Source organism: Streptomyces liliiviolaceus (assembly GCF_018070025.1).
Classification (GTDB): Bacteria; Actinomycetota; Actinomycetes; order Streptomycetales; family Streptomycetaceae; genus Streptomyces; species Streptomyces liliiviolaceus.
On record NZ_JAGPYQ010000001.1, the window covers coordinates 3,321,534 to 3,379,204 of the forward strand.

Genomic DNA, 57,671 nt, shown 5'->3' on the forward strand with positions numbered 1-57,671 from the left:
CCGTCATCCTGCCCGCAGTGCGCAGCATGCGCAAAGGTCGTTGCGCATAATGCAACGACACTCAGTGGATCTCGTCCACCAGCACATCCAACATCCACGGCTTGCCCGCGCCGGCCGCGCCGCCCGCACCACCCGTCCCCGCCACCTCCACCACGTACCCGAGGTCCCGCAACGCCTCCACCAGCTCCGCCGGACCCGACGGAACGGCCCCGGTCTCCATGAGGCTCCGTACGATGCGCCCCTTCGTCGCCTTGTTGAAGTGGCTGACGACCTTCCGGGTCGGCGCGTGCAGCACCCGTACGCTCGCCGTCCGCCCCGCGACCTCCCCCTTCGGCTTCCACGCGGCCGCGTACGCCGCCGAGCGCAGGTCCAGTACGAGCCCGCTCCCGGCGATCTCGGGCAGCACGGCGGCCATCGGCGTACGCCAGTGCGCGCCCAGCGCCCCGAGGCCGGGCAGCTTCACCCCCATCGAGCAGCGGTACGAGGGAATCCGGTCCGTCACCCGGACCGCGCCCCACAGCCCCGAGAAGACGAGCAGCGAACGCGCCGCCCGCCGCTTGCCCGCGGTGTCGAGGGAGGCCAGGTCCAGGGCGTCGTACAGCACACCCGTGTAGATCTCCCCGGCGGGCCGCGCCCCCGCGGTCCGCAGCTCCGTGTTCTTGGCGATCTCGCCGCGCAGGCCCTCGCTCAGCCCCAGTACCTCGCGCGCCTTCTCCTCGTCGGCCGCGCACAGTTCGACCAGCTCGTCGAGCACCGCCTGCCGCGCCTCGGCGAGCCCCGGCAGCGACAGCGACTCCGGCTTCAACGGCGCGCCCCGCCCGGAGGGAGCCTTTCCTTCGGACGGCGGCAACAACACGAGCACGGCGGATCTCCCTGGGGCTTGCGGTACGTACGCGGAGCACCCGCAAGCCTACGGGGTGCCGTCCGTCCCACCCCGTCCTACGCTCGTCGTGTGCCCCGCCGCCGGATACGAGCGACCGGCGCAGCCGAGGCCCCGCTGCGGGCCGCGCTGCGCGCCCTGCGCGCGGAGCTGGACGTCCCCGAGGACTTCCCGCCGGACGTGCTCGCCGAGGCCGAACGCGCCGCCCGCGAGCCGAGGCCGCCGGAGCGCGGCGCGACGGTCGGCGCCACGTTCGACGCGACGGACATCCCCCTCTTCACCATCGACCCGCCCACGTCCACCGACCTCGACCAGGCCATGCACCTCTCGCGCCGCGCGCACGGCTACCGGGTGCGGTACGCGATCGCCGACGTCGCCGCCTTCGTCGTGCCCGGCGCCGCCCTGGACGCCGAGGCCCACCGCCGGGTCACCACGCTCTACTTCCCGGACGAGAGGACCCCGCTGCACCCGCCGGTGCTGAGCGAGGGCGCCGCGAGCCTGCTCCCGGACGGGACCCGCCCGGCCGTCCTGTGGACGATCGACCTGGACGCGGACGGCAGCCCCACCGCGACCGACGTACGCCGTGCCCTGGTCCGCAGCCGGGCCAAGCTCGACTACGCGGGCGTACAGCGGCAGATCGACGCGGGCACGGCCGAGGAACCCCTCGCCCTCCTCAGGGACATCGGGCTGCTGCGCGAGCAGCGGGAGGTGGACCGCGGCGGCATCTCCCTCGACGTCCCCGAGCAGGAGATCATCGAGCGCACCGCCCCCGGCGGACGCGGCGACGACACGTACGAACTCGTCTACCGCGCCCCGCTCTCCGCCGAGGGCTGGAACGCGCAGATCTCCCTCCTCACCGGCATGGCCGCCGCCGAGCTGATGCTCACGCACGGCACCGGCATCCTGCGCACGCTCCCGGCCGCCCCCGACGGCGCGGTCGGCCGGCTGCGGCGCACCGCGCACGCGCTGCGCATCGACTGGCCGCACCACGTCTCGTACGCGCGCCTCATCCGCTCCCTCGACCCGCACCGGCCGCACCACGCTGCCTTCCTCCAGGAGTGCACGACGCTGCTGCGCGGCGCCGGCTACACGCCCTTCCGGGACGGAGTGGTCCCCGACATCACCACGCACGCCGCCGTCGCCGCGCCCTACACCCACTGCACGGCCCCGCTGCGCCGCCTCGTCGACCGGTACGCCTCCGAACTGTCCCTGGCCGCCGCCGCGGGCGCCGCCCCGCCCGAGTGGGTGCTCGCCGCTCTCGACGAACTGCCCGCCCGGATGGCCGAGGGCACCCGCAGGGCGGGCCAGGCCGAGCGCGGTTGCGTGGACATCGTCGAGGCGGCCCTGCTCAAGGACCGCGTCGGCGAACTCTTCGACGGCACCGTCGTGGACGTACAGGAACGCGAACCCGGCGTGGGAACAGTCCAGTTGGAGACTCCCGCGGTCGTCGCCCGGATCGAGAGCGGGAACGGGACGGCACTGCCGCTGGGGGAGCGGCTGCGGGTGCGGCTCACCCGCGCCGACCCGGGGACGGCGAAGGTGCTGTTCGCTCCGGCGTGAGCGGGAGCGCGAGTGCAGGCGTGAGTGCGGGCGCGAGTGCGGGCATGAGGTCGCGTATCGCGCGTACCAGTTCGTCGGACTCATCCGCGTGGAAGCGGATCAGCCGTACGTCCCGGGGGCGCCCCAGGAAGGTGAAGTGCCGTACCGGGGTGTTCAGTTCGAGGGTGACCGTGGTCTGCGCGGCCACCGCCAGATCCAGCCTGCCCTCGGCCCGCTCGTGCGTGGTGACCAACTCCCGCCGCACGGAGGAGATCGCGGACAGCGGCACGCGCAGATCGACATGGGCGGCGCGGCGGACGCGCAGGAACGTGTCGCCGAGGACGTGCGGGCGGGTCACGGACGCCGCGTGCATACCGACGATGAGCAGCAGCGTGTAGACGTCGAGAACGAGCACGACCCGGTGCACCGCGGGATGGTTCCGCAGGAGCACCGCCATGCAGGCGCTCTCCAGGACACACACGAACCCGAATCCGAACATCATCGCGCCCTGCCCCCGGGCGTACCCGAAGGCCCGTCCCTGCCCCTGCCCCTGCCCCTGTGCCTGCCCCTGCCCCTGGCCCTGGCCCTGTCCCGGCCCGACGCCGTGCGGGCGCCGGGCCACCCACCGGCCGATGCTCGCCAGCAGCCGCACCTCGTGCGCGACGATCCGCCGTGCGCCCTCGGCCGTCATCGTCCACGCCCCGGCCGTCATCGCCCACGCCCCGGCCGTCATCGCCCACGCCCCGGCCGTCATCGCCCACGCTCCGGGCGACCGTGTTCGGGGCGGGCACGTTGCGCGAGGAGCTGGATCGTCCGTAGGACCGCCGCGGACTGGGCGGGCGGGAACTCGTCGAGGAAGGCGCTCAGGAACCCGCCGCCGTTCATCTCGGGTCCGTCCGGGTCGAGACCGTCCAGGCCCAGGTCGGCCAGGGCCTCGTCCGGGAGGCAGTCGGCGATGGCGTGGGCGGCCTCCTCGACGCGCGGGTCGGCCGGGTCGGCGTCCGCGAGCTCGTCCAGCAGCGCGTACGCCGCCTGCGTCCGCTCCAGGGCGCCCGGCACATCGGCGGTGGCGCGCAGCGCGGACACCAGCCGCTCCCGCTCCTTCGGGGCGGCGACGGTTTCGAGGAGGGCGATCATCTCGCGGTCCTTCGCTGCGATCGCCGGTTCCGGGTGCCGGGTCATCTCACCGAAGATGGCGGCGAGTTCGGGGGAGACGGGGCCCTCGGCGGGCATCCGGCCCGCGTCGAGCAGGGCGCGCAGCCGCAGCCGCCTCGCCCGGATCGCCGCCTCCTGGCGCGCCAGGTCGTCGTCGAGTTCCGCGAGCACCTCGTCGAGGTCGCGGCCGGCGTCGTCCGCGAGGACGTCCCGCACCTCGGTGAGCCCGAGCCCCAGCTCGGTCAACCGTCTGATCCGGGCCAGTGCGACGGCGTGCCGCAGTCCGTAGTCGCGGTAGCCGTTGGGGCGCCGCTCGGGCTCGGGCAGCAGCCCGAGCTGGTGATAGTGCCGCACGGTCCGCGTCGTGACGCCGACGGCCGCGGCGAGCTCTCCGATCCGCATGCCCTCAGTAGAAACGTTGACGTTGCGGCAAGGTCAAGCGAGCCGCACCGCGGCGGGGCATGGAAACGAGCCACGCGGGCGTTGCACTCCCCGGGACTTGAAAAGGTGGGTGCGGCCATGGGGGCAGCAGGTGGGCGTCAAGGTACGGGCGGGCGTGAGCGGGCCGTCTGGACGAGGGCGACCCTCGGTGGCACCGGCAGGCCGCTCGACCTGCTGACGGCCACGTTCGACCGCCACAGGTACGCGCCCCACGCGCACGACGAGTTCACCGTCGGTGTCTGCGTCGCCGGCGCCGAGGTCATCGACTACCGCGGCGGCCGCATCCGTCCGGGCCCCGGCTCGATCGTGGTCCTGGGCCCCGACGAGGTGCACACGGGCGGCCCGGCCACGACCGCCGGGGGTTATGCCTACCGCGCCCTGTACGCGGAGACACCCCTGCTCACCGAGGGCACCCTGGGCATCCCGAACTTCCGCGAACCACTCCTCGACGACCCCGAGCTGGCCGCCGCCCTGCGCCTGACCCACACCGAACTCAGCGCCTGCCCGGACCCCCTGGAGACCGAGTCCCGCATACCGTGGCTGCTCACGGCCCTGGCCCGCCGCCACTCCTCGGCCCGCCACGTGTGCGACACGATCCCGGGCGCGGGCCGGGTGGCACAGGAGGTGCGCGACCGCCTGGCCGACGAACTCCTGGCCCCGCCCTCCCTCGCGGCCCTGGCAGCGGACCTCGGCCTGTCCCGCTACCAGCTCCTGCGCGCCTTCCGTACGAGCATGGGGATGCCGCCGTACGCATGGCTGGCCCAGTACCGGGTGAACCGCGCCCGCTGCCTGCTGGAGTCGGGCCACCGCCCCGCCGAGGCCGCCGCGCTGGTGGGCTTCGCGGACCAGGCGCACCTGACGCGCTGGTTCCGGCGGGTGCTGGGGGTGACGCCGGCGGCGTACCGCAACAGCGTTCAAGACGCCCGCCGCTGACCCGGCCGAGACTGCGCGCATGACTGCACGCGGCTGGTTTCTCTTCTCCCTCATGGGAGTGCTCTGGGGCGTCCCCTATCTCATGATCAAAGTGGCGGTGGACGGTGGCATGTCCGCGTCCATGGTGGTGTTCGCACGCTGTGCGGTGGGCGCGGCGCTGCTCCTCCCGTTCGCCGTCCACCAGGGCAACCTGCCCGGAGTCGTACGGGCCCACTGGCGCCCCATGCTGGCCTTCGCGTGCATCGAGATCATCGGCCCGTGGTGGACCCTGACCGACGCCGAACGCCACCTCTCCAGCTCGACGGCGGGCCTGCTGATCGCGGGCGTACCGATCGTGGGCGTCCTCCTGTCGCGCTTCTTCGGCGACACGGAACGCCTGGACATGCGCCGCACGCTCGGCCTCGCGCTCGGCCTCGGCGGCGTGGCGGTCCTGACGATCCCGCACCTGACGGGCGGCGACGCCCGCTCGCTGACGGAGATGCTGATCACGGTGGTGGGCTACGCGACGGCCCCCCTGATCATGGCCCGCTACCTCCGCCAGATCCCAACCTTGCAACTGATAGCCCCGTGCCTGCTCCTATCGGCCCTGGTGTACGCCCCGGCGGCGACCCTGCAATGGCCCTCCACCCCGCCCTCCCTCCCGGTCCTGGCCTCCCTCGCGGGCCTGGGAGTGATCTGCACGGCGCTCGCGTTCGTCGCCTTCCTGGAACTGATCAGGGAGGCGGGACCGACCCGGGCGGTGGTCTTCACGTACGTCAACCCGGCGGTGGCGGTGACGGCGGGCGTCCTGTTCCTGGACGAGGAACTGACGGCGGGAGTGGTGGCGGCCTTCACCCTGATCCTGCTGGGCTCGTTCCTGGCGACGGCCTCGGGACGGCGGCGGGGCGAACGCCCGGTAGCATGGTCGACACGGCAGACGAGCCGGGCGGACGGCCGCGTGGAGTCCCCTTCGGGGGCGCTTCCCGAGGAACGTCCGGGCTCCACAGGGCAGGGTGGTGGCTAACGGCCACCCGGGGTGACCCGCGGGACAGTGCCACAGAAAACAAACCGCCCGGCGCTTCGGCGCCGGGTAAGGGTGAAACGGTGGTGTAAGAGACCACCAGCGCCTGAGGTGACTCAGGCGGCTAGGTAAACCCCACCCGGAGCAAGGTCAAAAGGAGCGCCGTGAAAGGCGCTCTGCGAGGACGTTCGAGGGCTGCCCGCCCGAGTCCCCGGGTAGACCGCACGAGGCCGGCGGCAACGCCGGCCCTAGATGGATGGCCGTCTCCCCGGCCGCCGCGAGGCGACCGGGCGACAGAACCCGGCGTACAGCCCGACTCGTCTGCCGCTCCTTATTTTCGCAGGTCAGAGGCTATGTTTTTTAGTTGAACAAACTCCCCGGGTCGAATCCGGGTCGAATTTGGGCCCGCGTATTGTCGTCACTGTCTTCAGCCCATGCGGCAGATCCGGGCATTCCAGGCGTTAAAGGTGCTTCAACGCCGGCCTGTAGCTGACATTCAGGCGGCGGACAAATATCGGAAGTACATGTACGAGGTGTCTTCTTCTCGACCCGCTCTGGCTGAGCTCGATCACTGATGGTGCGCCCTGGGGTGGACCCGGGAAGTGTGCCGTGGCTGCCTCGGTGTGGTCTGCTCCGGTCGAAGGAGAGCCGTCTACGTCCCTAGCGCAGCCCCCGGAACCTCCGGCGCTCGGCCCGTCAGTCGGCCACCCTGCGCATACCTCGGAGGCCCCGTGCCCCGGGATGACTCCGGGACAGAACCTGTCCACCAGCCCGGATGTCCACCGACCGCCCCACCAGACTTCTCAATGACCGTTGACACCTCTCCTGCGCGTCGCGAAATCCGCGGGAACGTAGATCATCACGTTGATTGGGTCACGCGCGGTGAGCATGCTTCCAGCACGGCCTGGGTCTGGATGTGCGGTGTGGTCTCACTCGGTGTGAGGAGTGGCCGTGGCCGAGCTGGCCGGAGTCCGGTGCGCCACAGCAGGCCCAGATTCGCAACTATGGTGTAGAGATAGTTGCGATGATGGGGATTGGTTGCGACACTGGTATCGAAGAGACGGACGCCGTGAGAGGGGGTGGCTATGCGAGGCGGACTGACAGGCATGGAAGCGCTGGGTTCGTTGCTTCCTGCGGAGTCCTTGACCCGGACTGCAAGCCCTGCCGATGTCGGATACCGAGTCGGACAGGCCCGTACCCGCCGTGGACTGACGGGTGATGCCCTCGGTGCCCTCGTCGGGCTGGGTAAGGACCAAATCTCGAAGATCGAAAACGGTCGGCGCAAGATCGGTGTTCGGGAGCTGCCGAAGTTCGCGGAAGCCTTGGGCGTCTCGGTAGCCAATCTGCTCGGGCAGCCTTCCCGGCCGACCTTGGCCATGGCTCACCGGCTGGCAGGCGACACCAGCCCGGACGAGGACAGCAACGCCAAGCGCCGCGCACTGCAGTTGCTTGAGGTCGAGGACGTTCTGACTCAGCGCGCGGCGCCGCCTCCCGCCTTGCCGACCGCAGCAGGGCAGCAGGTTTTCGACTACGCACGCAAGGAAATGTCCCAGCGTCCGCGTAACAAGGCCGAGGCCGAACGCCAGGGCAAACGCCTGGCCGAGCAAATGAGACACCAACTTGGCCTGGGTTCGCACGAGCTGGGTGACCTGCCCGGACTGATCGAGCGGCACTTCGGGGTCGACGTAGCGTTGTCTCCACTCGGAACTCAGACGGATGGGCTATGCATCCATGGTGACGGTGTGGCGCTGATCGTGGCCAGCACTGACTTCTCCCAAGGTCATGTGCGGTTCACACTCGCTCACGAACTGGGCCACCACTTGCTCGGTGACCCACGTGACGTCATCAACGAGGGCGAGCGGGACATGTTCGCCGACAATCTGCAAGAAAGGCGTGTCAACGCCTTTGCGGGCCACTTGCTGATGCCCGAGGAGGGCATTCGCGAGACCCTGAGATGGCTGAGTGCCGGACGTGTCACCGAGCGCAGCCTGGTTGCACTCATGGAGCAGTTCGGCGCCTCCCTGGCGGCCCTGGTCTACCAGCTCTGCGTCATGGGCTTGATCACCTACGATCAGAGCAAGCGCTTGCGCAGCCAGAGGGTGACAGATCTCGTCACACGCCACGCCTCGGTAGCTCCCACTGGTGCGGGGATCACGGTTCGGCAGACAGTCCGCGCGCCCGAGCGTCTCTTGAGCGCTGCGGTAGACGCAGCCCGCAACCAGCACGTGGGCCTGGGCGTAGTGGCGACCTTGCTGCAACGCGAGGACGACGATGCTCTGTGGGATGCGGTGATGGAAGCTGATCCCGAGGTGCTCGTCTGACGCCGGCCAGCGCGGTGACGACTCCCGCGCCCGCAAAGCCTGCCCTATGGTTCGTCGACACCTCCTCGCTGTTGTCCCTTGCCTCTAATGACAACTTGCGCCAGACGGTCCAGGGCGAACTGGTGTCGCAGCGCCGCGTCTTGCTGGACGTCGTCGTCGACGAACTGGAACGCCTGGCAAGCCAGGGCCCACCAGACATCAAAGACCTGGCGGTAGCAGCGCTGGGGCAACTCGACTGGCTGGGAGACTCCGTAGACACCGACGAACTTGTTGCGGCGGAGCGGGTCGTGGAGATTCAGGACATCATGCGCAGCGGCAGGAGCCTGAGACATCCGGCGGAGCACTGGGCAGAGTCAGTGATCATGGCCATGGCCGAGCGGCTTCAGCAGATGGACCCGTACGTGCTGTGCGAGGACTACAACGCACGCATTGAATCACTCCACCACAACCTCACGCCCTTCAGCATCCACAAGCTGCTGGCTCGCATGGTCCAGGGTGATCGCCTCGCCGCTGACGAAGCGGCTATTTTCGCAGATGCTCTCCAGGCTGCTGAACGAGGGAAGGACTACACGGCCGCAGAGTTCATATCCGGCCGGTTGGGCCGTGTGGGCCAGCCCTAGCCCGGGGAGCTGGACGGCCGCCGACCTCCAGCCGCCGACATCTGGTCGAGCACGCACATTCAGCGCCGTGGGTGGCTGACCATGTGAGATCGGGGCGTGGTGACAGCCCAACCGGCTTACGGGGGCGCATCGGGCTGGCGGACCAATGCGGCGGGCTGTCGTCTGCAGGCGGTGAGCGGTGCCTCGACATGGATGCGTCCTGCGTGGCCTGGAAGAGGCGCACAAGCCGTGACGAGCGGGCGGATCGGTTAGGGGGCCAGGGCCCGCCTCTACGCTCGCGTGACCGTCCGAGTCCTGGGTCTGGCTAAGTCGAATCGGCCATGGCTGGCTTGCGCTCTTCCGGGCTTGTCCTGCCTTGCCGAGACTCTCGCTTCAGGAGGGTTCGGGGAGGGTGAGATGGCTGTTCGACGTGGACGGAAGCCAGCTCGTCGTAGCGGGCGGGCCACAGGAACAAAGCCGATCGTGCTCGGCGGAGGCGGCCTGCTCATCGTGCTGATGGTGTTCTGGTCGCAGGTGTGGCCGTACGTCGTCGGGAGCGTGGTCCTCGGCGGTATCGGAGCCGTGGGCTGGTGGCTGTGGCGCACCGACCGGAGGGTGCGTGCTCGGGACCGCCGTTGGCACCAGGACGAGGCGGTGAAGGCCGGTCGACGGACTTTGGCCGAGGTGGATGCGATGACGGGCACCGAGTTCGAGGAGCTCGTCGCCGACTTGTGCCGCAGGGACGGGTGTACGGAGGTTCGGCGGGTGGGTGGTTCGCACGACAACGGTGCTGATGTCGTCGGTCGTCTGCCGGATGGCCGGACGTTTGTGATCCAGTGCAAGCGGTACGCGCCCAGCCGCACCATCGCCAGCCGTGAGTTACGTGATCTGCTGGGTGCCAAGGTCCACTTCCAGGCCGACGTGGCGGTGTTTGTGACGACCACCAGGTTCAGCCGTCCTTCCGAGAGGTTCGCGGTGGAGCACGGCATTCTCGCTGTGCACCGCAATCACCTCGGCTTGTGGAACAACGGAGCCTCCCTTTTGGCATTGAGTCGTGTGAACGGTGGCGGACAGGGGGACCCCCGTCACCGGGCGCGTTGGAAGCAGGCCTACGGGAAGTGACCGGCGTCCAAGAGCCGTTCACCGGTCAGCAGGTGCTCGTGTCGTACAGCCGCCACGCCGGGTAGCGCAGGGCGCGAGCGCTCTCTTCGCTGCAGTCCACGAGCCGACGGCGGTGCAGCATCAGGCGCAGGTGGCGTGCTGCGTCAGCGCCTTCGTCCGGCCCGCGGTCGAGCAGGACGGCCTGTGGGCGGGCAGCGTCCTGGGTGCGTATCAGGACGTCGACGGGGTGGCCGTAGACGCTCTCGCCGAGCGCTGCTGTCGTTCCGGGCTGTGTGGACATGGCCTGGTAGAGGCGTTGCAGCAGGTTGTCTCCCGCATGGTCTTCGATGCGAGGCCCGGTCGTGGTGGCGGCGTTCAGGAGTTCGGTGGCGACACCGCTCCACTTGCGCCACAGGTTCATGTCGCCGACCACGATGAGGTGGCTGCGGGCGCGGGTGATGGCGACGTTCCAGAGGTTGAGCTGGCGGTGGACCCAGCCGATTGCGCTGTCGTGCATGCCTTCAGCGGCGACGAGGGAGAAGACCATGACGTCGCGTTCACCGCCTTGGAAGGTGTGCACGGTGCCGACGCGCACGCGTTGCCGGCCGTATTGCCTCAGTTGTGCGCGGAGTTCGTCGGCTTGGGGCGTGAAGGGGGTGACCACGCCGATCGTGGCTTCCTCGGGGAGTTCCTCCAACAGGGCACGTACGAAGCTGTCCACCTGCCGGATCTCGTCGTGGTTCACCCAAGAGCCGCCGTACGGGGGCCGGGTGGCCCGTCCGGGGACGTGGGACCAGAAGATCGGTTGCCTGGGCAGGGACGGGCGGCCTCGGGTGTCGGTGAGGACCGTCAGCCCTTGGTCGTAGAAGAGTTCGTTGGACACGGCGGCGATGTCGGGGTGGCAGCGGAAGTGCTCGTCGAGGAGGAGGGTGCCTCCCGCGGAGCGCTCGGCGGCGTGGAATGCGGAGTGGCGGCGGTGGGCGAGCCGGTGCTTTTCCAGCCAGCCGGAGCGCAGGCCGGTCTTGCGGCGGATCAGAGCCTCGCGTTCCGGACTGATCTTGGCGATGTGCGGGAGCTGCATGGCGTCCCCGATGATCAGGGCTCGCCGTGCCCGGAACAGCAGAGGAAGCACGTGCGGGATGGCGCACTGGCTGGCCTCGTCGATGACGACCAGGTCGAACAGGGCGGGACCGAGCGGGAAGCGCCGAGCGGAAAGGCTGGTGACTGCCCAGCCGGGTGCGGCAGGGAGCACCTCGCGCACGGCGGCCCAGTCGGTGCGGTTGCTGTCCCTGGCGTTCAAGAGATTGCGGATGCGCTGACGGCCGGTCCGCGCGTTGCCCCGCACGGTGCTTTCCAGCAGGGTGCGCGAGGCGTTTTGTACGCCCGATTCGACAGCGCCGACCGTCGTAGCCAGCGCGGTGTCATCGACATGGGCGACCTGTGCGTATCCGTTGCGCCAGGCCCCTTCCGCAGCAGCGAAGTCGGCCAGAGCGAGGCAGCCTTCTGCCCGGTCTCCCTCGAAGGTTGTGAGACCGATCTTGCTCAGGAAGCGGCCGCGCCGCCAGGTGCCGAAGAACCGGGCGTGGGCCAGACGCCGTGCCCGGCCCTCCAGCTGACCGAGGCTTCTTGCCTGTGACAGGACCTCGGTCAGTTCGGTTACAGAACGGCCGAGTTGGGCGGCGTGTTCCTCACGCAGTTGGCCGGCTTGAAGCAGGTCCTTTTCGGTCGTGGTGACCTGGGCGAGGTCCTGCCGGACGCGGGCAAGTTGGCCGCGGGCGATGTCGACGTCCATGGCGGCCGTGGCCACGTTGGGGACTGGTTGCGGCGCGGTGCGCAGGGCGCCCAGGCCTTTGGCCTCGGTTTCGACGTAGTTCCCGGTCTTGGCCTTGGCCGAGCCGGTGCGTATGACACTGCCGGGTACGAGCGTGTCGCAGCGGCGCCAGACCTCGTCCACCGCCTCGTTGTTGTTGGAGGCCACGAGAACGGTCTGGCCGCTCGTCACCGCTGTGGCGACGAGGTTGGCCACAAGCTGGCTCTTTCCGGTGCCCGGCGGTCCCGTGGCGACGGTCAGCCGTCGGGTCATGGCCGAGTGCAGCACGGCGGCTTGGGCCTCATTGCAGGGCAGTGGTGTGACCAGACGTGTCGGCTCTGGTTCCGACAGGGCCAGTGCGCGGGTGCGTTCGGCCGGGTCGGGCGAGAGGGCGGCGAGCGCTGTCGCCTGGATGCGGTCCGTCTGCTCCGCTATACCGGCGAAGTCGTCCAGGAGCTTCTTTGTGTAGGCGGTGTCGGGCAGAGCCGCGAAGAGCACGGCGGTGTTGCGCGCGCCGTCGCCGGGCGTGTGAATGTCGATGCGGTCGGCGAGCTGATCGGGAAGGAGTTCCTGGACGCAAGGGATCTCGAACTCCTCCCGGAGTAGCTTGCTCGCTTCCACGGCCATGCGGTCGTGCTGGCCGCGATGCCAGGTCGGCTGGAAGGTGTCGGTGAGCTGGGCGGCCTCTTCGTCTCCCAGCCAGTCCCGCGCCAGCTGAGGGTGCGGCTGGACGGGACCGTAGGGCTTGAGCCGTACCTGGCTGTCTTCGGAGATGATCTCCACGCGGCGGATCAGCAGGGGCGCGAATTTCGGGTGCCGCCAGGGGCGGCCGCCGCGTGGCTTGGTCAGGACCACAGCCGGGTATCCGGTCCACAGTTCAGCCTCCTGCTCGGTGGCCGACTCGATCAGCTCGTTTGCTTCTGTCGGGACGGGGATGCAGCCGTTGTCGTCGACGTCGCCGGAGAGAAGTCGCTCCGAGCCGGAGAGGCAGACGTACGAAGTGTCGTGGTCGCCGACCGACATCAGCGGGGTCTTGGTCTCGTCGGACAGCACGCACTCGCGGTAGTAGTCCATGAGCTGGTGCCACGTTGGCTGAGACGAGGCGGATTTGCGCGTGGGTGCCTGGGCTTGCGGCGCGGAGGTGAGGGTGGAGCGACGGGTGAGTGGTGTGAGCAGCGGGGCCGCGCCGAACGGGCAGTCGGCGATGACGATACGGTCGTCGACGCCGTGCGCGAACTTGACCGGTACCTGGCGGGCACCCTGGGCGCGCATGCGCCGGTTGACGTAGTGGAAGAGGTCCTCCACGGACACGTCACCCTTGCCGTCCTTGCTCACCTTGCCGGTGCGCAGGGCTTCGATGACCTCGGCGGTGAAGGCGGACGGCTGCACCTCGCCATTGCTGTCCGTGTCGGCGTATGAGTCCTCACCGGCCCGTGACGACGACAGCACGTACACGCCGCGGCTGGTGAGCAGGGGCTGTTCCTGCTCGGCGGACTTCGCGACGGAGTCGGCCTGCTTGTCGGAGGTGCGCAGGCCCACGGCGAAGCCGCCACTGCGGCAGCAGTCGATCATTACGACCTTCTGCGGGGCCCAGCACTGCTCCAGCTGCTCGTTGACGAAGCCCGCGCTCACGCCCGTTTCCGCGATCCGGTCGAAGTCGGTGTCGGTGGCGATGAAGTGGAACTCCCCGCTGTCCCGCACGAATCGCGCGCCGTGTCCGGATACGTAGACCAGGGCCAGTTCATCCTGCTCGCAAGCGTCCAGGAATTCGCTGACGGCCTCCTGTATGTCGGCGGCGGTCAAGTTCTCCCGGGATGTGATGGAGACGAACCCGCCAATGTTGCGGTGTCTGAGGACCTGCTCCATGCCCCAGATGTCGGCCCGTGTGGAGGGCAGCGGGGGGAAGCGGCTGTCGTCGTAATGCTCATTGCCGATGAGTAAGGCGCGGCGTCTGACAAGCCGGGTCACTCGCCGTCACCTTCCGATCCGTTGGACGGGGCGTCACCCACCTTGTCCAGGAATTCACGGACCACGCGCTCCTGAGCAGCGTCCGGACGGCCTGTGATGGCGACGGAATGCCCGTCGTAGGTGACCTCGACCTTGCGGTGACGGTCCCTGGCGCACCATTCCTTGATCGCAGTGATCAGGATCTGGGAAGCGGGTCGGGCGACCGCGGTTGCCGTGGCAGCCCACAGGGCCACCTCGCCGGCGCCGACGCCCTTGTGGCCCGGTCGTGATGTTGCGTCGTCTTCGGCGAAGCCGGCGAGCACGCCCTCCGTTCCGTGCAGGGCCGCGTACAGATCGCGTGTGAGACGTTCCTGCCGCAGCGTGTCCCCGCCGGTCGGCACCACGAGCTGCCACCGGCGTCCCCCGTCCTGCATGCACCACTCCTTGTTATCGGGCCGTCACGTGGAATGACTTTGGCACGAAGGTGCCTCTGGCAACAGCTCGGCGGGTGTCCGAAGGGGCACCATTCAGCCAGTCATGAGTTAGAGCATCTTGTCGGCTCGATTCAGAGCGCGCGCATGCGGCGGTGTGTGCGTGGCGGCTCGGACAGCAGTCGCATGGCCATGACGGAACTGTCCTCGCGCAGCGAAACGGGTTCGTCCCAGTCGTCCTGGCGGCGGACAGACCTTCACCTCGATCGCAGAGCGTGTGCGTCGCGCCGGTACTCCTCCATCCGCCCGTCGCGCAGGTAAGCGAAGAGGCTCGTCTCAAGACCGGAGAACGCCTCCACCTGCGTTCCGTTCAACCGGAAGACGTGATCCGTCCTGACAAAGGACATCTCGCCGATCTCGTGATCGATGTCCTGCACGGTTCCCGTATCGCAAGTCGTCGGTGCGGCGGTCCTCGGTGGTGGCCGGCACTGGAGGCGGGCCGTTACGGTGACGGCGTGTTCACGGCGGGACCGGACGGCGGCCTCGGCACCGAGGAGGCGTACGGCGTCGAGGGTACGGCCGAAGGTGCCCCGCTGGTCGCCGTCGGCGAGGCGGTCGTGTACGGCGCCGAGGCCCGCGACGGCCCAAGCGGAGACATACAGGGCCCACCGTTCCTGGGCGCGGACCGGCGGGTGACGTACGCGGCCACACCGATCTCGCTCCAAACCGCACTGTCCTCCCTGTCCTAGGCTCCGGCATCGGCGACAAGGGGTGTCCAGGCACAGGGGCAGCGCGCGGCAGACCCGCTCGCAGGGCAAGGTGCCCGTGCTGCAGAAGAGCAGACAGGGGAGAGGTCACCGAGTGCTAGAGCGCAGCGGGTTGTCGTACGCCAAAATCAACATCGCCGCCCCATCACCGTCTCGAATCACAATGAGCATCTTCAGAACGGCCACCGATCGGGTGACGTCGACGATGCCGGTTCGGGCCAGACAAGAGGCATCTGGCCTGATCACCGGCATCGTAGACACCTGACTGTCCGTCACTCTCAGGAGAAGCGGCTGAAGAAGCTCAATGAGTCGCACATCTGTGACACTGGGTTGGGCCACGGTGCGGCTGCCGGTTAACTGCCCGGCCCTGGAGGGCGTTCGTCTGATCGCCCTGACGCTTGAGAGCTATCCGCCCGAGCGCACCGCGGACCTTCAGCAGCGGGCCCGTGCAGCGTCCGGGCACGGCGGCGCGATCGCTGGTGTCAATTTATCCAATTTTATCCGGTCCTTAAGGTCTTGCACAGGTTTTCACGATGAAGAAACATGAGGAGAGATTGAGTAAACCGTGAGCCTCCGGATTTTTTTTGGAGAGTGCGGAGGTTCAGGTTGGTGCTACGAGGAGGCGAGATACAGCGTTTGCGTAATTGAGTGATCGGCGGTGTGGTGTCACTCGCGCTGATCGGAGGTGTAGGAACTTCCCAGGTCTGCGCTTATGGTCCAGCTTCGATCGAGGTGGCATCGGATGCAGATGGGGTAACACCTGTCAGGCTTTCGGTGAAGTCCTCCTTAGATTCAACCCAATCGACCGCGCGCATCGGTGAATATGTTGAGGTTGCGGAGCGTCGAACGAAGTTGAAGAAAATACTGAGAGTGTGCGTCGGGTATTTGAGGAAGATTGAACATAACTTCGCGAGAATCGCCAGAGTTGGGATTATCGGTGACGGCAGTGCTGCACATTGAACGACTATTACGCGCTTCGAATTGATGCGTGTTGGGTAGAACCCGAATGCCTTTACTGGAGTGGTCGCCGATGCGGAGTTTCTTGCGGCTCGCCGTCGGTTCTTCGATTTGATAGACGATAATGATATAGCTTCTGGAAAAATGCAGCTTGCTGCCACAGTGGTAGGTGTTAGTGATAATCCCATCTTAAATGCTGGAAAAAAGTGCAGGGGATTCGATTTTCCAACGCCTGGCGGGCATCTGATCTAGATGGATTGTGCTTTATTTTCCAGCCTCGACGTTTCGTGCAGTGTGTTGAGGTTGGGCAGGTAGAGAACCCGAATACCGTCTCGGATCGGCGCTGAATTCCACTGTTTCGGATGTTGAGCTGCTGTCGTGCGGAATTCCCAGCTGACAGCTAGGCGCTTGAACTGATGGGGCAGGGTCAAGGTCTGCTCGACGGTATAGCGGAGTTCGCCTAGGCCCTTGCCGTTCGGGGTGTCTTTACGAGAGATGGCCCGCAGAATCCCGCGTCTGCGCAACTCGCACTGGTTCAGGTAAGAGTCGTCGCCCTTGTCACCGAGAAGCGGCTCAGGGCTGCACTTGCTGTGGTGGCGAAATTCCGTTGGAAGATGTCACTAATGCTCCTGTGGGGGAAAGTGGCAGCCGGTTAGCCTCGGGGAGGCCCCGCCTTCCGCCCGGCGCAGACCGGATTCACTGCATTCGAGGGAACTCTCCATGCACACCCAAATCGTCCTGTTCGACGGCTTCGATCCGCTAGATGTCATAGCGCCCTACGAAGTACTTCACGCTGGCGCCACCGCCTCCTGCGGTGCGGTAAGTGTGGAACTGGTCTCCGCCGAAGGTCCGCGCGAGGTGATCAGCGGGACCGGAAAGTTAGCGCTGCGTGCCACCGGCGTCCTCGACCCTCGGCGTGCGGGCCTCATCCTGGTCCCCGGCGCTTCGGGCCGTGTCGGAGAGCCCAGTGAAGCACCCGACTGCGACGCGGGTGCTGGGCAGTGGCAGCAGGACGAGTTCATCCCCGTGCTGCTCGCCCGTACGCTGACGACCGGGCTGCCTGAGCTGATGAGGACAGCGATGCACAATCCGGAGGTGACGGTCAGCGCGGTGTGCGGTGGCTCTCTCGTACTGGCCATGGCCGGCTTGCTGGAGGGACGTCATGCCACCACCCATCATGCGGGCCTAGACTTGCTCGACGCTACCGGTGTGTGTGCCGTCGGTGCTCGCATCGTCGACGACGGCGATCTCGTCACTGGCGCCGGCGTCACCTCTGGTCTCGATCTGGGCCTGTATCTCCTGGAGCGAGAGGTGGGCCCTCGGATCGCTCACGCTGTCGAAGAGCTGTTCGCCCATGAGCGCCGTGGCACCGTCTGGCGCGATCAGGGCCCGGTGCCCTCCGGCCTTTGACCACGCAGAGCTCACCCCGAGTCGCTGACTTGTAACGCACCGTTAGGAAGAACAGCGCAATGTCCGTCGAAGGCATCTGGAACCTGTCCGTCCACACCCCTGTCGGCATGATCGAAGTCGTCGTCGAAATCTCGCGCCCGAACGGAGTCCTGACCGGGACCGCTTACGGGCCCGAAGAGCAAGTCCCGCTCAGCGATGTCGTCCTCGAAAGCGACTTGATCACCTGGAAGCAGGCTGTGACCAAGCCCATGCGTTTGAACCTGGCCTTCGCCGTGACGGTCACTGGTGACACCCTGACCGGCACCGCCAAGGCTGGACGCCTCCCGGCATCCAAGGTCACCGGTCGACGCCGCACCGTCTGAATGACAGGAGGATGGAGTGAATATTTTCAATCTGGCGGTATTGAAATTTACTCAGCGCCGTAGAGTATATCTGTATATTCGCCAAGTGGTATCACATGACTAACTGCAATACAGAGAGCTACATCATGGCATGTGAAGACGGGGTCAGGGATCTGGACGCCATCAGGGACGACTGGACGGATGTCGCCCTTACGACGGGCCCAGCCGACCGCTCCGAGGCCGAGGCCGGGGCTTGCGATGCCTATCGCGCGGTGGGACTTGAGCCTCCTGCGGTTTTCGTGTGGCTCGATTCGCCTGCCGCTGGCGCGCTGGGGGTGCATATGTTGACATATTCCGCGGCGATCGGGGAGAAGCGGATTCTGGACCGGGGCTGGGCGCAGATCCAGGACCAGGTCTGGTCGCAGGTGCAGGGATGGGGACAAGACTGGACCGAATCGGAGACGGCCAGGTGGTCACGGCTTCGGTCCGCAGTCGGAGAGCCGGTCGTGGAACGAGTGTGGTCGCAGAGCTTTGACCGGGTCCGGGAGCAGTCCCAGAAGGAGGTCGATGGACAAATTTTGACCAGGGCGGTGGACCACGCCGCCCGGAACGGCATATGGTCCGGAGTCTGGGAGCATGTCCGGGCTCAGGTCCGGGAGCAGATCGGTACTGGTATTTGTGCGTCGGTACCCGGTCAGCGGGATGCTGAATGGCTGGCGGCGTACGACTATTTCCGCACCCACTGCTCTGTCGCAGCCGTCGACCAGCTAACCGGTGTCATGCGTGTTGCCCGCTCCGCCGGACAGTGGTGGCCATTTAGGAACGCCGTCTTTCTCACAGAGCGCCCCACCGCGATACACCGGGACAGTGATGGCCGGCTCCACTCTGAAACAGGCCCGGCTGTGGTTTATCCCGATGGGTTCGCGCTCTGGGCATGGCATGGGGTCCGACTGTCTGAAGAACCGACCAGGACACGGCCAGTGATCAGCCGTGACGGGGCCGACTTCGAGTCCGACGCCCTTGTCGTGCGTACGGACTACTCGGATGACGAAGCATGGCGGTCAGTTGTCGACCTGCTCAACCGGCCCGTCGACGGCAACGAGATACAGACCCATCTGGTCGACGACCCCGCGTTCGAAGGGGCGGACCCAGGAGAAGTGGTGCTGTCCGCATTGGCCGGCGATGCCAGGCTCCAAGTGGTCTTTCTGGCCGACGCCGCTGCCATGAGGGGAGAACATACGCTGATTGCGGCTTCGACCAGGAGCCAGGATCTAGACGACGAAGGTGGGGACGAAGAGCTTCCGCGGGAGTTCCGGCTGGTGCCGTCGGCGGTCAATCTTGTTCATGTGAACCTGGCCATAGGGAACTTGGACTTCTACGAATTTTCCTATGGAGCCCGACGGTCGCCCGAGGGAATCCTACGATGGTGACCATGCGGCCGATACCGCTGGGCGGTGAGGACTGCATGATGCCGCAGATCCCCAGAAACCTGACGTTCTTCATGTCTGGCCGCAGGTTCTCAGCCGCCGCTGGTTTTGCCCTCACCAGGGTACCCGTGTGCTGAGTGCGTGGACTGCTTGATCGGAGATATCGCATGGCGAGCAGGACCGGACGGGTTCTCGTGGCCGATGACGACATCAATACGCGGCGTTCGCTGGAGCGCGGGCTTCGCCTGGGTGGCTTCGAAGTGATCCTGGCCGAGGACGGACGCGCCGCGATGGAGTCTTTGGGCCGGACGCCTCCCGATGTCGTCGTCCTCGATGTCTGCATGCCCGGGCTGAGCGGCATCGAGGTGTGCCGGAGGCTGCGCGAGAGCGGTGACGAGGTACCGATACTCATGCTCTCCGGGCTGGACGAAGTGGCCGACAGAATCGCCGGACTGGAAGCCGGCGGCGACGACTACTTGGTCAAACCGTTCGCGCTGCAGGAACTGAAACTGCGGTTGCAAGCACTGCTGAGACGACGCCCTCCCGTGGTGACGGATCGCATCGAAGTGGGTGCTCTGACAGTGGATCCTTCAGTCCATCAGGCATCGCTGGACGGACAGCCGCTGCACCTGACACCGCGCGAGTTCCACCTGCTGGAGACGCTGGCTCGCAACGCGGGCATCGTCCTCAGCCGCGATCAGTTGCTTGAACACGTCTGGGGCTACGACGCTCGTGTCCGTACGGACGCCGTGGACACTTTCATCAGCTATCTGCGGCGTAAGACGGAGGCCCACGGTCACCCGAGAGTGCTGCACACTGTGCGAGGCCTGGGATTCGTCCTGCGCATGGACAGGAGTGTCCAAAAAGGCGGTACGACGTCGTGAGGCTCTCCACCCGCTTCGCCCTGACCGCCGCGGTGATCGTGCCCGTTCTCGCCCTTGCTACCAACTGGCTTCTGCTGGCGTGGTTCGCCAAGGACCTGCATGCCGAGCAAGAGATGCAGCTCCGTTCCCGCGCCACGGCCATCACCCACAATGCCGAGGCGTACCTCAAAGCCGTCGAGGCCAATCACCCTGTCATCGCTGAGAACGCTCGGCGCCGCCTCATCGACTCGGCATTGGACGTCGGCTTCCGGTTGGACGCCCCCGACGGAATCGTGGAAGGCGGCCCCGCGCAGGACTTGGCGACGGAGCTACCGGAGGAAGCAACGGAACCAGTCATGCTGACCACCTCGGACTCCGGGAACACCAGGTGGCTCGTTACATCCCGGCGGGTCACCCCGTCGAACGGCATACCTCCGGACGGGCCCAACCTGTGGATGTACTCTCCCGACACCGCCTACCAGGCGCAACTGTCCCATGTCCGTGAGCGGATGTGGACCATGGTGTTGATTTCCGTGCCGGTGACGTGGTCGATCGCTTGGCTGATCGCGGATCGTGCCACCAGGTCGCTGCGACGTCTTCAGCACCGCACAAGCGGACTCGACCCCCGCATCACTGTCCTTCGCCTGGAACACACCCTGAGCGGCGTCACTGAGGTGGATGACCTCGCCCGCACCCTGCAAACCGCACTGGCCCGGTACGACGAGCAGGCGGCTCGTGCGGGAGAGGCCCTGGCCACGGCACGGTCCTTTGCCGCGGCGGCCTCCCACGAGATGCGTGGCCCACTGACAAGCCTGCGCACCAACCTCGACATCCTCGGTGAGTATCCGGACCTGACAGCCGCCGACCGGGAAGCGGTTCTTCTGGAGATGGGGCAGGAACAGTCCCGGTTGCTCGGACTGTTGGGCATGCTGCGCACCCTGGCGCAGGGAGATCTCGTGGAGATGGACGCCTTCACCCGACTGGACCTGGCCGAGGTCGTACAGTCCTCGGTCGCGGATCTGCGCCGGACCCGCCCCCAGGCGCGTCTGACGGTGACCGTGGCCAGCGGATTGCTGGTCCACGCATGGCATGAAGGGCTGCGCTCAGCCGTCGACAACCTGCTCGTCAACGCCTGGACGCATGGCCGTGCGAAAGATGGTGTCGCCCGGATCGAGGTGAGCCTGAGCCCTGTCCATGACGCCGGCGCACCGGCAGCGCTTCTCCTCGTCGAGGACCACGGTCCCGGAGTACCGCCGGCCTCGCGTGAGGAAGTGTTCCAGCGGTTTCTCCGAAGCCCGGACAGTCCTGGATCGGGCCTCGGCCTCACCCTGGTCGCACAGCAGATCGCCCTGCACCAGGGACGGGTCGCGGTCCTGGACCGTCCGGACGGGGCACCTGGAGCGTGTTTCCAGGTATGGCTTCCGGTCTCTGGCACACATGACCTGCAGCACACTCTGCCGCTGCTGCGCCGGGACTGGCTGACGGCCCCGGACGACGAGTACGGACCGAAGACCGAGTAGCACGAAGAGACGTCCGACCTGTCCCGATGGCTCATCTCCGGTCGAGTCAGGTCGGTGTTCGGCGCGGGGCGACTCGGCGGCCAGGTAGCGGTAGCAGCCGGTGTGAGAGACCCCGGGCACCCGGCAGATCCGCCCCTTCCGAGCCTTCAGCAGCCGGACGTTCTCCATCCGCACCCGGCCAAGCACCTCTTCAGTGCCCACTCGGAGGAGTCACATAGTTTTCACAAGAACCCTCCCTACTTTCCTCCTCGCGGAAGTTGCTTCCTGTTCCGAGGAGGGATGTCGAGAGTGTCGGATGCGCGTACCTACCCGGTCTTACGCCGACCGCAGCGGAACGACTTCGACGAGCCTGCGCACGGACAGCACGCCGACCAAGTGGTACGACTGCTGCGCCGGTTCGGCCCCCTGACGAGAAGCGAGTTGGGGAAGCTGTGCGGTTTGTCCCGCACGACGCTGTACGAGGTCGTCAGCAAGCTCGTGGACGCCGGTACGATCGTGGCCACGGTGCCGGACAACGCGTCGCGCGGACGGGGTCGGCCGGCGGAGAAACTGGAGCTCAATCCCGCAGCTGGCTGTGTCCTGGGTATCGATTTCGGGCATCAGAGTATCCGCGTAGCCGCCCTGGTGCCGGCGCGCCGCGAGATCCGCACGGTTGTCGAGACTCATCTGGCCACCGCCTCGTGGCCGGAACGCATGTCACTCGCCCGGCAGTTGGCCCGCGCTGCAGTCGGCGGACAGCTAGGACAGAGATCCTTCGATGCCGTCGGGGTGTCGTTGCCGCGTTCGCAGTCTGTCCTGTCGGCGCAAGCCGACCAGCGGGCCGTGACGAAGATGATCAGCCGCAGCTTCGGTGCCAGGGTCCGGCTGGATTCCGCCGTTCGGCTGGCGGCCCTGGCCGAGGCGTCCTGGGGTGCGGCAGAAGGGCAGAAGGAGGTGCTTTATCTGGAACTGTCGAACCGGGTCGGTGGCGGATTGATCAGTTCCGGTAGCTTGCACCGAGGTGCCTACGGCCGTTCAGGAGAGTTCGGGCACATCGTGGTGGAGCCCCAGGGCGCACCGTGTTCGTGTGGCGGTCGGGGTTGCCTGCAGACGGTGGCCTCCAGCGGAGCGGTGCTGGAGGCGTACGGGGCGGCCACGGATGTCGCCGGGCTGGAATCTGCACTGCGGTCCGGAGCCGAGCGTGCCCGAGAGGCGGTCGAGCGTGCTGGTACTCACGCGGGCCGGGCACTGGCTGGTCTGGTCAACGCGCTCGAACCCGGCATCGTGGTCGTGGGCGGGGCATTGACCTCCATCGAGTCACCCCTGATGGAACGGCTCGAACGGGAACTGCGCGCCCACGTGGTGCAGTGTTCCTGGCGGCCGCCGTTGGTCCTCAGGACGGCGACGCTCGGCACGGCCGCAGCCGCTCTCGGCGCTGTCTCCCTCGCTTTGAGCCACCCTGACACCGCTTCGGCCCGCTCATTGGGCCGACGACCGAACCCGTCCGTCCAACCCGGGCGGACGGGGCCCATGTCGGCTGCTCCTGGTCCGGAACTCTCTCTGGCCGCCCTGCTGGCCGGCCGTCCCGTGGGCGACGGCATGCATTACGGGGACGGTCCCACCGTGCCCGCGAACCAACGTGACGTCCTGCCCAGCACGTACACCACACCCACCATGTGAAGGAGTCCGCTCGATGTCTTTATCACGCAAGGTTCTTGGAATGCTGTCCGCCCTGCTGCTGTCCGGGCTGATCAGCCCCGCGGCTGCCGCCGCTGCCGATGTTCCTGCCTCCAGGGACGGCTTCGTGGTGAGCAAGGGCGAGTACAACCGTATGTTTCCCCACCACAAGAAGTTCTACAGCTACGCCTCGTTGAGGAAGGCGATGAAGAAGTTTCCCGCTTTCGCTCACACGGGATCTCCGGCCGACAGGAAGCGGGAGGCCGCCGCTTTCCTGGCCAACGTCTCCCATGAGACAGGCGGACTGAAGTACATCATCGAACAGAACACCGCCAACTTCCCGCACTACTGCGACGATACGCAGCCCTTCGGTTGTCCTGCGGGCCGTGCGGAGTACTACGGTCGTGGGCCCATCCAGCTGAGCTGGAACTTCAATTACAAGGCCGCGGGCGACGCCCTCGGGATCGATCTGCTGCGTCACCCGTCGATGGTCCAGAAGAAGCCCGTCGTCGCATGGAAGACGGCGCTCTGGTTCTGGATGAAGCAGACAGGCGCGGGCACCATGACGGGCCATCACGCGATGGTCAGCGGCGCCGGCTTCGGACAGACCATCCGCACCATCAACGGTGCCATCGAATGCGATGGAGGCAACCCGGCACAGGTGCGCAGCCGCGTGGCGGAGTACAACAAGTTCGCCCGGATCCTCCAGGTCGCGCCCGGCGGAAACAAGAGCTGCTGACCAGCTCCCTGAAAGCCGCATGGCCCCTGTCCGGTCACGGTCCTTGTCCGAGGGAGATCCGCCGGACAAGAACCGTGACCGGATCTGCAGACCCGCACGAATGCAGCCGACTCCTCTCCCAGACAGGACGTATCGACATGCCCATATCCCGCCCCCTGGCCGTTCTGCTCACCGTTGCAGCGGCGACCACCGCACTGTCCGCGACTTCCGCCGCGCCGGCCTCTGCGGCACCCGCCGGCACGTCACTTCGTGTCAAAGTACTCAAACTGACGAACGCCGAACGAGTCAGGGCGGGTTGCCCGAAGCTGACGGCCAACGCCGCGCTCGCCAAGGCCGCCCAGCGCCATTCCGTCGACATGGCCGCCCATGAGTTCGTCGACCACACGGGGTCGAATGGGAGCACCTTGGTGCGCAGGGCGGAGAACGCGGGCTACACCGGGTGGAGCGCGCTGGCGGAGAACGTCGCGGGTGGACAGCGGACCGCCGCTGCGGTGGTGAAGAGCTGGATGAGGTCACCGGGACACCGGGCCAACATCCTCAACTGCTCGCTCAAGCACCTGGGTGTCGGCTACGCCAAGAAGCCCGGTACCGAGCAGGTGACCTACTGGACGCAGAACTTCGGCAGCAAGTTCTGACCGGCGTGACGGAGGGCCGTGCGCCCCGGCGATCCGGGTCGCACGGCCCTCCGTCACGTGCACGGGCACACGCCCGTCGAGGCCGGTCAGAAGGGTGTGACGGTCAACTGCAGACGCCGGGGCGCGACGTCCTGGATGTAGCTAGCGAAGTCCCCGACGTCGTCGAAGGCGAAGCCGTACGCCTTGCCGTTCCCCACCACCGAGTGGATCGCACCGGCGTAGTGGTTGGTGAGCGTGGTCCGGTAGAAGGCCGCCGGACGGGTCGTGGGCTGGGGGCCGGTCCGCAGCAGGGTGGAGCGGTTGAAACCGGCGCCCAGCACTGCGGCCACCGGGCCGAGCACGCCGTCGTTGGGTGCGGCGAGCGCGCCGTCACAGAAAAGGATGTCGCGCGTGGTGGGGCGGTCGAAGGAGACCGTGGCTGGACCGTGGAAGGTCAGCCTGCCGCCGCTCACCCGGCCGGTGAAGGTGCCCGCGTTCGTCTTCACCACGAGGCTGTGCCGCTTGTACCGGTCCCAGACCTTCTCGATGTACGGGCGGTAGTAGTTCTTGGGAAAGAGCCCGAGGTCGAGTCCGTGGCCAGGGGCGATGACCCGCAGCCCGTCGACCACCAGGCGGTCGAAGGCCGCGCGACGCCGCATCGCGGCGAAGACCGCCGCGCGGCCCCCTTCACGAACCGTTCCGGTGGAGTGCTGTCCACGACCGGTCAGCCGCAGGTTCATCGGGATGCTGAACATGTCGACCATGGTCGTGTTGCAGAACATGCCCGCAGCGTTATGGGTGAACTCCGCGAAGTCGTGCAGCACATCAAAGTTGGGGTCCGAGGAAACCCAGCCGGCCGGGTGCTGCAGCGACGGCTGCCCGTTCCCGTCCCGGACCGCCTTGAACTTTAGCTTCTTGCCCATGGACAGGTAGATACGGCCCGACATGCGGGGCAGCTTGAGGTGGGTAGCCGCACCGTTCGCCGCCAGTGGGAGAGCGTAGTCGGTGAATCCGTTCGCCCCGTTGTCGGAAAGAGCGACCGGCACGGCCTTGCCCGCCCGGTTCACATGAACCTGTCGGCCCCGGGGATCGGTGCCCACGATGTACACGTGGACGGACGCGTTGCCGTGCGTTCCGCTGTGGTTGACGACCGTCAGCGGCAGACGGTTTCCGGCCGCAGCGCTCTCCAAGGCGTCCGGCTCCTCGGACACCGGCTGTACGGCCGACGCCGCGAAGGACGAGGGAGCGGCAGCAAGGAGCGCGGGACCGGCCAGAGCCGCGCCTCCCACCGCTCTGAGAATCGAACGTCGCGCTATCTCTCGTGGGTGATCGTGTGTCATCCGGAAATCCTCCTCGGATCGATCGACTGTTCCGCGGGAAGGCATGAACGGAAGAAATTTAAGAACACCGGATTCCTTCCGTAATGCTTGCGGCGATGGCGACCGTATCGCAATCGGGGTCGCTCGCCGACCCACCACGCGAATCTACCCGCCGAATCGTACCTATTGAATTTTCCCGCAATTATTCCCGCCGAACGCAATGGATTACGGGAGGGGTGACGTGTCAGGCTTCCCTTGCCCGGACACGGAGTGCACCAAGGGCCTTTCAGGCGGGGTGTGATCCGCGTTTTCTTGTGCTTATGTGCCGGGTTCGCGTTGCAGGATCTATTCGATCCGTTCGGGACGTTCTCGTCGTTCCCTGACCTAATCGGAGTTTTATTAATGAAGCGTACGGGCGTTGTTCTCGGTGCTCTTGCACTCGCCGCCACCGGATGGGCCGGCAGTGCGGAGGCAGTCACCCCTGCTCCCTCCGCCGCGGCCGACGACACGCAGGTGTCGTCCTTCTCCGCGTCCGAACAAGACGCCGCACTGAAGTTCTGGACCCCGGAGCGTCTGGCGACCGCCCAGGAGATGACGGTCGACGGTGCGCGGACGAGTGGTCCCGCCGACGCGCCGGTCCGATCGGGACCGGACGCGAGTGTGCTGCCCACCGCCGCCACCGGGGAGGACGCCGAAGAGGGAGACGTCAGCGCGACCGCCGTCACTCGTCCCAGGGCGTGGACCGAGGGCGGGCTGATCCGCAAGACCACAGGCAAGGTGTTCTTCGAGGCGGACGCGGGGACCTTCACCTGCTCCGCCACCGTCGCGAACAGCGCGAACGGTTCCGTGGTTCTCACCGCCGGCCACTGTGTCGTGGACGGCCGGACCGGTGAGGTCTACCGGAACTGGGTGTTCATCCCGGCTTACAAGAACGGGAATCGCCCCTACGGGACCTTCACGGCGAACAAGCTGTTTCACACCAAGCGCTACGTCACCTCAAGGGCGAACGCCAACTGGGACTTCGGCTTCGCCCGCCTGAGCAAGCACAACGGCCGCACCGTCAAGAGGATCGTCGGCGCTCAGGGCATCAAGTTCAACCACGCGAACGGCCAGAAGGTGCACTCCTTCGGCTACGGCGGATCCGCCGCCGAAGGCAGTGGCGAACGTCTGAACCACTGCACGGGCAAGGAGCACCGCGACACGGGCCGCCCCGACTCCACCATGTGGGGCATCGACTGCGTGCAGACGGGAGGCTCCAGCGGCGGCGGATTCCTCGCCGACTTCCGTCCGGCCACCGGCAAGGGTGTCCTGATCGGCAACATCAGCGTGGGCGCCGGCGACAGCGAGTACCACCCCTACCTGGGCAAGGTGGCCCGGACCGTCTACCGCAAGGCCGGCGGTGCCTGAACCGTACGACGGCTTGATCCGAAAGGACGCGTGTATGCGACGACCACGCCTGGTCACCGCACTGCTGATCACCACGATCCTGCTTACCTCCGTCACGGCCGAGGCCGACACCGGGCGGTCGGCCACGTCACCGCAGGATGCCGCAACCGCCGCGGCTGTACAGAAGAAGGGCATCAGCGCCTGGAAATTCGACGGTGTCACCCGAGCTATGACCCATGCCAAGGTCGGATGGTTCTACACCTGGGCAACGGGTCGTGGCGGAATCAGAGCACCCCGCGGCGCCGAGTTCGTCCCCATGATCTGGGGACCAGAGTCGGTGAGCAGGGCGGAACTGAACCGGGCCAAGGCCCAGGGCGACATCCTGCTGGGCTTCAACGAGCCCGACCATCCTCAGCAGTCGAACATGACGGTCGCACAGGCACTTGAACTGTGGCCACGGCTGCAGGCGACGGGAATGCGCCTCGGAGCTCCTGCGGTTGCCTCGGGCGCCGACGTTGCCGGAGGCTGGCTTGACCGCTTCATGAAGGGCGCGAAGGCACGCCACTACCGTGTCGACTTCATTCCAGTGCACTGGTACGGAGCGGACTTCAACAGCGGTCGGGCCACCGACCAGCTCCGCGACTACCTGAAAGCCACCTACCAGCGCTACAAGAAGCCGATCTGGCTGACCGAGTACGCACTGACCGACTTCTCCAGCGGGGTGCCCCGCTACCCCACGAAGACGCAGCAGGCGACCTTCGTGAAGAAGTCGACGGCCATGCTCCAGAGACAGTCCTACGTCAAGCGGTACGCCTGGTTCACGCTCTCCACGAGCCGGGGGGACGGCACAGGGCTGTACGACGGGGCCAGAGCGAACAAGATCGGGGCCGCCTATCGGGCGGCCGGCTGAATCAGCGGGTATGAAGTCAGGGCTTGGGTCACCGCGCACTCCGTCGGTGACCCAAGCCCCTTTTTGCTATCGAAAGGAAGATTTCCGTCGGAGGCATTGCCGAAGCCGAAGCCGAAGGCGTAGCTGAGGTTCTGCGCCGGACTAAAAAGCATCGGCGCCGGAATAAAAGCTGTTGCTGTCAGGCGCTATTGACCGGTGTTGAATATTGGTGGCACGCTTCCGTCATGATCCGTACTCGTCAAATATTGACATCGTTGGTAGGTGTTCTGGGGCTGGTGCTCGCTGCCCGGAACTGGCCGGGTGAAGAAATGGAGCGCGTTTCTCCCACCGCCGCGCAGGAAGCAGCCGCGGCAAATCGACAGAACATCATCTTCGTACTGACCGACGACATGTCTTCGAACCTGCTCAAATACATGCCGGAAGTACAGAAGCTGCAGGCGCAGGGAACGACGTTCAGTGACTACGTGGTAAGCAATTCGCTCTGCTGCCCGTCCCGTTCGTCGATCTATACCGGTCAGTATCCACACAACACCGGTGTACTAGCCAATACCGGGCCGAAGGGTGGTTTCGATGCCTTCCATGACAACGGTCAGGAACGGAACACCTTCGCCACTGCCCTGCGGTCTAAGGGCTACCGGACCGCGATGATGGGCAAGTACCTCAACGGGTACAACCCGACCGCCAGGGTGGACGGCCAGAAGCCGTACGTGCCACCGGGCTGGAGCCAGTGGGACGTCATCGGCGGGGGCTACAAAGGGTTCAACTACAAGCTCGCCCACAATCACAAGATCGAGAAGTACGGTCACCAGCCCAAGGACTACGTGACCGACGTGCTCAGCAAGAAGGGCTCCGCGTTCGTCGAGAAGTCCGTGGCCGCGAACAAGCCGTTCATGCTTGAGCTGGCGCTCTTCACACCCCATGGGCCCTCCAGGCCGGCTCCCCGGGACAAGCACGCCTTCCCCGGGCTCAAGGCGCCGCGCAGTCCCGCGTACGACGAACTGCCGACCGACGCGCCGCCGTGGCTGGCCGGCAGGAACCGGTTGACCCAAGGCGAGAAGAACAAGATCGACAAGAAGTTCCGCAAACGCGCGCAGTCCCTCCAGGCCATCGACAAGATGATCGGTGACCTGCGTACCACTCTGACCAGGGCGGGCGTCGCCGACGAGACCTACATCGTCTTCGGGTCCGACAACGGCTTCCACCTGGGCGAATACCGGCTGGAGGCGGGGAAACAGACGGCTTTCGACACCGACGTCCGCGTACCTCTGGTGGTCGCAGGTCCCGGCGTCGCGGCGGGACGGACGAGCAACGCCCAGGTGTCGAACATCGACCTCGCGCCCACCTTCCAGAAGATCGGCGGTGCTGCGGTGTCGTCCCGAGTCGACGGTCACAGCCTGCTCCCCCTTCTGGACGGTGGCACGGACGCCAACTGGCGCAAGGCCAACCTGATCGAGCACCAGCACGCAGAACGGTCGTCGGGCGACCCTGACAACGACGGCGGCGAGAGTGTCAGCCCGCCGGACTACCACGCCATGCGCACCGACTCCTACACCTATGTCGAATACCGCAGCGGCGCGAAGGAGTACTACGACTTGGAGAGCGACCCCTACCAGCTTCACAACAGGGCGGACCGGCTCAGTGCGGGCCGCCTGGCGAACCTTCACGACGCACTGACACGACTCAGGAACTGCAGCGGTGACAACTGCTGGAGCGCGGGTCACCCGTAGCCCTCCTGTCCCTGCCTACCAGAGCTTTACGGCAGCACAGACAGCAGTGATGTGCAGGGCGGCCGCCCCTCCCTGCCTCCTCAGCGTCGATGCACTGCTTCCGGCAGTCTGGCGGACCTCCTACGAACGGAACGAGGCATGAACATGAACACACAGACCTTGCGCATGGTGCTGACAGCAGGAGTCGCTGCCCTGACCGCGATGATGGCGCTCGCTCCACAGAGTTCGGCCCAGCCGACCGACGCGCAAGCTCGCAGAGGGACGTGCTGGGCGACGCACTACGGCCCGATCCCGGCAGGTAGCCACACAGCCAACGGGGACATCTTCGACAACAGCAAGAACACCGCGGCGACTTCCCTGAGCCGCAGGCATCAGCTGCCGTTCGGTACCCGCGTGAGGGTCACCAACGTCAGGAACGGCAAGTCACTGGTCGTGCGCATCAACGACCGGGGAACGTTCAGGCGGACACCGCAGATACCGCTGTGTCTGGATCTCACAGACGGCGCCTTCCGTAGGCTCGGCGGCAGTATCAACCCCGACGCCGGTCACATCGTTGTTAGGCAGAAGGTACTCGCGTGACCCTGGCCGTCCCGCTGGGACTGTAAGGGGACATTTTATCCTGATGTTTCTTTCTGAGACATAATTTTGACGAAGCGTCAGGGTCCTCGCCAGGATTTCTGGTGAAGCGGCGTGCCATCAGGGCGATCATCGCAAGGTAGATAATGGCGGTGGAGAGGGCAGGGAGGGCCTCGTAGTCGTGGGCTAGGCGGCGGTGGTGCATCAGCCAGCCGAGCGCTCTTTCCACCGTCCACCTGAGCGGAAGCATCATGAAGCCGCGGGCGCCCGGTTCGCGGCTTCATGATTTCGAGGTCGATGCCCAGGTGGGCAGCGTTAGAGAGGGGGATCTGGCATGCACCGCCAGCCCCAACCGCCCTGCTGGCCCAGGGCCTTACGCACCGTCCGCTCCTGGCTCACCCCGGCGATCAACCTGGCCCGCTGGTGGCAGGCCTGGACCGACCAAGACCCGCCTTCCGAACTCCAAGTCCGCCTCGACGCCGTCACCGCCGGAAGCCCCCTTGATCTCTACTGCCGGGTTTAACGGACTACCGGTAGTGGCGGACGTGTGTGGTCAGAGACACCGGCAGGTACCAGGCCCTGGTTGCGCCAGACGGTCACATGTAGCCCGCTTTTGGAAATTTCGCATGATGCATGGATCGTCACCCATCGAATGAGTCACATAGTCCCGGAAAGTTGCTAATTAATCCGCCACTATCGCCGCTGCCGACCCTCGACTTTGCGCTATGCTCAGAAATAATTGTTCAAACTCCCCAAACGTGATAGCGCACACTGAGGGAACTTTCATCGCCCTGTTTCCAGAGGGCGACTAGGTGACTAAAAAGTCGATCCTGTCGCGATTCTCTCTAATTGCAAACTCAACCAAAACGGAAGAGGTAAAATTATGAAAAACCGGATCAGCTTCCACTGTTCGGCAATCATTGGTGTAATTGCGGCGACCGTCGCCGCATGCTTTGTGGCAGCAACACCAGCAACCGCCGCTGCGGGTGCCGTCAATAATTGCAGCGACGCCGCAAGGGTAGTGGCGGAACACTTCAGTCGTATTGACAGAGCAGGCACTGGATCTGAAAATGGCAGGGTTTCGCGGTTCAATCTTGCACAAGCACGTCAAAATGGAACCAACAATGCTATCGACCACGCCGCCACTTTCCTCCTTAACCGCCCTGACGCTTTCCGGGCTCTTGAGACCACCTTTCACGGGAACGCTCCAGATGGTCTGATTTCACTTGGTGACGCTCAGGTCGCTGCGATAGGCGGTTGTGGCCACTAGCCTTGATCCTTTATGAGGGCCTGTCAGCTTGCTGACGGGCCCTTTGTTGTGAGTGTCGGTGGGGATTTTCAGAGCCTGGGCAGGCTGATGGCCCGGTTGTCGCGTCGGGTGGGCGCCGGGTTCCACGGCTCCGGTCGGGGTGGTGCTGCTCGCAAGGACGGGAACGTGCTGGTCAGCCGGGGTTCGGGAGAGCGTGGAGCCGGTTCAGTGCTCGGCCGGGCGGAGGTAGCGGCGCCGACCGGTGGTGACGAGCTGGGCGGCGGTGGAGAACAGCCGCAGCTGCAGGCGGCGGGGCTCCCAGAGCAGTGCGGCGCCGGGCGGGGCCAGCAGCGGCATCCGGGCGAGTAGGTCGAGGGTGATCTTCAGTCAGATCTGGTTCTGAGCGGCGTCGTGGAGGGGGAGATTGCGCAGGCCGGTGGCTCGGGTGGCGCGGATGCGGTCCTTGGCTCTGGCGCGCTGGCGGTGGCGCAGTTCGAGGGGCGCGATCGGGACGCTGGTGGTATGAGTGGCGAAGCAGGTCAGCCGCATTCCGTCGGCGTCGGTAAAGCGCAACTGGGCGCCGGGGAGCGGTCGTTCCTTGCGTACAATCAGCCGCAGTCCTTTCGGCCAGTCTGTCAGGCAGTCGCCGGCGAGTTCGGTCACCCAGGCGCCGTGACGGATTTCCACGGCCGTGGTCCACGCGGAGGTAGGGACCTTCAGGACGGCCTGGTGGATGGCGTCGGTGATGGTCATGCCGACCGAGTACGCCAGCCACCTTCCGCGCTGGGCGAGCCAGGCGACGAACGCGTGTGTGCCGCCGCCGGAGTCGGTACGGATCAGCGTTTGGCACCCCCGCCGCAACCGTTTCGGCAGCTGGGCCAGGCCCAGCTTGGTGGCCTCAATGTGGTCGGCGGCGGTGTTGGAGCCCGAGTTGCCGGGCCGCAGTAGGCCCACGACCGGCTCGCCGGACCCGCCGTGACCGTGGTCGACGAACCTCATCATGGGGGGCGAACGTCTTCTCCCAGGTCGCGGCGACGTTCTCTTTTTCGGAGTGAGCCAGGACGAGGACGCCGTCGATGTCCACGATCACTTGTCCGTCCGCGTCCGGCGCCGCAGCCCCGGCCAACCGCCAGACGTGTTCGCGCACTTCGGTGGGGGCGAGGAGAGCGCGGCCAGGACCCGCTGGCCGCCCGAGGCCAGTTTCCTGACCAGCCGGGAGACCGCTGGGCCGGAGGACAGTGGCCCGAACACAGCCGGTTCGGCCCGCAACATGCCCACATCGGCCAGGCAGCTTCGCCGAGTGCCACCGCGAGTGCGACATCCAGCAGGATCTTGCCCGGATCGTGCACCGTCCGCAGCTTGCGCCCCGACGCCAAGGCCACCGATATCGCCGCATCCAGACCGGACTTGCGGACCGTCTCGACCAGCAGCACCGCACCAACTTGCGAAACCACTCCGCGACCGCCGCCCTCGACGCGGACACGTGGGTAGGACCCGATACGCTTTTCACCTGGAAAGTGCCTCCGAAGTAGCGGGAACAAGGACCTCAGAAATCCTTATGCTCGCTTGGCAGAGGCACTTTCTGCTTTCTTGATCACCAGCCGGACAGCTCTCCTCGTGAAAGCGCGAGGCTAGTGGAAGTCGCCGTCTTCCTCTCCGGGTACGGGGCGGCCCTGGAAAGAATCGAAGACGTGGATTTTGTGGTACACGGCATCCAAGGAGTCGAGGATGGCCCGCATCCATACCGACATCGCTCCACAATGATGCCCAGGATGTCGTCCTCGATCACGCGGGTGAGTTGCGTTTGCGTGGCCGTGAGACGGTCCCGGACGACCGTGTGGCGTTCGCGGTATCGGGACGCTACCAGCGGGTTGATGCCATAGGCAGGCCGTCCGGTAGCTCTCGAGCAGTTCCGGGGAGGTTTCAATTGGCGCTGGTACGCGGGTGTCGCCATGTTCGGCCAGCAGGCTAACGAGTTGTTTCGAGGCCGACAAAGTCGTTGCTGGCCCGAGGCACCCGAGTACCCTCGGTGTCGGCTAGGGCCCAGATCGAGTACTGACCAGTCCGGAACAGCGTCTTGATGACGGAACCTGAAGTGGCAGATATTCAGCGACGCAAGTGCACTTGCTCTACGCGAAATGAGATGAGGAGCAATCGAGCGGGCCCGCCAAACGTGACGGCACTGGGGCAGGCGTAAGCACTGAACTCGCCGACCCCGAACCCGGCAACGATCTCCGCCAAGACGGTGTGCTCACGTAGGTACACCAGTGCCGCCATCACATGCTGAGAGGCGGAGCCTTCTCACAGGTGGCTGCAATCATCGTCATCCACTCCACAAGGCAGACAGCAGGTCGCGTACGGCAGGATGGATGACCAGCCGGGGTCCCGAGCAACGTTATGGAGACGTCGGACATTTCGATCAACAGCCAGGGAGCCTAGTTTCGTTGCGGTTCGCGGCCGCCACCTGATCAGTGGATAACTTGAAAAGGCTCAGCGATGAATCATCGACTCACCTGCACATCTGCCCAGCGTTTTGTATGAGGTTACCCTCAATGCCTATTGCTGTAGCGATAAGTTGCATCCTGCCGAACCTTTGGTCATTATCGGCTACTTCATTGAAGAGGGCGTGGTGGGCGGCCAGGAAGGCGGCATCGGCTGCCACTTCAGGGAATTCGCTCGGATTCTGCCCCGCCCGCATCAATTCATTATGCGTGATGGTCGTTCGATCGCCGGCGTTTCCATCACCGATGATCCCGATCCTGGCGATTCTTGAGAAGTGATTTTCAATCCTCCTCAAATGCTTGGCGCACCTCTTCAATACCTTGTTCAAATTCATCCGATTCTCCGTCGAATCAGCTTCGCCAGCGAGAGTGGCCGAGTAGGCTGAATCCAGTGGAGAATTGATTGCAGGTGCGGCAGGCATTGTCCCGCCTGCATTTGATGCTACCTCGATCGAGGCTGGACTATAAGCGAAAGCCTGAGAAGTTCCCGCACCCCCAACAAGGGTGAGAGAAAGAATTCCTCCGGCTATCAGAATTCGCAAATTACGCACGGTCCTCCTTGTAGGGTTCACCTGGGAGTTGCAACTCGCAACTCTTCCTCATGTTCCTACACCGTGAAAGGTGTCGCAAGTTTCTATCATTCGGATTAAATTGGATAAAATCAAACCGGCGGTAGACTCCGGTTACCGCTCAGCTTCAGAGTCGGTCAAGGGCGGCAAGCGCCTCCCACTCGTCGACACCTTGCCGTACTGCCCAGCGGCTTGGCTGAGCGCGGCAAGTGTCGGCGATCATGATGACACTGTTCTTATCGGCTTCCGTAGCTGTGTTGTACCGGTCTCGCGTGTTGCGCGTGACCAGGCGGACTCGGGTCGGGCGCTATGGCCGCGGAGGTGGAAGCCGTCGCACTCCGGGCCGACGTGGGTGGAGTGGCCGCCGGAGTTGCGGCGCTGCCCGTGCTTTGCGGGGCTGATACTGATTCCTAATGCTGTCTGTCAAGCCATGTGAGCGGTGGGCGGCACGGCCTCGTAGGCCCGTCCGTCGCGGAGGAGGGCCCATAGGACGTTGACGCGTCGGCGGGCCAGGGCCAGGACTGCCTGGATGTGGTGTTTTCCCTCGGCTCGCTTGCGTTCGTAAAACCGGCGGGACTCGTCGCAGTGGCGGATGCTGAACAACGCGGAGATGTAGAAGACGCGTTGGAGTCTGCGGTTGTATCGCCGTGGCCGGCGGAGGTTGCCACTGATCTTGCCGGAGTCGCGCGGAACGGGTGCGACGCCACCGAAGCCTGCAAGGCGGTCGGCAGTACCGAAGAAGGCCATGTCGCCTCCGGTGGCGGCCAGGAACTCGGCGCCGAGGATGACACCCAGGCCCAGCATGCTGGTGATCGCTTCGAAGTCCTGATGCTGGCGAAACCGGGCCTCGATCGCCTTGTCGAGCTCGGCGACTTGCTGGTTGAGGGCCGTCACCTCCCTCGCCAGTGTGTGCACCATGTGGGCGGTCAGCTTCTCCCCGGGCAGGCTGGTGTGCTGGCGCTCGGCGGCGTGGACGGCGGTCTCGGCGAGCCGGTCGGCGCGAATGACCTTTCGGTTACGCAGCCAGGTCTCCAGCCGTTTCACGCCGATTCGGCGGATGGCGGCCGGGGTCTGGTATCCGGTCAGCAGCATGAGCGGGCCGGCGTTGGTCAGGTCCAGTGCCCGTTCCAGGCCGAGGAAGATGCCGGTGAGTTGGGCGCGGAGCCGGTTGACGCTGCGGGTGCGGTCGGCGACCAGGTCCGTGCGCCGGCCGGTGAGGATCTTGAGGTCGGTGACGGTAGCGTCGCTGGTGCGTAAGGGGTGCAGGTCCCGTCGGATGCGCACTTGGTCGGCGATGACAGCAGCGTCCTTGGCATCGGTTTTGCCCTCGCCGCGGTAGCTCTCGGAGGCGCGATGGATGGCCCGGCCGGAGATGTAGTGCACAGGCTGGTCGTGGTCGAGGAGGATCGTGATGGCCAGGGCGGCACCGCCGTCGGCCAGGTCGATGCCCCAAATCGCATCGTCGCCCAAGGCAAGGACGGCGGTGAGCAGTTCGAGCAGTTCGGGTTCGTCGTTGGCGATGCGTCGCGATAGAAGTCGGCGGCCGCTCTCGTCGATCGCGACGCAGTGATGATGGGTTTTACCTGCGTCGATGCCGGCCCATATCGTGGCCATTTGGTGCCTCCGTGCGATGTGCTGCTGGTACCTGCCACGGACGACCTCGCTGTCGATTCCCTACTCAGCGATCATTCGCAATTCCTAATTGGCAGCCGAGTCGTCGTGGGGCGCCGGGCGGCCAATCAGTGGAAGCCACAAGCGGCAGAGCTTTTTGAACCACACCCGGCACCCCTGGGCGGGTCAACCATACGAAGGGCTCACCACATCCCACAGGACAACGTAGGGAGCTTCTTCAGCCGCTTCTCCTGAGAGTGACGGACAGTCAGGTGTTGACGATGCCGGTGATGGCGAGTCGTGCACTGGGTGATGCACCGCAACCGCATGACGTGGAAGGCCATCCGGCGATGGCTCCACACTCCGCAAGGATGGGGAGCGATCCGCATGGAAGAGATCGAACTGTTCAACCTCGCCACGGTGCCGGTCACCCGCTACCGCTACCGAGGCAACAGCATCCCAACACCCTGGCCGGATCCCTGATCGAACCGATCTGGACGGCATGATCTCGTGGAGAGCCCGGTGCGGTGAAAATCGCACGCCGGGTGTGCGCCGTGAGGCGCTTCGCTGTATCCCCGACGCAGTCGGGAGGAACTCGGAGGGAGGTTCTTGGGTCGCCTGACTTACCCGGACGCGAAAGCGCGAGGGGACAAGAGCATGTCAGGGAAGCGGTGGCCGTCCGGAGGTGTCCGGGGGGCGGGGTGCCGCGAGACCCGCGCGATATGGCCAAGGCTGGATTGCTTGAAGCCCAATCTCCAGTGGTGAGAGTGCGCACCCGTCGGAACGACACCTGTAACCGATGCCGCGTCATGCCGGGCCTTGAACCTGTGGGGCCGGGCAACCTCCGTGACGTGGGGCGTCGCCCAGCGAGGGCGGTCAAGGAGATGAGTGGGCGGCCTACGTCGTGCTCGATACGTACAGCGAAGACGTACCACGGGATCGCCTACGGGGCGCGAGCCCTATGGCGACGGAGTGCCCGTAGTAGTCGCAGGAGTCACGACCTGCCGAGAGGTCCGGGAGAGCCGGAACAAGGGCGAAGGGGCACAGGTGATCGAGAAGTTCAGCGAAGGGAGGCATGCGTAATGCAGACCGCCGAAACGGTGCTGGACATCATCCGCAAGCGCGGAGAGAGGGGACTGCCGATCGAGAGGCTGTATCGGCAACTGTTCAACCCACAGCTGTACTTGATGGCCTACGGACGGATCTACGCCAACACGGGTGCGATGACGCCCGGGGTCACCAAGGAAACCGCGGACGGCATGTCACTGGAGAAGATCGGCAGCATCATCGACGCCTTGCGCGCCGAGCGCTACCGATGGTCTCCGGCCCGGCGGGTCTACATCGAGAAGAAAGGATCAACGAAGAAGCGCCCGTTAGGTCTGCCGCCCTGGTCGGACAAGCTGGTCGCCGAGGTGGTCCGCCTGCTGCTTGAGGCGTACTACGACGTCCAGTTCTCCGACCGGTCCCACGGTTTCCGTCCCCAACGAGGCTGCCACACCGCGCTCAGCGAGGTCGTGGAGGTCTGGAAGGGAACGCACTGGTTCATCGAAGGGGACATCTCCGACTGCTTCGGCAGCCTCGATCACGACGTGATGCTGTCGATCCTGGCGGAGAAGATCCACGATGGCCGGTTCCTGCGGCTGATCAGCCACATGCTCAAGGCCGGATACCTGGAGGACTGGCGATGGAACGCCACGCTCAGCGGTGCGCCGCAGGGCGGGGTGGCCTCCCCGATCCTCTCGAACATCTACCTTGACCGGCTTGACCAGTTCATCGAACAGTCTCTCCTGCCCGAGTACAACCACGGCCGGCGCCGGCGCCCCAACCGGGAGTACCAGGTCGTCGAGTACGCGATCCAGCGGGCCAAGCGGCACGGTGACCGGGACGCGGTCCGGGAGCTTCGACTCCGCCGCCGCACCCTGCCGAGCCAGGACCCCAACGATCCGGACTACCGGCGATTACGTTACGTCCGTTATGCCGACGACTGGCTGCTGGGATTTGCCGGTCCCAAGCGCGAGGCCGAGGAGATCAAGTCGAGGATACGGATGTTCCTGCGCGACGAGCTCAAGCTGGAACTGTCCGAGTCCAAGACGCTGATCACCCATGCCGCCAGCCAGGCGGCGCACTTCCTCGGCTACGAGATCCGAGTCCAGCACGCCGACACCAAGATCACGCGGCATCGCCGGGCGGTCAACGGTGCCATCGGACTCTTCGTGCCCCGACAGGTGATCAGGCAGAAATGTGCGCGCTACATGAGCAAGGGGAAGCCCGCCCAACGAGGCCCGCTGCTTCACGATGAAGACTTCACGATCGTCGCGAAGTATCAGGCTGAGTTCTGGGGGCTGGTCCAGTACTACCTCCTCGCCCAGGATGTGTTCCGCCTGGGCCGTCTCCAGTGGGTCATGGAGACATCGATGCTGAAGACTCTGGCCGGGAAACACCGGTCGACGGTCACGAAGATGTCCCGGAAACACAAGAGCACCATCGAGACACCTGACGGACCACGCCGCTGCATCCAGGTCACCGTCCCCCGCGACGAGGGGAAGAAGCCGTTGGTCGCCCGCTTCGGCGGGATCTCGCTCAAGCGGCAGCGCACGGCAGTACTCACCGACCTCCGGCCGGTCATGGCCAGCATGAAGCGCAACGAGCTGATCCACAGGCTCCTCGCCGAGTGCTGCGAGATCTGCGAGACACGGACGAACCTTGAGGTCCACCACGTCCGCAAGCTCGCTGATCTCAACCGGCCCGGACGCCGGGAAAGGCCCGCGTGGGTCCATCTGATGGCGATGCGACGGCGCAAGACCCTCGTGATCTGCCGCCGCTGTCACGAAGACATCCACGCGGGACGTCCCACCGCACCACTCCGGAAATGATCGCTGGAGAGCCGGATGCCTGGAAATCGGGCCCGTCCGGTTCGGGAAGGGGCCGTCGGAAAAGGACCCGAGCCGCGGGCACCTCGTCGGCGGCCTACTTCACTCGGCGGGCGGGTCCGGGAAACGGCCCTGGAGTGATCCAGGAACCGCGCCCGGGCCCGACCCGACAACCTCGCCGAGGCCGTCCGCAAGGAAGTCGCAGTGCACAGCGCTTGCTGGGCGAAAGCGGGCCCGCCCCCGACCGAGGGGAGACAGGCCGCCACCACCCGTGAGCGCTGGCAGCAGATCCACGCCTTGCGTGAGCGCGGAGTCGGCCTGCTGGAGTGCGCACGGCGCTTGAATCTTGCCCTCAACACCGTCAAGCGCTACGACCGTGTCGCCGAACCCGAGCGCCAAGTACGTGCCCCCAAGCACCGGCCCACCCTGGTGGATCCCTACCGCGATCACCTGCGCCAGCGCCGACTGGAGAATCCGGCCGTCCCCGTCACACATCTCCTCCGGGAGATCAGGGAACTGGGCTACACCGGCAGCTCGAACCTCCTGGTCCGCTACATCAACCAGGGCCGCGTCGAGGCCGACCGGCCCGCACTGTCGCCCCGGCGCCTGGCCCGCTACCTCCTCACCCGCCCCGACCACATCAAGACTCACCAGCGAGAACGGATCGAGGCCGCCCGAGCCGCCTGCCACGAGATGACCGCTCTGGCCGACCTCATCCACCGCTTCGCCGCGCTACTGGACCCCGCCGACGGCAATGCCACCCGACTGAGCACCTGGATCACTTCGGCCCAGGAGGACGACCTGCCCCACCTGCATGCTTTCACTCGGGGCATCGAGAAGGACCGCGCCGCAGTCGACGCCGCCCTCACCCTGCCGTACCACAACGGCGGCACCGAAGGCGTCAACAACAAGACCAAGCTGATCAAGCGCTAGATGTACGGCCGCGCGAGCTTCCCTCTCCTCCGCCACCGCATCCTCCTGGGCTGACGACACCCTCCGTCACCACCGACTACGGAACAGACCCGAACGTTTTACAGTCCCGACTCCACAGGGCAGGGTGATGGCTAACGGCCACCCGGGGTGACCCGCGGGACAGTGCCACAGAAAACAAACCGCCCGGCGCTCAGGCGCTGGGTAAGGGTGAAACGGTGGTGTAAGAGACCACCAGCGCCTGAGGTGACTTGGGCAGCTAGGTAAACCCCACCCGGAGCAAGGTCAATGAGCGCCGTGAAAGGCGCTCTGCGAGGACGTTCGAGGGCTGCCCGCCCGAGTCCCCGGGTAGACCGCACGAGGCCGGCGGCAACGCCGGCCCTAGATAGATGGCCGTCTCCCCGGCCGCCGCGAGGCAACCGGGCGACAAAATCCGGCGTACAGCCCGACTCGTCTGCCGCCGTGCGTTTCTGACAAGCGAAAGCCCTGGGCAGGGGCCTTCTTGTCCGAGTGGCGGCTTCGGTGGAACCCAATCTGTACCGGCACAAGCCGGACCTCCCGGTTGCCAAGGTAGCCACCGACGCAGCCACTGTGGGTGCTGGTCCTGATCGTTGGGCTGCGTTGATTCTCTGTGAACTACAGCCCGCCTACCCGAACGCAAGACATCCCCCTCCGAAAAAGGCTTGTGGAGGATGTCAATAGTCAGTCGGTGTACAGAGGTCCGCTTCCTCGGCCACCTTTTGGCCCGGTGGGCTGTCAAGGCCTGTGGATCGACGGCCAAGTGAGGGGTCCGAGTTTGGGATCGTTGTGACCGCGCAGGAGCTTCAAACGAGGCTCTCGATGAAGTCCGAGAGCGCGGTGCGTAGGATCTCGGGCTGTTCGAGGTGCAGGTCGTGCCCAGTGCCGGGGATGCTCATGGCCGTGGTGACGGGTCGTTGCCGGAGCATCTCGTCAGCTTCCTGCGCGGGGATGAAACTGGATTGGGCCAGGACGATCAGGGTGGGGCACGTGACCTGCTCCCACTCGTGCTGAAAGGAACGCTGGGCGTTCTCCGCCAGCGATCGGACCATCACGTCCTGGTCGAAACGAGGCCACCATCCGCCCTCGCGTTCCTCCAGCCCGGCCGCCCAGCCTGCGCCGACCCGTCCACCGCCAAGGAACGCGGCTGCCGCTTCGCGTGAGGGAAACGGCGTCGGCCATGAGTCGAGCCATTTGCCGACGTCTGCGGGGCCACTCGGGTGCGAACGGCCGGGGCTGGCTTCGACGAGTACGAGTGCGCGGACGAGCCCGGGGTGCGCGGCTGCGGCGAGCATGGCCGTATGCCCGCCCAGCGACTGACCGACGAGAACGGGCCGCGGCAGCGCCAGCTGATCCACAACAGCGATGACGTCGGCGACGTAGGCGGCGCGGGAAACGTCCCGCGGACGGCGCTCGCTGGCGCCATGCCCGCGCTGGTCGAACGCCACGACCCGATATCTGGGGTGCAAGTCCTGTGCCAGTACATCCCATTCACCTGCGTGACCGGCCAGGCCATGCAGTAACACGATGGGCTGTCCAGGCCCGTCCCAGTCCCGGCAGGCAAGCCAGATATCGTCCCGCACCACCACGCGTTCAGACCATGCCATGTCGGCCTCCATGGAATCGACTGGCCTTGATCATGCCGCAACTGCCCTGAGCCAATCGACGGCTCGGCCGCGTTCGAAGCAGACTCCTGTCCGAACGAGAGAGACCAGATGGGGCGTGTTCATGGCTCGCCAGCGGGCTCTAGGACCTGTCCGATGGGTCAGGTAACCCGCCTGTCGGCTGGTCGTTCTGTCCGGTGTGGGGCGGGGAGATCTTTCTGATGGTGAGTGGGGTCGACTCGAACCCACTCTGCCCAAGAGCGTGGGGCGAGGCGGACGTTGGCAGTGTCATCGGCGCGTGACCAACGGGGTTCTGTTCCGACAGCGCACCGGTCTGCCGTGGCGACACCGGGAAACTCCAAGATCCCCGACAGAGTCAGGCTAAGGACTGGCCCGGGTGCGTGCCGCAGTCCTCGCCGCTACACGACACGGGAGTCTCATAAGGCTTTGGTCTGCTCTCTGTGCCATCCACGGCGCACGTTCACGCAGTCGTGGCGGTGGTGTTTGGAGACCAAGACAGTTGGAGTGTCAGGGCTGCGATAACGTGCCGGTCTGTACCGAGAGGGAGATTTCATGTCTCATGCGGATGCTGTCAGGTCGTCGTGGGCCCGGATTGTCCGGTGGCTTGACGAGAATGCCCCTATTAGTGCGCAGGCGCTCAATCCCCCGGCCACTGAGGCCGATATCCGAGAACTGCGCGATTCCCTGGGATGCCAGGTCCCTGAGGTGTTGGAAATGTGGCTACGGTGCAACAACGGCAGCACCGCGAAGGACTCCAGAATTTCGATTCCGGGAGGAGTTCGGCTCACTCCTCATCTTGATTCCAAGGTATTCCCCGGTGGTGAGGTGTTTCTCGACTGCCGGAGCATCGTCGACCGGTATCAGAACAACCTCCGCGTCGCCGAGGACATCGGCGATGAGGATTGGTGGGAGCCATCATGGATTCCGGTCCTGGCCGAGGCGGACGCCCACTACGGGCTGATCTTGGACGCGGGGCAGAGGGACGGGAGCGTCCCGGTGCTGGCCTACCGCGAGACCGACTACCCGAAGAAGTACGCCTCGTCGCTGGAAGACCTGCTAGCCGGCATGGCTGACATGCTGGAACACGGCCGTGGAGACGGTGTGCTCACGCGTGGGTGCCGGGCGTCTGTCCAGAATGGGCGGGTGGTTTGGGACTGAGTACCTACACGTCGGTGGGGCCGGGCGATGATCTGCCCGGCCCCACCGACGTGCGCTATCCGCGTTACGGCTTCTCTGCGTCAAGCCAGTAGTTGTCGCCCTCAAGAACGCGGTTGTTCCTTCGGAACGTCGGGAAGAGGCTCATGGACTGGGTGTTCTGGTTGTTGGACATGCTGGACCGGCCGCACGGCTCCGTCCAGGTTGGTATGTCGTAGCGCGGGTCGGGTATCAGCCGCCACAGCCCGTCGCTGCCTTCGACGGCGATGGTGTTCGCGCATTCATCGCCCGAGCTGACGCTCCTAAGGTTCTGACCGCCCCACGCCTTGGGGATCGCGGCGCTTTGCCAGCTAGCCGCGAAGGGGAACTCGTCGCAGCTGGGGACATCACCGGATCCCAGGTTGTCCGACATGGTGGCCAAGGGGCTGCGCTGCCACGCTGTCGGGCAGATGGTGGCGCGGTTGTGGTCGACCAGGCTCCTGGTGCTGGTCGGAGGGTCGGGTACCAGAACGTCTTCGGCCAGGAAAGTCAGCGGAGCGTTGCCCCGCAGACCGTAGTGGCCGGGGAGCTTGTTCTGGATCAGCCGCACGTGCGCGGCGGCCGCCGGGAACTTATCGGAGTTCATGCCGTACGTCGGCTTGTAACGGCTGAAGACACAGCCGGGCGTGGTCTTCACCTCGACGTCGCAGCGAACGTCCAGCTCCTCCTTCTCGACGTCGACGGAGTTCACCGTGGTCGCTCCGTTGGCCGCGCCCTTGACAGTCCAGAGGGGAGAGATGGCACTGCGGTCCGTCCCTTTCGTCCACTTGATCTTTGAGGTCGCGGTCACCGTGTGGAACTCGCCCTTGACCCAGGTCTTGCTGCCGGTCCAAACGGGAGTGTCCGTCTGGCAGTAGCCGCGGCAGTTGAAGTCGACGTCGATCCGGGCACTGGTAACGGCCGGGTCCATCGACTTCAGGGTGATGTTCACCGTCTGGGTGAAGGTGTCGCTATTGACATCGAGATCTATCTGCTGCTGGTAGTCGAAGATGGCGTTGCCAGCCGGAGTGCCATTCTGGAAATACGTGATGCCAATGTCATCCCTGATGCATGCCTGAGTCCGGATGTACGTCACCGACTTCGTGGTCACGGAGCAGCTAGCGGTGGCGTCCGAGGTGACCTGCGCGCCGCTCACGGAGGCGCTGGTCGCCCCGGTTGACTTGAGTGAGGTTCCGACGATCGGGAAGAAGCCGCCCGGAATGGTCTCGGGCGGCTCGATCGCGGCCCGCTCCGGTGCATTCGGGTCGGCGTCCCCGAAGGTCAGATCGGTAGGGATGCCCGAGTAGTCGCCAGGGACGAATGCAATGGCGTCGAAGGCGATGTCCTTGGAGCCGTCGCCGCCGTTGAAGTTGTCCAGACTGACCTCGGGAACGGCGTCGTTGAACTGATAGGCGCCCAGGTCAACCCACTTATTGGACTGGTTGGCGTCCTGGGAGATCGCCTTGACGGTGGTGCCGTGTCCGTGCTTGATGCGGTATTCGGCCTTGGAGGTCTGCGCCCCGTGGTCCGGGATGTGCGCGTAGACCTTGGCCTGGCCATAGTGCTCAGTGATCTTCTGGCCGAGCTTCCAGGTGCCGGTGACCTTCATGCGGTCGCCGGGTTCCGGGAAGGATTCGGGGGATCGGGTGTGGGTGAACCAGAAGTGGTTGCCGTACGCCGCACCGATCTGATGCGTGTCGATCTTCCCCGGATAAGTGGTGACCGTCTGCCCGGTGTCGGCATCGATGATGTCGGAGGGCTGGTAGGTGAGGGTGAAGGTGCCGTTTGACTGCACAACCCCGCAGCCGCGTGAACCGGATCCTGCCGGGGTGGTGCCGTCGGGCACGTCGTCCACGATCAACGCGTTCGAGGGCAGGCCGCTGCTGCAGCGCGGCGGGTAGGAGTTGGCGTCTGCCTGTTCCGGATACGACGTGTTGAAGCGGTGCACCTGGTGGCCGCACTGGGCCGCAGAGTCGCAGTTCTTCCACTGGGCCGATTTGTCCCACCAGCAGTGCAGCCAGTGCTTGTTGGTATCGGAATCACCCGCATCGAGCTGGCAGGCACCCAGGCCGGGATCGTTGGAGTCGTTGTCGCCGATCTTGGACGGGACGCAGTCGTTGGACGCATCGCAGAACAAGTCGATCGGCGGCTTCACGGTGCTGCGGTACTCGTTGGTGTTCCACCAGGCAGCCAGGTATCCGGCCTTGAAGTCGCCGGGGGCGAACATCGCCGAGATCGGGCGAGCAGCCCAGCCGAGGACCTTCTCCTCATAGGGCCAGTCCTGCGGGTGCGCGGCATGGCTGTAGTCGTCCTTGGACGGGTCCGTAGCGTGTTGCAGGAAGGGAACACGGTTGGCTTTCCACAACGGGTTGGCCGGGTTGTTGGTCCAGCCCAGACCCTTGTGGCCGCTGGAGTCAGCCGTCTCGTAGAAGCCGGAGTTGTACGCCCACAGGGCGAAGAACCAGTTCTCGATCCATTGCGGGTGGCCGTTGTTGACCTTCATCCCGGCCCGGTAGGTCTGGTTCCACTTGTCGGAGAGGATCTGGACGCCGTAGGCGATGTTGGCGGTGTAGTCCAGCGCGACGGCTTCCTGGGTGAGCGGGGAGAGAGCCGTCTCACCGTCCTTCTCCTTGCCATCCAGCCGCATGCCGTCCGTGGCCTGGGTGATGCCGTAACCGCAGTCGGCTTCGGAGAAGTTGATGCGCCATGGGTCGGCCTGAGTACCGTCGGATGTGTACTGGGTTCCGTAGTAGTTGCCGATGAGGCTATTGGAAGTGACGCCGGGGACAGCAAACCGGGTGGCCTGCCACATGTTGGATTCCTGCGCGGTGACGCCGAGCATCACCTGCGAGGGTATGTGCCAGCGGTCGGTTTCGTCGGGGTCCTCGTTGTCCAGGGTGCCGTTGGGATCGCCGGCCAGCACAATCGGCGGGAACAGGCCCTGAGGCTGGTAGCCGCTCATGCCGGTGCTCTTCCAGTTCGCCGCGCGGTAGAAGTTCAGCTCACCGACGACGGCCTGGTCCACGGCCCATTCCACCTGCCGCGGGGTCGGCTGGAAGGCCTGCTTCTTGACATCGTTGCGGGCCACCGCGCAGTAGCGTTCATCGGTACCCTCGCTCGGACCGGTCGCCGACGCCGTCAGAGCCTGGGTACGCATCGTCTGCGTGGACAGACCCTCGCTGTCACCACTGACCGACGGTTCCGCGGACGGCTCCTTGCCTGTCGGGATGCCCAGCGCCGGGGAGAGTCGCCTTCCGGCCTCAGCCCGCGTGGCGGAGAGCTGTGGTGTGGCGTCCAACTCGGTGTGCTTGCCGGTGGCGACCACGTCGAGCATGATCCGCGCGTCCCGGACTTGCTTGGCCCCCTCGGGTGTGATCAAGCTGGTCTTGCCGTCCGACCAGGAAGTGGACACGCCCGCGTGGCCGAGACTCGACATACGGGCACCTTTGGCGAGATGCCCCGGATTCTTCACCGGTCCCGGCAGAGTCCCTGTGTTCTTGGCCTTACCTGTGAGGAACACCGTGCCGTCAGGGGCAGCAGACAGGTCCCAATCGGCGAGTTTTCCTTCAGCCACCGTCTTCGGGGTGGTCTTCTTGCCCTTGACCTGCGTGACGTCCAGGTGCTTGGCCCAGGAATTCGCCTTGGTCGTCTTTGTGTCGGCTTCCCGGTCGATGAAGGTCACGCCGTCGCCGCTGTCAGCCGCGATCTGGAACGGCACGTGCTTCGTTGCGGCGAGGACGGTTTCCTTCCGCCCGTTGATGCGGACGAGTTTGTTGCCGTGGCCGGCCACGATGCCGTGCCGGGTCGGGACAGCCGAGGTGACCTGACCGGGGAAGGCGACCGGCCGGGACTGTTTGCCTGTGGCAGCGTCCACGGTGATCAGACGGGTCTTCTGTTCCTCGTCCCCGTCGTGGGTCAGCTGGGTGAACACCGCATCGTCCCTGGTGCCGCAGCCCGGAGAGAAGTAGGCCAGCGACGCGGTGAACGGCAGCTTGGTGACCTTGCCGCTCCCCAGATTGACGACGGCGGTGAACGCGCCGCGCACCATCAGCTCGGGCTTGTTGGTGAACGTCCGGGGTGCGTAGGCGATGGCCGCGTACTTCCCGGACCCGGTCACGCACGCGTTTCCGATCCAGGAGTCCGCATCGAATCCGTCTTCGCGCAGGGTGGCCACGGTGGCGAACTTGTAGCCGTCCCTCTCCTGACCGGTCAGGATATGAAAGCCGGTACCGTCACCGGAAGTGGACAAGGCCACGTCCTTGGAAGAGGAGTAGTCCTTGCCCAGGACGGCCACGCGGTCCTTCTTGCCGACCTCGTGCGGCTTGCTCGTGGCTTTCGGCAGGCTCTTGCCACCCTGAACGGCATTGTCGGGAACCTTAGGTCCCTGAGCCTGCGCGGAGACGGACAGTGACGAGGCGAGAAGCGCAGTCGCTACCGCTATCACCACCATGCGCTGTCTCTGTCTTATACCCACAGTGAAAAGTGCTCCCTCTTCTATTCTCGGTCAACGACGGGAGTGAACTCATCGACATAGATCTTCGGAATCTGCGGAACCGGCCCCATGTCCTTTGAGCCGATCATCGCGTCATCCCGTCCTGTTTTGCCCGGAGGGACATCCTGAAGCCAGAACCGGTTGTACGCGGTCCATCCCTCGCCATCAGCGATGCTGATCTGAACCGAATACGTCGCATCCCGCTCGTAGGTATTGGCCACCTCGATCTCGGTACGCACACCGATGCTTTCCGGCGTGGCACGAACGACCAGGTCTCCGTACTCCAAGACACGCGTACGGCCTTCGGAGTGCACCGAAGCCACAGGCGATGGACGTACTTGCGGACCGCTCTGCTCCGCGCTCGGAGTGGCCGATCGCCGCGACGTGGGGGTGCTGTCAGCAGGCCTGCTCTCCGTACACCCAGCGGCCAGTACACACGCCGCCATCAGACACAGTGCCCGGACGATGCTCGATCCGGGCACCATTGCACCAGCCGTCACTGGGGGAAAGCTGCCATCTGCTTGCGCGCGGCAGCGACTTCCTTGCCGTGCTGCTCCTTGATGCCGGTCAGCTGGCTCTTGTTGTCGGCGATCTGCTTGTCCTGGATCGCGGTCTCCACGCCAGACCAGATCTTGACCAGATCCGTCTGCTTCTTGCAGTCGATGTCGTCGACCGCCAGCCCGATGGACTCCTGCGACGGCTTCTCATCGTTGGTGACACCCTGGTCCATCGCCTTGTACGGATCGGCAAGCCCTGTGTGTCCCTTGCCGTCCATACATGAAGACCATGCGGCGATGACCTGTACGACCTTCTCATCCTTCATCGACTGCACCAGGCTGTCCCCGGCGAACTGCGCCACGATGGTCGGGTCGGCTTCCTGCACGCCGAGTTGATCCTTGGACCAGCCGATGCAGCCGCCCGTCCTCAACTTCTTTCCGTTGTACTCCGCCCGAGCGGGCTTCGTCTGGCCGGGGCCGGTGACCGCGGATCCCGTCTTCAGTCCCTCGGGGGCCTGGGGCAGTTCGGGCTTGGTGTGGCCGGTCAGGACCTCGATCTCGACACCGGACAGATCACGCATGGTCTGCTCGGTGTGTTCCTGCAGCGCCGGGGGGAGCCCGTAGCCGTACTTCTCGGCCTCGGCCCGGTCGGTGATGCCGTAACGGCGTTCGATGTTGGCATCGTTGTCACTGGGAGGCGGGTTGGCGCCTGCCTGCGGCAGTGTCAGGTCGATGCCGTAGTCCTTCATACAGGACTGCTGGAGTTCTTTGGCTGCCTGCTCGACGGTGACCTGGTCCTCGTAGGAGGCCATGTACGACTCCAGCGGAAGGGTCAGATCCTTGGTCAGGCCATTCGTGGGTGTCTTCTCAGGCCAATTCTCCTTGTTCACAATCGGTTTGCCGTCGGCCACGTTCTCCGTGGTGTGCGCCTTCGTGCCGGAGGAGCAAGCGCTGACCAGGAGAGCTGAAGCGGTCAGGGCTATTGCGGTGGCGGTCCGTTTGATGTGTTTCATGGGACTTCCTTCTCAGCCGAAGTGGGAAGAGGCGTTGTTGTTCTTCAGGGCGGAGATCAGGTTGGTGATGTTGCAGTCCCCGTAGGGTCCGTTCGCCGCAAAATACTGAGAGGTGCCGCCGAAGCCGGAGTTGTAGTACACGCGGTAGTTGTCGTCTCGGGCGCAATTCTCCACAGATGCCGCATTGTTCTTCATGTACTGGCCGTTGCCATTGCCGCCGTTGCCGAAGACATACCGGTAAGTCGTCTGAGTCGATCCCTCGTACCGGCTCGTACCCCAGTGGTCGTCCACGTTGGCGTAGAACGACGTGAACGCCGACTTGTAGTAGCCATCCTGGATGGCAAGGTCCTTCGAGTTGTAGAAGAGCCGCAAATCACCGTACGAGCAGCTGATCCATGGAACATTGCAGTTGTCGGTGACGTTGTAGGTGGCCGCCTGGGCGGGTGTGGCGGTGGCCAGCACGGCCGCCGCGGTAACGGCGAACGCGCCTGCGGCGGTCTTCGCGCGTAGCGAGATGGGCCTCAAAAATTTTCCCTCCCCCGGTCCGGCGGCGCCGAAGGGCCGCCGGAAAGCTGATCAGGCGACTGGGTAGCCCGGTCGCCTGGCCCACGCGCCCCGTGTCGGCCGGACTCTGAGAATCCGGTGTGGAGGTTGCAGGTCGCCGGGAGGTTAACACGGCATGCTCATGACGTTCGATCATTTTCTTGCTGCTCGTTCGCAGAGAGGGCAGCCTGTCTTTACGCTGTTCACGCGCCTGTCACCGAGCGCGTGTCGCGGCGCTCGTTCAGACGCTCGTGGGGGTGTCATAGGCGCCGAGTTGGCCGGCGTACGGCGAGGCGACGGCCAGGTCTTTCTCACCGAAGTCGGTGAGCCGCATCCCATGCCTGTACCCAGAGGAAAGGGTGAACCGCTCCGGTCTGATGGAGGCCCCGGACTGTCCCGGACTGAGTGGAGCCGAGTTGCCAGGGGCTGCGAAGAACCCTTCGATGCCGGTGTCAGTGCTGAGTTGCTTGTGGGCCGACAGTTCCATGCCGCGATCCCAGGTCAGTGTGCCGTGTAGTCGAGGGTCCATGCGCGCATAGCTCTCGGCCAGAGCTGGAATGACTACGTTGGTGTGGCGGCTGGCGAGTTTCATGACGGTGAGAATCGTGTCTTTCGGTCGACCCGTGTGGCGACCTGGCTGACGACGCCCCCTCCTCCTACTGCCTCTACCTGCAGCACCTCGCTCAGGGCGACCTCCACGCCGCCGCCCTGTGGCAAGCCCAAGCCGGTGCCTATGCACCCGAGGACAGTGAGCCCGACCCCCACGAGGCTGCTCCGGCGCACGCCATGATGACCGCCGACGCCAGCTTCGCCACCGTGCTGCGCGTCCTGAGCCACCTCACCCTCACCACTCCGCGCGTGTACATCCCGGTGGCACAAGCCGTCATCGAATTCGTCGATACCGCCGTCGCCCTCGGTTACAACCGCCACCCCGACCTTGAACTGCCCGTGCCCGGGCAACACTTCGCGGAGCAACTGGAGATCATCATCGCGGCGGCGTCGGGCAGGCGCGAACCCGACCACGCCCCGGACACGGTGCTCGCCGGAGAACTGCCCAACCGGCCCGCCACGGACCGCTCCGCCGAACGCGTGCCCGTCCAGACAACAGCCCGGGGGCCAGAACATCTGCTGGTGGAAGTCACCGCAGCCGACTACGAACCCGCATCTGCGCACGTGTTCTTCAAAGGCGCGGCCGCTGTCTGCTGGAAGACAGCCACCGTCGCCGACCGTACGGACGAATCCGGCAATCGCATGGCCTACTACCTGAGCCGCTTTTGTACGCGGGCCGCTTCCGTGTTCTCTCCCTCACCGTCCGGACTGGGTTCACCCAGGCCTGCCTTCCCCCGGTAGACGAAGCGAAGAAAAGGAAAATGAGGCGAGGGCCATCGAGGACCGTGCAGGATGCATCACAGAGTGACAGTTGCATGCGCGCTGCTCGATGTCACCGGATGTGCGCGCGCTGCCAGGCTCGCCCATGTCGCGGAGCTGCGGACCGGCCGCGGTCCAGCGACAAGGAGCCTGACGCTGGTGCAGCATGCGCCCGGTCGCGGGTGGCGGACACCATGTTCAGGGGCGCGGGACCGCCGATGCACCACACCGGAGATCAGCCCTATCGCGGTGCCATCGCCAGGCGGGCGGGGAGAAGTTCGTCCTGGCAGCCGCATGATCGGGGGCAACCATTCGTGCGGCCTGATGGTCATGTTCGTGCCGCCCGTGTGCCGAGTGGGCATGGGCCGGCTCCGCCTCGGGAGATTCCTGAGGCCCTGCACCGTGGGGGAACCGCCTTCATGTATCACCGCATCACCGTGGGAAGCCTCGTCGGGGCCGTCGCCTTGTCCACGCTCATGATCCCGGCGACCGCGCAGGCGGATGACTCTTCGGGCGACATCCAGATTACGGACGTGGTCGTCAACGGAGGAAAGGACATCGTCCTGGGGACCACGGACGTGAAGACGTTCACCATCGCGGTGACCGCCACGGACGACTCGGGCATCAAGGTCGGCGACACCTTCCCGGTCCTGTGGCACACGCGTTTCCCGAACGGAGAGTCCTACGGTCTCGTGATCCCCGAGGACATCGCGGGCCGGTGCGCGAGCAAGGATTCCACCACGACGACCTGCACCTACACGCTGAAGATGAACCCGCGCATCGACCCCCAGGACAACACCACGGCCGGTACCTGGACCGTGAGAGCCCATGTCTTGGCCAACGACGGTGACTACCTCACCAAGGACTCCGCCGCCAAGGCGAAGGTCCTGCGCAACTCCAGACTGACGGTCAACGCCGCGCCGGAACCGGTGAAGAAGAACAAGACGATCACCGTCACGGGCGCGCTGACCCGCGCCAACTGGGAGACCTACAAGTACGCGGGCTACACCAAGCAGCCGGTGAAGCTCCAGTTCAAGAAGAAGGGCACCAGCACCTACACAACCCTCAAGACCGTCGCCACGGACAGCAAGGGCAACCTGAAGACGACGACGAAGGCCACGGCGGACGGCTACTTCCGCTACGCCTTCGCAGGCACGTCCACCACCCCGGCGGTCGCCTCTGCGGCCGACTACGTCGACGTGCAGTAGCCCCTCGGCAGGGTCATCCGTCTGCGCGCGGACGGATGAAGTGCCCGGCGGCAGAATCGGCTTCGAGGCAGCAGCAGGGTGACTTGTCAGCGGTGATCGCTGATCAGCCCGGCTCATCAGCGACGTCTGCTCCCTGCACACGCAGAGATGCACCCCACGACCGTGCGGACGGGGTCCGCAAAGGCTGGCCGTGGTGCCTTCCGCTGGAGGACCGGGCCCGGCTCGAAGCGTCGTACTGGCGCACAAGCCGGACCATGCGGCAGCTCGTCCCGCTGTTTGGGGTGTCCAAGTCGGCGGCGGACCGCATCATGGACCACCTCGGTCCGACGCTCGCCCTCCCGTCCCGCAAGTGGTTCGCGAATGACACGGTGCTCATTTCTGGTGCAGGTCGAGGAAGCAGCGCAGGCGTACGCCGGGCTCGCCGGGTTCCCTTGTGGTGCGGTCCGCGGGTGCGATGGCGCAGTGGGCGGCGAGCAGGTGCTGGAGGGCGAAGGCGGTGGCGTCGTCGGAGGTCGCGATTTCCACCACGGCCAGGCCGGGGCGGGCCACGTGTGCGTCGTTGATCGGTTTCATGCCCGGTACGACGTGCCGGCCGCGGTGCAGGGTTCTGCCGGCTGGGCGGGTTCACCCGACCGGGTCCGCCCGACCGCCGGTGCCCGCCGCCTGCCGTGAGCGGGGATCGGCGGGCCGGTCCGGGAACGTGCCTACGGGGCCGGCTGGTAGTCGACCGTCTCCTGCCCGCAGCCGGCGGCGAGTTCGGTGAGGGCGGAGCGTTCACGGTCGTCGACGGCCAGCTGCCAGCGCAACTTGGTGGCCACCCAGTCGGTGGAGTACGTGCAACGAGCGTCGGCGAGCGGGGGCTGCCAGTCGGCCGGATCCTGGTCGGCCTTGGAGCGGTTGCTGCGGGCGGTGACGGCCACCAGGGAGCGGTCGGCATCCAGGTCGTTGGCGTAGGCCTGCCGCCGGGCCGGCGTCCAGGCGCTGGCGCCGGAGTCCCAGGCTTCAGCGAGCGGAACCATGTGGTCGATGTCCAGGCCACCCGGCGCGGTGAGAGTGACACCGTCGTAGTAGGAATACCACTCGCCCGCGGTCACCTTGCAGCCTGCCTCGATGGCCGGCTCGCTGCGTGATTCGGCGATCAGCACTTCGGCGCGGGTGTTACACGAGTCCCGGTCGGCGTCGACCCAGTGCTTGAAACTGCTGCGCTGATAGCCGTCCCGGGATTCGTCTGCCGAGGGCAGCAGTTGCACGGCCTGGCCCAGCGGCAGGGGCGCCACCCGCGCTCCATGCGCGGAGGCGGGCGCGGTGGTCAGAGGGAACGCGAGCAGGAGGGCGGCAGCAGCCGCGATCTTCGAAAGCATGCCCCTTTGGTAACGGCCTGCAGCCGCGGCCCGCCCGGGCTTTGACCCACTGTCATCCGGGAGAGTGCATTGGTCGTACCGCACGCCACCATCCTGGACGGCCGCCGACCCAGTCGGCGATCGGCCGTGGGCTGCGTCTGCTGTCGAACGCGTGGCCGTAAGCCGGGTGTGAGTTAAAGACCGGCGAAGACGAGGACGACGTTGTGGCCTCCGAAACCGACCGAGACCGATAGCCAGGCGCCGGGCAGCAGGGAACGCTCGGTGGTGGGCAGGTCGAAGTAGATGGCGGGGCCCGGGTGGGCGCAGATCGACGTTGGGCGGCGCCGTGCGGTGTTCGACGGCAAAGACCGTCGGCACCTACAAGATCGGCAATCATGAATGGTGCACGTCCACGGTCCGCTGCCCCCTTGGAGGACGTGCTCTCCTCCAAGGCGCTACCTACCTCGTGACCGCTGGCTGCTCCTGTGAAGCCCGCGTTCTCCCCAGCCTGCCAGCCGGTACGGACACCCGGCTGACGATCTCGCGCTCGTCGGCACCAGCACTCATCTTCACCAGTGTCTTTGGTCGCTTGCCGATCCAGATCGAACCGCCGATGCCGATCCCGTAGGCAGTCGCAGAGTCGACCACCTTGATCGAGACGACTCTTGAACAAGAGTTGGCGGCTGAGGCGGGGGTCGTGTAGGGAAAAAGTGGCCCGATGTGACGTGTGCGAGACGCTAATCAGTCGACGTAGCGCTGAGCGTGTGGTGTGTTCGACGCTCCTGTGATTCACCACTGAAGTCACTGCGATGAGTCGAAGTTTCCCTGCCTGCGTGAATACCCGTCATCTCTCATACAGCCAAAGCGCGTGCCACAACCGGCATACGAGGTTAGTGCGTTGGCCGAGGAAGCCATTCCTGCGCAGTCAGCGTGGCAGTACACGACAAGCCGTATCATCCGCCGATGGTTCTGCCACCCGGCAGAGCCCGCTGCATACTGCGACGTGAGCGAGAATCCGTTATGGCCTGTTTGTCGGAATCGATGAAACTGCTCGGAAACCGAGCGGAGCGACGGTAAAGTCCCAGGTCACGCAGTCTGCTCCCCGCGCATGCGGGGATGGACCCTTGCAGCACAACTACAAGTTGAACTTAAAGCGCTGCTCCCCGCGCATGCGGGGATGGACCCACGCTCGCGGCCCGGGTGGAACGGATGCGGGACTGCTCCCCGCGCATGCGGGGATGGACCCACCAGGTAGGGCATCTCCCACCGGCCGGTGGACTGCTCCCCGCGCATGCGGGGATGGACCCTCCGCCTCGTAGTCGCGGTGCACGAGGGACGCCTGCTCCCCGCGCATGCGGGGATGGACCCTACGGGGCGCCGAAGGAGGAGAACCCGAATGGCTGCTCCCCGCGCATGCGGGGATGGACCCTCGGCCACGATCTGACCGGTCGACGGCATGCCCTGCTCCCCGCGCATGCGGGGATGGACCCTACCCGGACCGGGACTGGCGCTGGCAGGTCTACTGCTCCCCGCGCATGCGGGGATGGACCCACCGCCATCGCCATCACCGCGATCATCGCCGCCTGCTCCCCGCGCATGCGGGGATGGACCCGAAGCCCCGACCATCTTCATCGGGATCACCACCTGCTCCCCGCGCATGCGGGGATGGACCCAGGCCCCGGCCGGCAGCGGCCCGGATCTCCCGCTGCTCCCCGCGCATGCGGGGATGGACCCGAGTTGACGAAGGACGAGGCACAGACCCTCCTCTGCTCCCCGCGCATGCGGGGATGGACCCTCGATGCTCATGCCGATCCGGTCGGCGATGACCTGCTCCCCGCGCATGCGGGGATGGACCCATCACGATCCGCGACCTGACGGTCAAGGATCTCTGCTCCCCGCGCATGCGGGGATGGACCCGCGCCGAAGATTGCTGCGGGTACCCAGCCGTTCTACTCCCCGCGCATGAGGGGATGGACCCCACCCGGTTCCGCCCGGCCCGCGCACACAAGGCTGCTCCCCGCGCATGCGGGGATGGACCCGCCCTGCCCTCGCCCATGGGCGGGTACGCCGCCTGCTCCCCGCGCATGCGGGGATGGACCCCCGGTACGTCCAGGACGGCCTCCCGGTGCCGTCTGCTCCCCGCGCATGTGGGGATGGACCCGAGGCTGGCGTCCCGGTCGTCATCACCGACGTCTGCTCCCTGTGCATGCAGAGATGCCCCTCACCAGAGTCCGCCGAGCGGGCCAGGAGGCTTCATGCAGTCTCGTCGGGAACCCGTCGCGGCGGCCCCCACTTGTCAGACACGACTGGTAGACATACCACTGGCCATCCTGAATCAGGCCTGTAGAATTGATTCAAGAAGGAGGTGCTTTGTGGATCTACAGCTTGTGGGGGAGCGGATCCGCCGCGAACGTGAGCATGCTGGACTGAGCCAGCGTGATCTTGCTGCTCGCGCACACCTCTCCCAACCAACCTTGACCCGCATCGAGACTGGTGCCCGTGCCAATGTGACCCTTGCTGAACTGGATCGTCTCGCAGTCGCTCTGGATATTCCTGTGCGGCTGCTGACCTGCGGAAATCCTGTGCGAAGCAGAGTTCGGATCGCCGTGAGGATCAACGACGTCACAACGGGAGAGCGTGAAGACGCTCTTCGGCGCACTCTCCAAGTACTGGAGCTCGATGCACGACTGGACGGGCTAGGGCCCTCCACCGCACAGCAGCGCAAGTCGGACGGGTTCGTGCCCGTGCTTGACGAAGCGCTGTCGACGGAGCAGCAGGCCAGGGTCCTTGCTCAGCGCGTGCGAGCGGTTCTCCATCTCGATAGCGCACCCATCGCTGACGTAGATGACCTCATCGAGCAGCTCACTGGGGTAGACACCGCAGTGCTGGAGCTGCCGAAGACAATCGATGGATTCACTGCCACAGATCCAGAGCGCAGTACCACACTCATCGCTGTACGTGCCTGTGACGTCCCAGAACGTCAGCGCTTCAGCTTTGCCCATGAGCTCGGGCACCTCCTATGGGGCGACGGTGCCCAAGTCCATGAGCTCAGCGCCAAAAGGACGCCTGGAGAGCGTCGATGCGACGCATTTGCCCGCCACCTTTTGGCTCCACAGGAGGGGATTGCGGCATGGCTGTCCGCCGAGAAAATTTCCGCCAACTGTGTCAATGAACGAACCGCCGCGCTCCTAGCACGTCACTTCCGCGTCAGCTTCGCTGTCATGCTCATCCAGCTTGAGGAGATGTCGGTACTCACAGAAAAGGAGAAGAGGGAACTCTGGGGAACGACGGGAACCCAGCTAGCGCAGCGATACGGTTGGGGGCCTGCGTATAAGCAAGAACAGCGAGCGGCCCAAGCGGTAAGAGCACCAAGGCGTATCCTGGAGCGCGCAGTCGAGGCGTACCGGCAGAATATGATCGGAGTTCGCGCTTTGGCTATGCTTGAGGGGCACAGTCCGGAAGAAGCCGAGAGTAGACTCAGGGAAGCCGGCATAGTTCCTAACCCTCCGACCCCGAAGCGTGCCAACCTCTCACGGCTGGTAGCTCGGGGGCTGGCAAAGGAATAGTGCAGTAGCGTCGGCGAAGACGTTGAAGGGGTGGGGGATTGCCCAAGGAGCAGACAGAAGCGTCCTGCGATGATGCTTCTTCGATAGAGGAACAAGAACCGGTCTGTATCCTTGACGCCGTTATCTGTGTGCATTTTGTCGGCGCGAACCTTCAACGCCTTCTAGTGGAAGTGCTACAGAGAGCCGACCTGGTACTTCTGGTTCCGCAGGAAGTCTGCGACGAAGTTGCAAGAAAGGACCGGAAGTACCGGGGGCTCAAACTTCGGTGGACGCGCTTCACGAACAGTCAGTGCGTAGAAGTCCTTCCGGCACTCGAAGCCCAGTCGGCACCAAAGCGCGTGGTTGAAGTTTTTGTGGAAATGCGAGGACGCCAACTCGAAGACGCCCTTCGAGAGTCGAAGGATCTCGGGGAAGCCGTGGTAGTAGCGCACGGGGTGCACTACCAGGACCAGGGACGTGAGGTCTTCGTAGCTATTGACGACCAAGGTGGCCAAGCGCTCGCCGCGGGACGTGATCTCGAAGTCATCACCGTAGAAGACGTTCTAGAGATGGCTATTCAATTCGGTAAATTTCCCACCGAAGGCGATCTAAAAGTAACTTACGAAAAACTTCGAAAATTTGGTGATGGGCTGCCATCCTACAGCAGTACAACGCTGGCAAATGCTTTCGGTAAGTGGCGAGCTGGACGCATTAGGGAGCAACGGGAAATATCCGTTCCCTGATAAGGCC

The 57,671-nt window shown here is 65.5% G+C and carries 44 protein-coding genes, 2 other RNA genes, 6 pseudogenes and 1 CRISPR repeat array; of the genes and pseudogenes, 31 read left to right on the plus strand and 21 right to left on the minus strand.

Translation table 11 applies throughout. The features are described 5' to 3' along the window. Positions 1-61: 61 nt before the first annotated feature. A complete protein-coding gene (gene yaaA / locus J8N05_RS14505; RefSeq protein WP_210883087.1) occupies positions 62-862 on the minus strand; it encodes a peroxide stress protein YaaA in 801 nt (266 codons plus the stop codon). Positions 863-952: 90 nt separating this feature from the next. Between yaaA and J8N05_RS14510 the strand changes: the two genes are divergently transcribed. Further along, positions 953-2,440: an RNB domain-containing ribonuclease gene (locus tag J8N05_RS14510; protein ID WP_210883089.1), complete on the plus strand. Its 1,488-nt coding sequence runs from the start codon at positions 953-955 to the stop codon at positions 2,438-2,440. On the opposite strand, the gene J8N05_RS14515 is transcribed toward J8N05_RS14510, so the two are convergent. Further along, the gene (locus J8N05_RS14515) at positions 2,391-3,131 is read right to left on the minus strand and encodes a hypothetical protein (RefSeq protein ID WP_210890189.1); all 741 of its coding nucleotides are present in this window, start codon (positions 3,129-3,131) and stop codon (positions 2,391-2,393) included. The two genes, J8N05_RS14510 and J8N05_RS14515, sit on opposite strands and share 50 nt — an antisense overlap. A 38-nt stretch (positions 3,132-3,169) precedes the next feature. Then, complete coding sequence (locus J8N05_RS14520) at positions 3,170-3,976, minus strand: MerR family transcriptional regulator (RefSeq protein ID WP_210883090.1); 807 nt, start codon at positions 3,974-3,976, stop codon at positions 3,170-3,172. A gap of 117 nt (positions 3,977-4,093) precedes the next feature. On the opposite strand from J8N05_RS14520, the gene J8N05_RS14525 reads away from it, so the two are divergent. The 6 genes and pseudogenes from J8N05_RS14525 (at position 4,094) to J8N05_RS14555 (ending at position 9,990) form a co-directional block, all read left to right on the plus strand. After that, positions 4,094-4,948, plus strand: coding sequence for an AraC family transcriptional regulator (locus J8N05_RS14525; RefSeq protein ID WP_210883091.1), 855 nt, complete (start codon positions 4,094-4,096; stop codon positions 4,946-4,948). A gap of 82 nt (positions 4,949-5,030) precedes the next feature. Beyond that, positions 5,031-5,798: pseudogene (locus tag J8N05_RS48115) on the plus strand (DMT family transporter); the annotation flags it as partial. Between the two features lie 67 nt (positions 5,799-5,865). Continuing rightward, positions 5,866-6,272: RNase P RNA component class A (rnpB, locus tag J8N05_RS14540), an RNA gene on the plus strand. A 782-nt stretch (positions 6,273-7,054) separates the two neighbouring features. Then, positions 7,055-8,269, plus strand: coding sequence for a helix-turn-helix domain-containing protein (locus tag J8N05_RS14545; RefSeq protein WP_210883093.1), 1,215 nt, complete (start codon positions 7,055-7,057; stop codon positions 8,267-8,269). Between the two features lie 95 nt (positions 8,270-8,364). Further along, the gene (locus tag J8N05_RS14550) at positions 8,365-8,889 is read left to right on the plus strand and encodes a hypothetical protein (protein ID WP_210883094.1); all 525 of its coding nucleotides are present in this window, start codon (positions 8,365-8,367) and stop codon (positions 8,887-8,889) included. Positions 8,890-9,384: 495 nt separating this feature from the next. Then, positions 9,385-9,990 (plus strand): restriction endonuclease, encoded by a 606-nt coding sequence (locus tag J8N05_RS14555; RefSeq protein ID WP_247706714.1) that lies wholly within the window; start codon positions 9,385-9,387, stop codon positions 9,988-9,990. Positions 9,991-10,015: 25 nt separating this feature from the next. On the opposite strand, the gene J8N05_RS14560 is transcribed toward J8N05_RS14555, so the two are convergent. The 3 genes from J8N05_RS14560 to J8N05_RS14570 form a co-directional block, all read right to left on the minus strand. Next, the gene (locus J8N05_RS14560) at positions 10,016-13,747 is read right to left on the minus strand and encodes a caspase, EACC1-associated type (protein WP_210883096.1); all 3,732 of its coding nucleotides are present in this window, start codon (positions 13,745-13,747) and stop codon (positions 10,016-10,018) included. Further along, complete coding sequence (locus J8N05_RS14565; protein ID WP_210883097.1) at positions 13,744-14,160, minus strand: hypothetical protein; 417 nt, start codon at positions 14,158-14,160, stop codon at positions 13,744-13,746. The genes J8N05_RS14560 and J8N05_RS14565 overlap by 4 nt, the downstream gene beginning before the upstream one ends. A 254-nt stretch (positions 14,161-14,414) precedes the next feature. After that, positions 14,415-14,594 (minus strand): hypothetical protein, encoded by a 180-nt coding sequence (locus tag J8N05_RS14570; protein ID WP_210883098.1) that lies wholly within the window; start codon positions 14,592-14,594, stop codon positions 14,415-14,417. 78 nt (positions 14,595-14,672) lie between these two features. Here J8N05_RS14570 and J8N05_RS14575 point away from each other — a divergent pair, with 78 nt between their 5' ends. The 9 genes from J8N05_RS14575 (at position 14,673) to J8N05_RS14615 (ending at position 24,472) form a co-directional block, all read left to right on the plus strand. Then, a complete protein-coding gene (locus tag J8N05_RS14575) occupies positions 14,673-14,906 on the plus strand; it encodes a hypothetical protein (protein ID WP_210883099.1) in 234 nt (77 codons plus the stop codon). A 1,695-nt stretch (positions 14,907-16,601) separates the two neighbouring features. Next, entirely contained in the window at positions 16,602-17,291 is a 690-nt protein-coding gene (locus J8N05_RS14580) for a DJ-1/PfpI family protein (protein ID WP_210883100.1), read from the plus strand. Positions 17,292-17,350: 59 nt separating this feature from the next. Continuing rightward, on the plus strand, positions 17,351-17,653 hold the full coding sequence (locus tag J8N05_RS14585; RefSeq protein WP_210883101.1) for a hypothetical protein: 303 nt from the start codon (positions 17,351-17,353) through the stop codon (positions 17,651-17,653). A gap of 125 nt (positions 17,654-17,778) precedes the next feature. Continuing rightward, positions 17,779-19,062, plus strand: coding sequence for a DUF6924 domain-containing protein (locus J8N05_RS14590; RefSeq protein ID WP_210883103.1), 1,284 nt, complete (start codon positions 17,779-17,781; stop codon positions 19,060-19,062). 164 nt (positions 19,063-19,226) lie between these two features. Continuing rightward, entirely contained in the window at positions 19,227-19,943 is a 717-nt protein-coding gene (locus J8N05_RS14595; RefSeq protein ID WP_210883104.1) for a response regulator transcription factor, read from the plus strand. A 38-nt stretch (positions 19,944-19,981) separates the two neighbouring features. Beyond that, positions 19,982-21,442: a sensor histidine kinase gene (locus J8N05_RS14600; protein ID WP_247706277.1), complete on the plus strand. Its 1,461-nt coding sequence runs from the start codon at positions 19,982-19,984 to the stop codon at positions 21,440-21,442. A gap of 288 nt (positions 21,443-21,730) precedes the next feature. Further along, on the plus strand, positions 21,731-23,101 hold the full coding sequence (locus J8N05_RS14605) for an ROK family transcriptional regulator (RefSeq protein ID WP_247706278.1): 1,371 nt from the start codon (positions 21,731-21,733) through the stop codon (positions 23,099-23,101). 13 nt (positions 23,102-23,114) lie between these two features. Further along, complete coding sequence (locus J8N05_RS14610) at positions 23,115-23,837, plus strand: chitinase (RefSeq protein WP_210883110.1); 723 nt, start codon at positions 23,115-23,117, stop codon at positions 23,835-23,837. A gap of 137 nt (positions 23,838-23,974) precedes the next feature. Further along, positions 23,975-24,472: a CAP domain-containing protein gene (locus J8N05_RS14615; protein WP_210883111.1), complete on the plus strand. Its 498-nt coding sequence runs from the start codon at positions 23,975-23,977 to the stop codon at positions 24,470-24,472. 86 nt (positions 24,473-24,558) lie between these two features. On the opposite strand, the gene J8N05_RS14620 is transcribed toward J8N05_RS14615, so the two are convergent. Further along, on the minus strand, positions 24,559-25,791 hold the full coding sequence (locus J8N05_RS14620; RefSeq protein WP_210883112.1) for a beta-1,3-glucanase family protein: 1,233 nt from the start codon (positions 25,789-25,791) through the stop codon (positions 24,559-24,561). 381 nt (positions 25,792-26,172) lie between these two features. Here J8N05_RS14620 and J8N05_RS14625 point away from each other — a divergent pair, with 381 nt between their 5' ends. The 5 genes and pseudogenes from J8N05_RS14625 to J8N05_RS48305 all read left to right on the plus strand — a co-directional run. Beyond that, on the plus strand, positions 26,173-27,177 hold the full coding sequence (locus J8N05_RS14625) for a trypsin-like serine protease (protein WP_210883113.1): 1,005 nt from the start codon (positions 26,173-26,175) through the stop codon (positions 27,175-27,177). A gap of 34 nt (positions 27,178-27,211) precedes the next feature. Next, complete coding sequence (locus J8N05_RS14630) at positions 27,212-28,066, plus strand: glycoside hydrolase family protein (RefSeq protein WP_210883114.1); 855 nt, start codon at positions 27,212-27,214, stop codon at positions 28,064-28,066. A gap of 224 nt (positions 28,067-28,290) precedes the next feature. After that, entirely contained in the window at positions 28,291-29,793 is a 1,503-nt protein-coding gene (locus J8N05_RS14635) for a sulfatase family protein (protein ID WP_210883115.1), read from the plus strand. 138 nt (positions 29,794-29,931) lie between these two features. Continuing rightward, positions 29,932-30,372, plus strand: a complete 441-nt coding sequence (locus tag J8N05_RS14640; RefSeq protein ID WP_210883116.1) for a septal ring lytic transglycosylase RlpA family protein — start codon at positions 29,932-29,934, stop codon at positions 30,370-30,372. A gap of 315 nt (positions 30,373-30,687) precedes the next feature. Further along, positions 30,688-30,873, plus strand: a pseudogene (locus J8N05_RS48305) (IS701 family transposase); the annotation flags it as partial. Positions 30,874-31,177: 304 nt separating this feature from the next. On the opposite strand, the gene J8N05_RS14650 reads toward J8N05_RS48305, so the two are convergent. From J8N05_RS14650 to J8N05_RS14665, 5 genes and pseudogenes are all read right to left on the minus strand, one after another. Next, positions 31,178-31,567 (minus strand): hypothetical protein, encoded by a 390-nt coding sequence (locus J8N05_RS14650; protein ID WP_210883120.1) that lies wholly within the window; start codon positions 31,565-31,567, stop codon positions 31,178-31,180. Positions 31,568-31,811: 244 nt separating this feature from the next. Beyond that, a pseudogene (locus tag J8N05_RS14655) lies at positions 31,812-33,159 on the minus strand (IS1380 family transposase). A gap of 90 nt (positions 33,160-33,249) precedes the next feature. Then, positions 33,250-33,369: a TylF/MycF family methyltransferase gene (locus tag J8N05_RS47305; RefSeq protein WP_247706279.1), complete on the minus strand. Its 120-nt coding sequence runs from the start codon at positions 33,367-33,369 to the stop codon at positions 33,250-33,252. Between the two features lie 758 nt (positions 33,370-34,127). Continuing rightward, positions 34,128-34,670: a hypothetical protein gene (locus J8N05_RS14660; RefSeq protein ID WP_210883122.1), complete on the minus strand. Its 543-nt coding sequence runs from the start codon at positions 34,668-34,670 to the stop codon at positions 34,128-34,130. Positions 34,671-35,111: 441 nt separating this feature from the next. Continuing rightward, positions 35,112-36,302 (minus strand): IS110 family RNA-guided transposase, encoded by a 1,191-nt coding sequence (locus tag J8N05_RS14665; RefSeq protein WP_210883124.1) that lies wholly within the window; start codon positions 36,300-36,302, stop codon positions 35,112-35,114. A 1,079-nt stretch (positions 36,303-37,381) separates the two neighbouring features. Here J8N05_RS14665 and J8N05_RS14670 point away from each other — a divergent pair. The 3 genes and pseudogenes from J8N05_RS14670 to rnpB (J8N05_RS14680) all read left to right on the plus strand — a co-directional run bounded on the left by J8N05_RS14670 (position 37,382) and on the right by rnpB (J8N05_RS14680) (position 40,556). After that, positions 37,382-39,172 (plus strand): reverse transcriptase/maturase family protein, encoded by a 1,791-nt coding sequence (locus tag J8N05_RS14670; RefSeq protein WP_210883125.1) that lies wholly within the window; start codon positions 37,382-37,384, stop codon positions 39,170-39,172. A gap of 168 nt (positions 39,173-39,340) precedes the next feature. Next, positions 39,341-40,102: pseudogene (locus tag J8N05_RS14675) on the plus strand (transposase); the annotation flags it as partial. 73 nt (positions 40,103-40,175) lie between these two features. Further along, an RNA gene (rnpB, locus tag J8N05_RS14680) (RNase P RNA component class A) lies at positions 40,176-40,556 on the plus strand. Positions 40,557-40,923: 367 nt separating this feature from the next. On the opposite strand, the gene J8N05_RS14685 is transcribed toward rnpB (J8N05_RS14680), so the two are convergent. Beyond that, the gene (locus tag J8N05_RS14685) at positions 40,924-41,724 is read right to left on the minus strand and encodes an alpha/beta fold hydrolase (RefSeq protein WP_210883126.1); all 801 of its coding nucleotides are present in this window, start codon (positions 41,722-41,724) and stop codon (positions 40,924-40,926) included. 196 nt (positions 41,725-41,920) lie between these two features. On the opposite strand from J8N05_RS14685, the pseudogene J8N05_RS14690 reads away from it, so the two are divergent. After that, positions 41,921-42,067, plus strand: a pseudogene (locus J8N05_RS14690) (transposase); the annotation flags it as partial. A 227-nt stretch (positions 42,068-42,294) separates the two neighbouring features. Further along, positions 42,295-42,900, plus strand: coding sequence for an SMI1/KNR4 family protein (locus tag J8N05_RS14695; RefSeq protein ID WP_210883127.1), 606 nt, complete (start codon positions 42,295-42,297; stop codon positions 42,898-42,900). A 64-nt stretch (positions 42,901-42,964) separates the two neighbouring features. On the opposite strand, the gene J8N05_RS14700 is transcribed toward J8N05_RS14695, so the two are convergent. The 5 genes from J8N05_RS14700 to J8N05_RS14720 all read right to left on the minus strand — a co-directional run bounded on the left by J8N05_RS14700 (position 42,965) and on the right by J8N05_RS14720 (position 50,052). Next, complete coding sequence (locus J8N05_RS14700; protein ID WP_210883128.1) at positions 42,965-47,365, minus strand: golvesin C-terminal-like domain-containing protein; 4,401 nt, start codon at positions 47,363-47,365, stop codon at positions 42,965-42,967. A gap of 44 nt (positions 47,366-47,409) precedes the next feature. Then, the gene (locus tag J8N05_RS14705; protein ID WP_210883129.1) at positions 47,410-47,694 is read right to left on the minus strand and encodes a hypothetical protein; all 285 of its coding nucleotides are present in this window, start codon (positions 47,692-47,694) and stop codon (positions 47,410-47,412) included. A 209-nt stretch (positions 47,695-47,903) separates the two neighbouring features. Then, positions 47,904-48,917 carry a hypothetical protein gene (locus J8N05_RS14710; RefSeq protein WP_210883130.1) on the minus strand — a complete coding sequence of 338 codons (1,014 nt, stop codon included), beginning with the start codon at positions 48,915-48,917 and terminating at the stop codon, positions 47,904-47,906. Between the two features lie 12 nt (positions 48,918-48,929). After that, positions 48,930-49,442 carry a hypothetical protein gene (locus tag J8N05_RS14715; protein ID WP_247706280.1) on the minus strand — a complete coding sequence of 171 codons (513 nt, stop codon included), beginning with the start codon at positions 49,440-49,442 and terminating at the stop codon, positions 48,930-48,932. 259 nt (positions 49,443-49,701) lie between these two features. Further along, positions 49,702-50,052, minus strand: a complete 351-nt coding sequence (locus J8N05_RS14720) for a hypothetical protein (RefSeq protein ID WP_210883132.1) — start codon at positions 50,050-50,052, stop codon at positions 49,702-49,704. Between the two features lie 194 nt (positions 50,053-50,246). On the opposite strand from J8N05_RS14720, the gene J8N05_RS14725 reads away from it, so the two are divergent. The 3 genes and pseudogenes from J8N05_RS14725 to J8N05_RS14735 all read left to right on the plus strand — a co-directional run. Further along, positions 50,247-50,810, plus strand: coding sequence for a hypothetical protein (locus tag J8N05_RS14725; protein WP_210883133.1), 564 nt, complete (start codon positions 50,247-50,249; stop codon positions 50,808-50,810). Between the two features lie 437 nt (positions 50,811-51,247). Continuing rightward, the gene (locus J8N05_RS14730; protein WP_210883134.1) at positions 51,248-52,036 is read left to right on the plus strand and encodes a calcium-binding protein; all 789 of its coding nucleotides are present in this window, start codon (positions 51,248-51,250) and stop codon (positions 52,034-52,036) included. A gap of 164 nt (positions 52,037-52,200) precedes the next feature. Beyond that, positions 52,201-52,413 (plus strand): annotated as a pseudogene (locus tag J8N05_RS14735) (helix-turn-helix domain-containing protein); the annotation flags it as partial. Here the strand turns inward: J8N05_RS14735 and J8N05_RS14740 are convergent. From J8N05_RS14740 to J8N05_RS14750, 3 genes are all read right to left on the minus strand, one after another. Beyond that, positions 52,409-52,609 carry a DUF6207 family protein gene (locus J8N05_RS14740; protein WP_210883135.1) on the minus strand — a complete coding sequence of 67 codons (201 nt, stop codon included), beginning with the start codon at positions 52,607-52,609 and terminating at the stop codon, positions 52,409-52,411. The pseudogene J8N05_RS14735 and the gene J8N05_RS14740 overlap by 5 nt on opposite strands. A gap of 131 nt (positions 52,610-52,740) precedes the next feature. Continuing rightward, complete coding sequence (locus J8N05_RS14745) at positions 52,741-53,397, minus strand: HNH endonuclease family protein (RefSeq protein ID WP_210883136.1); 657 nt, start codon at positions 53,395-53,397, stop codon at positions 52,741-52,743. Between the two features lie 173 nt (positions 53,398-53,570). Next, positions 53,571-53,741, minus strand: coding sequence for a hypothetical protein (locus tag J8N05_RS14750; protein WP_210883137.1), 171 nt, complete (start codon positions 53,739-53,741; stop codon positions 53,571-53,573). Positions 53,742-54,471: 730 nt separating this feature from the next. Further along, positions 54,472-55,537: direct repeats of the CRISPR family, unit length 29 nt; unit sequence CTGCTCCCCGCGCATGCGGGGATGGACCC. Between the two features lie 94 nt (positions 55,538-55,631). Between J8N05_RS14750 and J8N05_RS14755 the strand changes: the two genes are divergently transcribed. Both J8N05_RS14755 and J8N05_RS14760 read left to right on the plus strand, forming a co-directional pair. Next, positions 55,632-56,942 carry a helix-turn-helix domain-containing protein gene (locus tag J8N05_RS14755; protein ID WP_210883138.1) on the plus strand — a complete coding sequence of 437 codons (1,311 nt, stop codon included), beginning with the start codon at positions 55,632-55,634 and terminating at the stop codon, positions 56,940-56,942. A 38-nt stretch (positions 56,943-56,980) separates the two neighbouring features. After that, positions 56,981-57,664, plus strand: a complete 684-nt coding sequence (locus J8N05_RS14760) for a PIN domain-containing protein (protein WP_210883139.1) — start codon at positions 56,981-56,983, stop codon at positions 57,662-57,664. Positions 57,665-57,671: the final 7 nt, after the last annotated feature.

Bases quoted from the DNA above. Each gene is read 5' to 3' on its own strand.
- J8N05_RS14555 (WP_247706714.1), top strand. From the start codon at position 9,385: ATGGTGTTCTGGTCGCAGGTGTGGCCGTACGTCGTCGGGAGCGTGGTC.
- J8N05_RS14620 (WP_210883112.1), bottom strand. From the start codon at position 25,791: ATGACACACGATCACCCACGAGAGATAGCGCGACGTTCGATTCTCAGA.
- J8N05_RS14580 (WP_210883100.1), top strand. From the start codon at position 16,602: ATGCACACCCAAATCGTCCTGTTCGACGGCTTCGATCCGCTAGATGTC.
- J8N05_RS14595 (WP_210883104.1), top strand. From the start codon at position 19,227: ATGGCGAGCAGGACCGGACGGGTTCTCGTGGCCGATGACGACATCAAT.
- J8N05_RS14685 (WP_210883126.1), bottom strand. From the start codon at position 41,724: ATGGCATGGTCTGAACGCGTGGTGGTGCGGGACGATATCTGGCTTGCC.
- J8N05_RS14725 (WP_210883133.1), top strand. From the start codon at position 50,247: ATGATGACCGCCGACGCCAGCTTCGCCACCGTGCTGCGCGTCCTGAGC.
- J8N05_RS14585 (WP_210883101.1), top strand. From the start codon at position 17,351: ATGTCCGTCGAAGGCATCTGGAACCTGTCCGTCCACACCCCTGTCGGC.
- J8N05_RS14640 (WP_210883116.1), top strand. From the start codon at position 29,932: ATGAACATGAACACACAGACCTTGCGCATGGTGCTGACAGCAGGAGTC.
- J8N05_RS14695 (WP_210883127.1), top strand. From the start codon at position 42,295: ATGTCTCATGCGGATGCTGTCAGGTCGTCGTGGGCCCGGATTGTCCGG.
- J8N05_RS14740 (WP_210883135.1), bottom strand. From the start codon at position 52,609: ATGAAACCGATCAACGACGCACACGTGGCCCGCCCCGGCCTGGCCGTG.
- J8N05_RS14515 (WP_210890189.1), bottom strand. From the start codon at position 3,131: ATGACGGCCGGGGCGTGGACGATGACGGCCGAGGGCGCACGGCGGATC.
- J8N05_RS14625 (WP_210883113.1), top strand. From the start codon at position 26,173: ATGAAGCGTACGGGCGTTGTTCTCGGTGCTCTTGCACTCGCCGCCACC.
- J8N05_RS14635 (WP_210883115.1), top strand. From the start codon at position 28,291: ATGATCCGTACTCGTCAAATATTGACATCGTTGGTAGGTGTTCTGGGG.
- J8N05_RS14525 (WP_210883091.1), top strand. From the start codon at position 4,094: ATGGGGGCAGCAGGTGGGCGTCAAGGTACGGGCGGGCGTGAGCGGGCC.
- J8N05_RS14630 (WP_210883114.1), top strand. From the start codon at position 27,212: ATGCGACGACCACGCCTGGTCACCGCACTGCTGATCACCACGATCCTG.
- J8N05_RS14700 (WP_210883128.1), bottom strand. From the start codon at position 47,365: ATGGTGGTGATAGCGGTAGCGACTGCGCTTCTCGCCTCGTCACTGTCC.
- J8N05_RS14670 (WP_210883125.1), top strand. From the start codon at position 37,382: ATGCAGACCGCCGAAACGGTGCTGGACATCATCCGCAAGCGCGGAGAG.
- J8N05_RS14590 (WP_210883103.1), top strand. From the start codon at position 17,779: ATGGCATGTGAAGACGGGGTCAGGGATCTGGACGCCATCAGGGACGAC.
- J8N05_RS14565 (WP_210883097.1), bottom strand. From the start codon at position 14,160: ATGCAGGACGGGGGACGCCGGTGGCAGCTCGTGGTGCCGACCGGCGGG.
- J8N05_RS14730 (WP_210883134.1), top strand. From the start codon at position 51,248: ATGTATCACCGCATCACCGTGGGAAGCCTCGTCGGGGCCGTCGCCTTG.
- J8N05_RS14710 (WP_210883130.1), bottom strand. From the start codon at position 48,917: ATGAAACACATCAAACGGACCGCCACCGCAATAGCCCTGACCGCTTCA.
- J8N05_RS14615 (WP_210883111.1), top strand. From the start codon at position 23,975: ATGCCCATATCCCGCCCCCTGGCCGTTCTGCTCACCGTTGCAGCGGCG.
- J8N05_RS14745 (WP_210883136.1), bottom strand. From the start codon at position 53,397: ATGCTTTCGAAGATCGCGGCTGCTGCCGCCCTCCTGCTCGCGTTCCCT.
- J8N05_RS14665 (WP_210883124.1), bottom strand. From the start codon at position 36,302: ATGGCCACGATATGGGCCGGCATCGACGCAGGTAAAACCCATCATCAC.
- J8N05_RS14755 (WP_210883138.1), top strand. From the start codon at position 55,632: ATGCAGTCTCGTCGGGAACCCGTCGCGGCGGCCCCCACTTGTCAGACA.
- J8N05_RS14545 (WP_210883093.1), top strand. From the start codon at position 7,055: ATGGAAGCGCTGGGTTCGTTGCTTCCTGCGGAGTCCTTGACCCGGACT.
- J8N05_RS47305 (WP_247706279.1), bottom strand. From the start codon at position 33,369: ATGTCGGTATGGATGCGGGCCATCCTCGACTCCTTGGATGCCGTGTAC.
- J8N05_RS14720 (WP_210883132.1), bottom strand. From the start codon at position 50,052: ATGAAACTCGCCAGCCGCCACACCAACGTAGTCATTCCAGCTCTGGCC.
- J8N05_RS14520 (WP_210883090.1), bottom strand. From the start codon at position 3,976: ATGCGGATCGGAGAGCTCGCCGCGGCCGTCGGCGTCACGACGCGGACC.
- J8N05_RS14610 (WP_210883110.1), top strand. From the start codon at position 23,115: ATGTCTTTATCACGCAAGGTTCTTGGAATGCTGTCCGCCCTGCTGCTG.